Origin of the sequence: Streptomyces sp. NPDC050842 (genome assembly GCF_044456565.1) — a bacterium.
Classification (GTDB): domain Bacteria; phylum Actinomycetota; class Actinomycetes; order Streptomycetales; family Streptomycetaceae; genus Streptomyces.
Map to the genome: position 1 here is coordinate 56,533 of NZ_JBITGA010000011.1, position 55,254 is coordinate 111,786.

At 72.8% G+C, this 55,254-nt stretch carries 53 protein-coding genes and 4 pseudogenes (2 of these 57 cut by a window edge); 15 read left to right on the forward strand and 42 right to left on the reverse strand.

Features of this window, described 5'->3' with window-relative positions:
* The 16 genes and pseudogenes from ACIBG6_RS31610 to ACIBG6_RS31685 form a co-directional block, all read right to left on the reverse strand.
* A protein-coding gene (locus ACIBG6_RS31610) for a dihydrolipoyl dehydrogenase family protein (protein ID WP_399226142.1) crosses the window boundary here: on the reverse strand, positions 1 to 59 show its 5' portion. Its footprint begins 1,366 nt before the window's first position; only the first 59 of its 1,425 coding nucleotides appear in the window; its start codon is at positions 57 to 59; its stop codon lies off the left edge, out of view.
* Positions 59 to 637, reverse strand: coding sequence for a Dps family protein (locus ACIBG6_RS31615; protein ID WP_399226143.1), 579 nt, complete (start codon positions 635 to 637; stop codon positions 59 to 61). The genes ACIBG6_RS31610 and ACIBG6_RS31615 overlap by 1 nt, the downstream gene beginning before the upstream one ends.
* Positions 638 to 728: 91 nt before the next feature.
* A complete protein-coding gene (locus tag ACIBG6_RS31620; protein ID WP_399226144.1) occupies positions 729 to 1,235 on the reverse strand; it encodes a DoxX family membrane protein in 507 nt (168 codons plus the stop codon).
* A gap of 5 nt (positions 1,236 to 1,240) precedes the next feature.
* Positions 1,241 to 1,903: a hydrolase gene (locus tag ACIBG6_RS31625; RefSeq protein WP_399226145.1), complete on the reverse strand. Its 663-nt coding sequence runs from the start codon at positions 1,901 to 1,903 to the stop codon at positions 1,241 to 1,243.
* A 436-nt stretch (positions 1,904 to 2,339) separates the two neighbouring features.
* A pseudogene (locus ACIBG6_RS31630) lies at positions 2,340 to 2,858 on the reverse strand (hypothetical protein); the annotation flags it as partial.
* A gap of 117 nt (positions 2,859 to 2,975) precedes the next feature.
* Entirely contained in the window at positions 2,976 to 3,170 is a 195-nt protein-coding gene (locus ACIBG6_RS31635; RefSeq protein ID WP_141297606.1) for a hypothetical protein, read from the reverse strand.
* 131 nt (positions 3,171 to 3,301) lie between these two features.
* Complete coding sequence (locus ACIBG6_RS31640) at positions 3,302 to 3,946, reverse strand: hypothetical protein (RefSeq protein ID WP_399226146.1); 645 nt, start codon at positions 3,944 to 3,946, stop codon at positions 3,302 to 3,304.
* Complete coding sequence (locus ACIBG6_RS31645) at positions 3,943 to 4,614, reverse strand: ABC transporter ATP-binding protein (protein WP_399226147.1); 672 nt, start codon at positions 4,612 to 4,614, stop codon at positions 3,943 to 3,945. Before ACIBG6_RS31645 ends, ACIBG6_RS31640 begins: the two co-directional genes overlap by 4 nt.
* Positions 4,607 to 5,575 (reverse strand): ABC transporter ATP-binding protein, encoded by a 969-nt coding sequence (locus tag ACIBG6_RS31650; protein WP_399226353.1) that lies wholly within the window; start codon positions 5,573 to 5,575, stop codon positions 4,607 to 4,609. The genes ACIBG6_RS31645 and ACIBG6_RS31650 overlap by 8 nt, the downstream gene beginning before the upstream one ends.
* Positions 5,576 to 5,613: 38 nt before the next feature.
* The gene (locus tag ACIBG6_RS31655; RefSeq protein WP_399226148.1) at positions 5,614 to 6,450 is read right to left on the reverse strand and encodes an ABC transporter permease; all 837 of its coding nucleotides are present in this window, start codon (positions 6,448 to 6,450) and stop codon (positions 5,614 to 5,616) included.
* Complete coding sequence (locus tag ACIBG6_RS31660; RefSeq protein ID WP_399226149.1) at positions 6,443 to 7,435, reverse strand: ABC transporter permease; 993 nt, start codon at positions 7,433 to 7,435, stop codon at positions 6,443 to 6,445. Before ACIBG6_RS31660 ends, ACIBG6_RS31655 begins: the two co-directional genes overlap by 8 nt.
* Positions 7,432 to 9,048 (reverse strand): ABC transporter substrate-binding protein, encoded by a 1,617-nt coding sequence (locus tag ACIBG6_RS31665; protein ID WP_399226151.1) that lies wholly within the window; start codon positions 9,046 to 9,048, stop codon positions 7,432 to 7,434. The genes ACIBG6_RS31660 and ACIBG6_RS31665 overlap by 4 nt, the downstream gene beginning before the upstream one ends.
* A gap of 109 nt (positions 9,049 to 9,157) precedes the next feature.
* Entirely contained in the window at positions 9,158 to 10,252 is a 1,095-nt protein-coding gene (locus ACIBG6_RS31670) for an acyl-CoA dehydrogenase family protein (protein WP_399226152.1), read from the reverse strand.
* Positions 10,249 to 11,451: an acyl-CoA dehydrogenase family protein gene (locus ACIBG6_RS31675; protein WP_399226153.1), complete on the reverse strand. Its 1,203-nt coding sequence runs from the start codon at positions 11,449 to 11,451 to the stop codon at positions 10,249 to 10,251. Before ACIBG6_RS31675 ends, ACIBG6_RS31670 begins: the two co-directional genes overlap by 4 nt.
* Entirely contained in the window at positions 11,448 to 12,416 is a 969-nt protein-coding gene (locus tag ACIBG6_RS31680) for an NADPH:quinone oxidoreductase family protein (RefSeq protein ID WP_399226154.1), read from the reverse strand. Before ACIBG6_RS31680 ends, ACIBG6_RS31675 begins: the two co-directional genes overlap by 4 nt.
* A 68-nt stretch (positions 12,417 to 12,484) precedes the next feature.
* The gene (locus tag ACIBG6_RS31685; protein WP_399226155.1) at positions 12,485 to 13,075 is read right to left on the reverse strand and encodes a helix-turn-helix domain-containing protein; all 591 of its coding nucleotides are present in this window, start codon (positions 13,073 to 13,075) and stop codon (positions 12,485 to 12,487) included.
* A 78-nt stretch (positions 13,076 to 13,153) separates the two neighbouring features.
* Between ACIBG6_RS31685 and ACIBG6_RS31690 the strand changes: the two genes are divergently transcribed.
* Positions 13,154 to 14,134, forward strand: a complete 981-nt coding sequence (locus ACIBG6_RS31690) for an NAD(P)/FAD-dependent oxidoreductase (protein ID WP_399226156.1) — start codon at positions 13,154 to 13,156, stop codon at positions 14,132 to 14,134.
* Between the two features lie 124 nt (positions 14,135 to 14,258).
* On the forward strand, positions 14,259 to 15,032 hold the full coding sequence (locus tag ACIBG6_RS31695; RefSeq protein WP_399226157.1) for a VOC family protein: 774 nt from the start codon (positions 14,259 to 14,261) through the stop codon (positions 15,030 to 15,032).
* 21 nt (positions 15,033 to 15,053) lie between these two features.
* On the opposite strand, the gene ACIBG6_RS31700 is transcribed toward ACIBG6_RS31695, so the two are convergent.
* The 16 genes and pseudogenes from ACIBG6_RS31700 to ACIBG6_RS31775 form a co-directional block, all read right to left on the reverse strand.
* On the reverse strand, positions 15,054 to 15,806 hold the full coding sequence (locus ACIBG6_RS31700) for a PIG-L deacetylase family protein (protein ID WP_399226158.1): 753 nt from the start codon (positions 15,804 to 15,806) through the stop codon (positions 15,054 to 15,056).
* Positions 15,803 to 16,735 carry an SIS domain-containing protein gene (locus ACIBG6_RS31705; protein WP_399226159.1) on the reverse strand — a complete coding sequence of 311 codons (933 nt, stop codon included), beginning with the start codon at positions 16,733 to 16,735 and terminating at the stop codon, positions 15,803 to 15,805. Before ACIBG6_RS31705 ends, ACIBG6_RS31700 begins: the two co-directional genes overlap by 4 nt.
* An 88-nt stretch (positions 16,736 to 16,823) precedes the next feature.
* Complete coding sequence (locus tag ACIBG6_RS31710; RefSeq protein WP_399226160.1) at positions 16,824 to 17,972, reverse strand: GntR family transcriptional regulator; 1,149 nt, start codon at positions 17,970 to 17,972, stop codon at positions 16,824 to 16,826.
* A 126-nt stretch (positions 17,973 to 18,098) separates the two neighbouring features.
* A complete protein-coding gene (locus ACIBG6_RS31715; protein ID WP_399226161.1) occupies positions 18,099 to 19,406 on the reverse strand; it encodes an alpha/beta fold hydrolase in 1,308 nt (435 codons plus the stop codon).
* A gap of 98 nt (positions 19,407 to 19,504) precedes the next feature.
* A complete protein-coding gene (locus ACIBG6_RS31720; protein ID WP_399226162.1) occupies positions 19,505 to 20,965 on the reverse strand; it encodes a cellulase family glycosylhydrolase in 1,461 nt (486 codons plus the stop codon).
* A 167-nt stretch (positions 20,966 to 21,132) separates the two neighbouring features.
* Positions 21,133 to 22,062 (reverse strand): ABC transporter substrate-binding protein, encoded by a 930-nt coding sequence (locus tag ACIBG6_RS31725; RefSeq protein WP_399226355.1) that lies wholly within the window; start codon positions 22,060 to 22,062, stop codon positions 21,133 to 21,135.
* 44 nt (positions 22,063 to 22,106) lie between these two features.
* A complete protein-coding gene (locus ACIBG6_RS31730) occupies positions 22,107 to 22,781 on the reverse strand; it encodes an ABC transporter permease (protein WP_399226163.1) in 675 nt (224 codons plus the stop codon).
* On the reverse strand, positions 22,778 to 23,458 hold the full coding sequence (locus ACIBG6_RS31735) for an ABC transporter permease (RefSeq protein ID WP_399226164.1): 681 nt from the start codon (positions 23,456 to 23,458) through the stop codon (positions 22,778 to 22,780). Before ACIBG6_RS31735 ends, ACIBG6_RS31730 begins: the two co-directional genes overlap by 4 nt.
* Before the next feature lie 111 nt (positions 23,459 to 23,569).
* Positions 23,570 to 23,962 (reverse strand): VOC family protein, encoded by a 393-nt coding sequence (locus ACIBG6_RS31740; protein WP_399226356.1) that lies wholly within the window; start codon positions 23,960 to 23,962, stop codon positions 23,570 to 23,572.
* 92 nt (positions 23,963 to 24,054) lie between these two features.
* On the reverse strand, positions 24,055 to 24,885 hold the full coding sequence (gene nadE, locus ACIBG6_RS31745; RefSeq protein WP_317601566.1) for an ammonia-dependent NAD(+) synthetase: 831 nt from the start codon (positions 24,883 to 24,885) through the stop codon (positions 24,055 to 24,057).
* Positions 24,886 to 24,973: 88 nt separating this feature from the next.
* Positions 24,974 to 26,131: pseudogene (locus ACIBG6_RS31750) on the reverse strand (sulfite oxidase); the annotation flags it as partial.
* Positions 26,132 to 26,351: 220 nt separating this feature from the next.
* Complete coding sequence (locus tag ACIBG6_RS31755; RefSeq protein WP_399226166.1) at positions 26,352 to 28,532, reverse strand: ATP-binding protein; 2,181 nt, start codon at positions 28,530 to 28,532, stop codon at positions 26,352 to 26,354.
* A 33-nt stretch (positions 28,533 to 28,565) separates the two neighbouring features.
* Positions 28,566 to 30,164 (reverse strand): molybdopterin-dependent oxidoreductase, encoded by a 1,599-nt coding sequence (locus tag ACIBG6_RS31760; RefSeq protein ID WP_399226167.1) that lies wholly within the window; start codon positions 30,162 to 30,164, stop codon positions 28,566 to 28,568.
* Positions 30,165 to 30,303: 139 nt separating this feature from the next.
* A complete protein-coding gene (locus ACIBG6_RS31765; protein WP_399226168.1) occupies positions 30,304 to 30,954 on the reverse strand; it encodes a sigma-70 family RNA polymerase sigma factor in 651 nt (216 codons plus the stop codon).
* A 196-nt stretch (positions 30,955 to 31,150) separates the two neighbouring features.
* On the reverse strand, positions 31,151 to 32,524 hold the full coding sequence (locus ACIBG6_RS31770; protein ID WP_399226169.1) for a cryptochrome/photolyase family protein: 1,374 nt from the start codon (positions 32,522 to 32,524) through the stop codon (positions 31,151 to 31,153).
* Between the two features lie 157 nt (positions 32,525 to 32,681).
* Positions 32,682 to 34,295 (reverse strand): SDR family oxidoreductase, encoded by a 1,614-nt coding sequence (locus ACIBG6_RS31775; protein ID WP_399226170.1) that lies wholly within the window; start codon positions 34,293 to 34,295, stop codon positions 32,682 to 32,684.
* Between the two features lie 62 nt (positions 34,296 to 34,357).
* Here ACIBG6_RS31775 and ACIBG6_RS31780 point away from each other — a divergent pair, with 62 nt between their 5' ends.
* Entirely contained in the window at positions 34,358 to 34,852 is a 495-nt protein-coding gene (locus ACIBG6_RS31780; RefSeq protein ID WP_399226171.1) for a MarR family winged helix-turn-helix transcriptional regulator, read from the forward strand.
* A gap of 125 nt (positions 34,853 to 34,977) precedes the next feature.
* Positions 34,978 to 37,113, forward strand: a complete 2,136-nt coding sequence (locus tag ACIBG6_RS31785) for an MMPL family transporter (RefSeq protein ID WP_399226172.1) — start codon at positions 34,978 to 34,980, stop codon at positions 37,111 to 37,113.
* Between the two features lie 12 nt (positions 37,114 to 37,125).
* Here ACIBG6_RS31785 and ACIBG6_RS31790 read toward each other — a convergent pair whose 3' ends face one another.
* A complete protein-coding gene (locus ACIBG6_RS31790) occupies positions 37,126 to 37,755 on the reverse strand; it encodes a fasciclin domain-containing protein (protein ID WP_399226173.1) in 630 nt (209 codons plus the stop codon).
* A gap of 283 nt (positions 37,756 to 38,038) precedes the next feature.
* Here ACIBG6_RS31790 and sigK point away from each other — a divergent pair, with 283 nt between their 5' ends.
* Both sigK and ACIBG6_RS31800 read left to right on the forward strand, forming a co-directional pair.
* Positions 38,039 to 38,563, forward strand: coding sequence for an ECF RNA polymerase sigma factor SigK (sigK, locus tag ACIBG6_RS31795; RefSeq protein ID WP_399226357.1), 525 nt, complete (start codon positions 38,039 to 38,041; stop codon positions 38,561 to 38,563).
* The gene (locus tag ACIBG6_RS31800) at positions 38,560 to 39,321 is read left to right on the forward strand and encodes an anti-sigma factor domain-containing protein (RefSeq protein WP_399226174.1); all 762 of its coding nucleotides are present in this window, start codon (positions 38,560 to 38,562) and stop codon (positions 39,319 to 39,321) included. Before sigK ends, ACIBG6_RS31800 begins: the two co-directional genes overlap by 4 nt.
* A 30-nt stretch (positions 39,322 to 39,351) precedes the next feature.
* On the opposite strand, the gene ACIBG6_RS31805 is transcribed toward ACIBG6_RS31800, so the two are convergent.
* The 5 genes from ACIBG6_RS31805 to ACIBG6_RS31825 all read right to left on the reverse strand — a co-directional run bounded on the left by ACIBG6_RS31805 (position 39,352) and on the right by ACIBG6_RS31825 (position 43,383).
* Complete coding sequence (locus ACIBG6_RS31805) at positions 39,352 to 40,266, reverse strand: amino acid ABC transporter permease (protein ID WP_399226175.1); 915 nt, start codon at positions 40,264 to 40,266, stop codon at positions 39,352 to 39,354.
* Entirely contained in the window at positions 40,263 to 40,928 is a 666-nt protein-coding gene (locus ACIBG6_RS31810; protein WP_399226176.1) for an amino acid ABC transporter permease, read from the reverse strand. The genes ACIBG6_RS31805 and ACIBG6_RS31810 overlap by 4 nt, the downstream gene beginning before the upstream one ends.
* 10 nt (positions 40,929 to 40,938) lie before the next feature.
* Complete coding sequence (locus ACIBG6_RS31815) at positions 40,939 to 41,787, reverse strand: glutamate ABC transporter substrate-binding protein (RefSeq protein ID WP_399226177.1); 849 nt, start codon at positions 41,785 to 41,787, stop codon at positions 40,939 to 40,941.
* Between the two features lie 43 nt (positions 41,788 to 41,830).
* A complete protein-coding gene (locus ACIBG6_RS31820) occupies positions 41,831 to 42,586 on the reverse strand; it encodes an amino acid ABC transporter ATP-binding protein (RefSeq protein WP_399226178.1) in 756 nt (251 codons plus the stop codon).
* 101 nt (positions 42,587 to 42,687) lie between these two features.
* The gene (locus tag ACIBG6_RS31825) at positions 42,688 to 43,383 is read right to left on the reverse strand and encodes an alpha/beta hydrolase (RefSeq protein ID WP_399226179.1); all 696 of its coding nucleotides are present in this window, start codon (positions 43,381 to 43,383) and stop codon (positions 42,688 to 42,690) included.
* 157 nt (positions 43,384 to 43,540) lie between these two features.
* Here ACIBG6_RS31825 and ACIBG6_RS31830 point away from each other — a divergent pair, with 157 nt between their 5' ends.
* Positions 43,541 to 43,999, forward strand: a complete 459-nt coding sequence (locus tag ACIBG6_RS31830; RefSeq protein ID WP_399226180.1) for a Crp/Fnr family transcriptional regulator — start codon at positions 43,541 to 43,543, stop codon at positions 43,997 to 43,999.
* 87 nt (positions 44,000 to 44,086) lie between these two features.
* Here ACIBG6_RS31830 and ACIBG6_RS31835 read toward each other — a convergent pair whose 3' ends face one another.
* On the reverse strand, positions 44,087 to 44,755 hold the full coding sequence (locus tag ACIBG6_RS31835) for a Tat pathway signal sequence domain protein (protein WP_399226181.1): 669 nt from the start codon (positions 44,753 to 44,755) through the stop codon (positions 44,087 to 44,089).
* 334 nt (positions 44,756 to 45,089) lie between these two features.
* Here ACIBG6_RS31835 and ACIBG6_RS31840 point away from each other — a divergent pair, with 334 nt between their 5' ends.
* The 7 genes from ACIBG6_RS31840 (at position 45,090) to ACIBG6_RS31870 (ending at position 53,081) form a co-directional block, all read left to right on the forward strand.
* Positions 45,090 to 45,764 (forward strand): TetR/AcrR family transcriptional regulator, encoded by a 675-nt coding sequence (locus ACIBG6_RS31840; protein ID WP_399226182.1) that lies wholly within the window; start codon positions 45,090 to 45,092, stop codon positions 45,762 to 45,764.
* Positions 45,765 to 45,962: 198 nt separating this feature from the next.
* Complete coding sequence (locus ACIBG6_RS31845) at positions 45,963 to 46,619, forward strand: DUF6230 family protein (protein ID WP_399226183.1); 657 nt, start codon at positions 45,963 to 45,965, stop codon at positions 46,617 to 46,619.
* Positions 46,620 to 46,621: 2 nt separating this feature from the next.
* Positions 46,622 to 47,149 (forward strand): DUF6114 domain-containing protein, encoded by a 528-nt coding sequence (locus tag ACIBG6_RS31850; protein WP_399226184.1) that lies wholly within the window; start codon positions 46,622 to 46,624, stop codon positions 47,147 to 47,149.
* Between the two features lie 109 nt (positions 47,150 to 47,258).
* On the forward strand, positions 47,259 to 48,608 hold the full coding sequence (locus tag ACIBG6_RS31855; protein ID WP_399226185.1) for a carboxyl transferase domain-containing protein: 1,350 nt from the start codon (positions 47,259 to 47,261) through the stop codon (positions 48,606 to 48,608).
* A gap of 516 nt (positions 48,609 to 49,124) precedes the next feature.
* Positions 49,125 to 51,659: an NPCBM/NEW2 domain-containing protein gene (locus tag ACIBG6_RS31860; RefSeq protein WP_399226186.1), complete on the forward strand. Its 2,535-nt coding sequence runs from the start codon at positions 49,125 to 49,127 to the stop codon at positions 51,657 to 51,659.
* 167 nt (positions 51,660 to 51,826) lie between these two features.
* Entirely contained in the window at positions 51,827 to 52,417 is a 591-nt protein-coding gene (locus ACIBG6_RS31865) for an isochorismatase family protein (protein WP_399226187.1), read from the forward strand.
* A gap of 154 nt (positions 52,418 to 52,571) precedes the next feature.
* Complete coding sequence (locus tag ACIBG6_RS31870) at positions 52,572 to 53,081, forward strand: SgcJ/EcaC family oxidoreductase (protein ID WP_399226188.1); 510 nt, start codon at positions 52,572 to 52,574, stop codon at positions 53,079 to 53,081.
* Here the strand turns inward: ACIBG6_RS31870 and ACIBG6_RS31875 are convergent.
* The 3 genes and pseudogenes from ACIBG6_RS31875 to ACIBG6_RS31885 form a co-directional block, all read right to left on the reverse strand.
* A pseudogene (locus tag ACIBG6_RS31875) lies at positions 53,044 to 54,210 on the reverse strand (ATP-binding protein). The gene ACIBG6_RS31870 and the pseudogene ACIBG6_RS31875 overlap by 38 nt on opposite strands.
* Positions 54,187 to 54,273 (reverse strand): annotated as a pseudogene (locus tag ACIBG6_RS31880) (DNA-binding response regulator); the annotation flags it as partial. The pseudogenes ACIBG6_RS31880 and ACIBG6_RS31875, both read right to left, overlap by 24 nt.
* 382 nt (positions 54,274 to 54,655) lie before the next feature.
* Positions 54,656 to 55,048 (reverse strand): MerR family transcriptional regulator, encoded by a 393-nt coding sequence (locus ACIBG6_RS31885; RefSeq protein WP_399226189.1) that lies wholly within the window; start codon positions 55,046 to 55,048, stop codon positions 54,656 to 54,658.
* Positions 55,049 to 55,097: 49 nt separating this feature from the next.
* On the opposite strand from ACIBG6_RS31885, the gene ACIBG6_RS31890 reads away from it, so the two are divergent.
* A protein-coding gene (locus tag ACIBG6_RS31890; RefSeq protein ID WP_399226190.1) for an MFS transporter crosses the window boundary here: on the forward strand, positions 55,098 to 55,254 show its 5' portion. It continues 1,142 nt past the right edge of the window; 157 of the gene's 1,299 nt are visible here — the first part of the coding sequence; its start codon is at positions 55,098 to 55,100; its stop codon lies beyond the right edge, outside the window.

The window sequence follows — 55,254 nt, forward strand, 5'->3', positions numbered from 1 at the left end:
TCGGCGGCGACCTCGCCGGCCGGACCGCCGCCGACCACGACGACGTCGTACGTGTCCATCAGCCGCGCACCAGAGGGGTGTCCACGAGGTGCTCGGCCAAGAACCACACCTGCGCCTCGCCGGTGCGGATGACCTCGGAGACGAGCAGGTCGGTGCTGCCCTCGTCGCCCTCCGCCGAGATCCGGGCGGCGGCGTCCCGCGCGTCGATCAGGATCCGCTCGTGCGCGTCGAGGAGCCGCGACAGCATGACGGGCACCGGCTCGACGCCGTCCGGCGGCCGGGGAATCGCGGTCAGCTCCGCGACGTGGCGCGGGTCTCCGACCGCGACGCCGCCGAGGCTCTGGACCCGCTCGGCCAGCGCGTCCACGATGGCCAGTTGGGCCTCCGCGTGCTTGTCCAGCATCAGGTGGAGCGAGTAGAAGGTCGCCCCGCGCATGAGCCAGTGGTGCTTCTTGTAGAGGGAGTACAGGATCTGCGTGTCGGCGAGAACGCGGTTCAGCCGCTGGCAGGCGTACATGCGGGTGTCGTGGCCGAGGCCGATCGGCAGCTGCTTGAGCGTGCCGAACGCCTGCGTCTCGGCGCCCTTCTGATGCAGCAGCGGCTGACCGCCGCCGTGCGGGGACGTGAGGGTGTCCATCGGGTGCTCCTGTTCGGGAGAGAGGGTGGGAAAGGCCTGGCCGCCCGGTCAGGGGTACGCGGGCGGCCGGACCGGTCTGCGCGGCTCGCGCTCAGCGCTCGGCGATCACCGGGGCGGAGGGCCGGTGCAGTACGAGCCGGGTGAGCAGCCCGCTGCCGAGACCGGCCACAAGCGCGAGGGCGGCCCACCACAGCGGGTACGGCGTGAGGCTGAGTGCCGCGTCGAGGGACCAGGCGCCTGGTCCGGTGGCGGCGAGGGCGGCGGCGGTGCCGATGAGGACGAGCGGGTACTCGTATCCGTCGTTCTGCACCCAGAGCCCGTGGCGCCATTTCACGGTGAGCGCGACCGTCATGACCCCGATGGCGCCGGTCGCGGCGAGCGGCGTCAGGAGGCCGGCGGCGAGCAGCAGGCCCGATCCGATCTGACCACCGCCCGCCGCCAGTGCGGTGAGGGCTCCGCCGCGGAAACCGTCGGCGCGGAACTCCTCGGTACCACCCTCGAGCCCCTTGCCGCCCAGGTGTGAGCTGATCTTCTGTACACCGTGGCCGGCGACGAGCAGTCCCACCAGCAGACGCAGGATCAGAATGCCGGTGTCCACAGGGCTCAGCCGGCGGCGTGCGCGCCGATGACGCTCTGCGCGTACACGACGCCCAGGCCGTAAGCGCCCGCGTGGGCCTTGACGATCTCCATGACCGCGCCGTACGACTCCTGACGCGCCCAGTCGCGCTGCAGCTCCAGGAGGACCTGGACCCAGGTCACCGGGACGGCGCCGGCGGCGATCATCCGCTGGAGCGCGTGCTCGTGGGCGGCCGGGCTGACGCCACCGGAGGCGTCGGAGACGACGTACACCTCGTACCCCTGCTCAAGGGCGGAGAGCGCCGGCAGCACCAGGCAGACCTCGGTCCACAGGCCGGACAAGATGATCTTCTTGCGCCCGGTCGCCTTGACCGCCGCCACGAGCGCCTCGTCCTCCCAGGCGTTCATGGACGTACGGTCGATGACCTCGTTCTTGGGGAACACCTCGGCGAGCTGCGGCAGCAGAGGCCCGGAGAACGACTCGGCGGCGACCGTGGTCAGGACGGCCGGCACATCGAACGCCTGAGCCGCCTTGGCCAGACCCACGGTGCTGTTGATGATCGCGGCGCGGTCGCCGCTCCCGGTGCCGAAGAACATCTGCGGCTGGTGGTCCACGAAGAGCATGACCGCGTTGTCGGGCGTAAGCAGATCCTTGCTCGGGGCGGCCTGCACCTTGTTGATGTCGAACATGAGGGGTCCTCTCGAAGCAATCGGTACGTGCCCGCCGCGTCCGCGGCTCGGCACTTCTTCAAGCTACGAGCGCCCCGACCGGCCGCGTTGACCTCCGGCGCCCAGGGGTTGGCACGACAGCGCACAACCGGTGAAGGACCAGAGCCGCGCAGTGTCACGGGCGCGAACGCACAAGGTCGCGACGCCGGCACACTCGCCCCGAGACCCCTCCGAAAAGGCGCGTATCCACACCCCAACCCAACGAAGGGCCGCCTCACCAGCGGAAACGCTGCCAGGAACGGGCTGGGGAGAATCTGGGGAGAATGAATGTCCGGTGGGGAGCGGCTGGGGAGAATCGACCGCGCAAAACGACGTCACCATGAAAGCCCCGGAAACAAGCAAAGTCGCAGGTCAGCACGGCTCGTACAGCCATCTGCGCAGGTCAGCAGGTTGAGGGCGAGGACTTCTTGAAGATCCTCTCGAAGTCGAGGCGGGTGATGGCCTCGACGGTCGAGGAGCGCTGCGGCAGCTTGTACTCGGCGAGGGTGTCGAGGGTGCGCGGGTCGAGCAGCTTCAGGAGGAAGCCGCTGAAGGTGCCGCAGACGGTGACGAGGCGGCCGCCCGAGTCGAAGGTGACGGTGGCGCACTCGCCGCCGACGGGGGCGATCTTCTCGCTGTCCACGCGCGGGTCGCGGCCGAGCGGACCGGAGTACGGATGGGTGCCGCTGCCCGCGCCGTCGGCGTGCATGCCGCTGCGCCCGTTGGGGGCGAGGTACGGATGCTGGGCGGGGGCCTTGCCGGGTACGGGCCGGGCGGTGGCGGGGGCGCCGTCGTAGTGGTCGACGAGTCGGTGGCCGATGGCGAGGGGTATCTCCTCGGCCTGTGCGACGGGGGCGGCGCCCGCGAGGAGGGTCGCGCTCAGCGCGACGACCAGCGCGAGCGCGCGTGCTCGTCTTCGGGGCGGATGGGTGGTCACTGCGGCTCCTCGGGTTGCTGACAATCTGTCGCGCCGGCCGCCGACGCTAGGCCCGAGTCGGTGAGATGTACATGCAACTGCCCCGTGTTTCACAGCCAGTTCACGATCACGCAATGATCACGGCTTGAGGCTGGAGACCACGTTGGCGGTGGCGGCGACACCGTTGTGGATGGTGGGCGCCACGCTGGTGCCGGCGAGGAAGAAGCCGAGCAGGGCGCAGGTGAGCGCGTGGGTGACCTTGAGTCCGCCGCTGCGCAGGAAGATCACGGCCAGCACCAGCAGCAGCACCACGACAGAAATGGAAACGGCCATCGCCTTCACGTCCCTCCGTCGCCGCACCGGAATTGCGGCGTTCGGCGGACAGTGTGGCGGAATGAGCGGTCCGTCCGGGCGTATGGCGGGGCGGCCATACGGGTGGGATTTCTGCTGGACGCCCCCTGGGTTCAGCCGCCGAGGCTCTCGGCGATGCTCGGGTGCCGCACCGCGTCGAGCTCCGGATCGGCGAGCAGCCCCGCGATGAGCGCCGCGTCGCCGAAGACCTCGGTGGCGTTGAGGTCGAAGTCGGTGAGGACGAGCCAGCTGCCGTCCGCCGCCCACCAGGTGGCGGGAAACCATCCGTCCGGCATGGCGTCGTGGTGGGCGAGGGCGTCGCCGAGCCGACCCCGCCGGGCGACCAGCCGTTCGCCGTGGAGCATCCGTTCCTCGTGGGACGTCGCCACGGGGGCCCGGACGCCCGCACAGGCGGTGTCCGGGCCTTGGGGACCGCTGCGGACCAGGTGGTCGACGAGCCGGGCCAGGCAGGCGCGGTCCATCTCCGCCGGGTCGGGACCTTCGAGGTCGTGCGTCCCCTCCACGCCCTCGAAGACCAGGGAGGACAGGGTGCCCGGCCAGTCGGCGAGCCGTCGGCCGGCCCGGGACAGCACCTCGTCCCAGCGGAGCCGTTCGGGACCGTCATGGACGGTGTGGAGGATCCAGCAGCGGTCCTCGTACCCGCCCTGGGGCTCGTAGCCACAGTCGGCGGCGGTGACGGCGGCGCGCAGCCCGTCGAGGGGATCGTCCTCGGCGGCGCGCCCCCAGGGGGTGGTCACGGGCCCTCCTCGGCGGGCAGGCACTCCTTCCACTCCACCGTACGGTCGCACCAGCGGTTCAGCAGGACGCGGTCGTGGCCCACGGCGAGCAGGCCCGCTCCGGTCTCCGTACGGTAGGCCTCGACGGCGGCCACGAGCGCGGCCGTCGTGGACGCGTCGAGCATCGCGGTCATCTCGTCGCAGATCAGCCAGCGCGGACGCAGGGTCAACGCGCGTGCCAGGCAGGCGCGTTGGAGCTGGCCGTCGCTGACCTCGTGGGGGCGGCGGGTGAGCAGGTCGGCGGTGAGGCCGACGGCCGGGGCGAGTTCGGCGACCCGGCTGTCGGCCTCGGCCCGGCGGCCGGTGGCGCGGAGGGGTTCGGCGACGATCTCGGCGAGGGTGAGCCGGGGATCGGCGGCGGTGCGGGGCTGCTGGAAGACGACGCCGACGGCGGTACGGAGCTCACGCGGGGCGCGGTGGCGCCAGGCCCGGACCTCGGTGCCGTCGAGGACGAGCCGGCCCGCGTCGGGCCGGTGGAGGAGGGCGGCGACCCGGGCGAGGGTGGACTTGCCGCAGCCGCTGGGGCCGAGGAGGCCGACGGACTCGCCGGGGGCGACGGTGAGCGAGGCGCCCCGGAAGACGGGCTCGCGGCGGTCGTAGCCGGCGGTGACGGTGTCGAGTTCAAGCACGGGGGTGCTCCGGGTGGTGGCAGGCCACCCCGGCGCGCGGCTCGGGGCGGGTGGCGCAGAGGTCGGTGGCCAGGGGGCAGCGCGGGGCGAAGGCGCAGCCGTCGGGCAGCGCGGAGAGCTCCGGGGGCATGCCGGGGATGGGGGTGAACGCCCGGTCGGGGAGGGCGTCGAGGAGCCCCCGCGCGTACGGGTGGCGGGGGCCGGTGGCACCGAAGAAGCGGTGGGCGGGGGCGAGTTCGACGATCCTGCCCGCGTACATGACGGCGACGCGGTCGGCGATGCGGGCGGCCGCGGCGAGGTCGTGGGTGATGAGGAGCAGGCCCCGGCCCTCGTCGACGTGGCGGCGCAGTTCGTCGACGGTGCGGTCGACGAGGTCCCGGTCGAGTCCGGTGGTCGGTTCGTCGGCGAGGAGGAGGCGGGCGTCGCCGATGAGGGCGAGGGCGGTCGCGGCGCGCTGGGCGAGGCCGCCGGAGAGCTCGTGCGGGTACCGGTCGAGGTGGCCGGCCGGGAAGGCGGCCCGTTCGGCGGCGTCCTCGGCGGCCTTCCGCCGCGCGCGGCGCGGGGTGCCGGTGAGGGCCCGTACGGTCTCCTCCAGCTGGGACCGGACGGTGCGGACGGGGGTGAGGTGGGCGGCGGGGCTCTGCGGTACGAGGCCGACGCGGCGGCCCCGTACCGTGCGAGCCAGGGTCTTCTCGTCGGCGGCGAGCAGGTCGGTCCCGTCGATCAGCGCCGTACCGGACGTCTCGGCGTTGCCCGGGAGCAGGCCGAGGAGGGCGGAGGCGAGGACGGACTTGCCGCAGCCGCTCTCGCCGACGAGGGCGAGGCACTCCCCCGCGCCGAGGTCGAAGTCGGCGTCGCTGACGGCGGCGACGGTCCGGCCGCCCCGCAGCCGGAAGCGGACGGTCAGGTCGCGGACGCTGAGGAGGGCGTCCTCGGCGCGCTCGGCGGTGACGGCCTCCAGGGCCCGCAGAACCCTTCCCTCCGGAGCGTGTGGGGCGTTCACAGCATCAGCTCCGATCGGCGGCGCGGGTTGAGTCGGTCCCGCCACACGCCCGCGAGTCCCGCGATGGCGAGGGTCGGCACGATGAGGAGGAGGCCGGGGAAGAGGGTCGGCCACCAGTCTCCGGCGAGGAGCGAGGAGCGGGCGTTCTGCACGAGGTTGCCGAGGCTCGCCTGGTGGCTGGGGAGGCCGAGGCCGAGGAAGGAGAGCGCCGACTCGTGCCACATGGCGTGCGGGACCATGAGGACGGCGGCGAGTCCGGCCTGCGGCAGGACTGCGGGCAGCAGGTGCCGGACGGTGACGCGCCACCGCGAGGCGCCGCCGGAGACGGCGGCGTCCACGAAGGGCCGGGTGCGCAGCGAGAGGACCTCGGAGCGGACGATCCGGGCGGTGGAGAGCCAGTGGGTGACGGCGACGGAGGCGATGACCGGCCAGACGCCGGGCCGGAAGAGCGCGACGACGAAGATGCCGAGCAGCAGGTGCGGCACGGACGAGAAGGCGTCGACGAGCCGCATGAGGCAGCGGTCGGTCCAGCCGCCGAGCGCTCCGGCGGCGGCTCCGACGGCGGTGCCGACGACGGTGGCGACGAGGGCGGCGACGAGCCCGACGAGGAGCGAGATCCGCAGCCCGTAGATGCACCGCAGGAGCAGGTCGCGGCCGAGGTCGTCGGTGCCGAAGGGGTGGTCCCAGGACGGCGGGAGGAGCTTGCGCGAGAGGTCGACGGCTTGTTCGTCGAGCTGCACGAGCGGGGGGACGACGAGGACGGCGAGGAGGATGACGCCGACGGTCACGGCGGAGCTCCACAGCCGCAGGCGGTGGGTGCGCTGGTCAGCCATCGAAGCCCACCCTCGGGTCGGCGAGTCCGTAGAGCAGGTCGGAGAGGAGGTTGCCGAGGAGGACGGCGGCGGTGGCGAGGACCGTGAGGGCCGCGAGCAGCGGGAAGTCCACGGAGGTGGCGGCCGTGACGGTGGCCGCCGCGATGCCGGGCCAGCTGAAGACGGTCTCCACGAGCAGGGCGCCGGTGATGAGCTCGGGGACGCGGGAGCCCACGAGGGTGAGCATGGGCAGCATCCCGGAGCGCAGGGCGTGGCCGGTCAGGACGGTGCGGCCGCTCAGGCCGCGGGCGCGGGCGCCGCGCACCGGGTCCTCGTCGAGGGCGTCGCCGACGCCCTGGCGGACGTACAGGAAGAACCAGGGCAGCTGGGAGATCCCGAGGACGAGCGCGGGCAGCACGAGGTGGCGGGCGACCTGGCCGGCGGTGACGGTGTCGCTGGCGGTGTCGGTGAGCCCGCCGGCCGGGAGGACGCCGAGCTTCAGGGCGAAGAACCAGATCGCGAGGAGGCCGAGCCAGAAGGCGGGGGCGGCTTCCAGGGTGTACGCGGCGGAGCTGACGGCCCGGTCGAGGAGGCCGCCGCGGCGGCGTCCCGCGAGGACGCCGAGGAGGGTGCCGAGGGCGATGGCGATCAGGAAGGCGGTGACGGCGAGGAGGACGGACCAGCCGAGGCGCTCGGTGATGACCTCGGCGACGGGGCGGCGCATGACCGAGGAGTCGCCGAGGTCGCCGGTGACGGCGGCGGTGAGCCACTCCCACCAGCGGGTGAGGAGAGGCAGGTCGGCGCCGAGGTTGGCGCGGAGCTGGTCGAGGTTCTCCTGCGAGGCGGTCAGTCCGGCGGTGCCGGCGTAGGCCTTCACGGGGTCGAAGGGGGAGGCCGCGGCGACGGCGAACACCGCGAAGGTGACGGCGAGGAGGACGGGGACGGCGGCCAGGGCGCGCCGTCCCGTCATCCGCGCCATGGCCCCCCAGGGGAGGCGGCGCTTCACTTCTGCGTCGCTCCGGTGTTCTTCGGCTTCCAGCCCTCGACGTCCCACCAGGGGCCGGAGGCGAGGCCGTGGTCGTGCGGCTCGATCTGGGTGCTCAGCCCGTTCCAGCTGTCGTCGACGACGTACAGGTGGTCGATGTGGGTGAGGAAGGTGTAGCCGGGGTTCTTGGCCAGTTCGCGCTGGACGGTGTCGTACGCGACGCGGCGCTCGGCGGTGTCGTTCGTCCGGCGGCCGTCCTCCAGGGCACGGTCCACGGTCTTGTTGTCGTACCAGGCCATGTTGTTGAAGCCGTCGCCCCCGAGGGAGGACTTCAGGAGCAGGTACTGGTCGAAGTCGGGGTCGCCGGGCGTGCCGCCGCCGGCGAGGACGGCGTCGGTCTTCATCCGGGGCTCGATGACCTCCCAGGTGCCGGCCTGGGTCGTGATGTCGATGCCGGCCTTCTTGGCGTCGGAGGCGTAGGCGAGGGCGTGGTCCTGGCGGAGCTTGTCGCCGGAGAGGTACCAGAGCGGGAATTCGGCGCGGACGCCGTTCTTGACGCGGATGCCGTCCGGGCCGGGCTTCCAGCCGGCCTCGTCGAGGATCTTCTGGGCGCCGGCGAGGTCGTGGCGGCGCTCGGTGCCCTTCGCGAACCAGGGGCTGTCGGTGGGGACGGGCCCGTAGGCGGGCTTCCCGGCCCCTTCGAGGATCTTGTCGACCATGGCCTGGCGGTCGACGGCGATGTCGAGGGCGCGGCGGACGGCGGTGTCGCCGGTCACCTGGTGGTGGGTGGGGAGGGTGACGGTGCGGTAGTCGTACGTCTTCGCCTCGTACGTCTTGCGCCCCTTGTCGCCCTTGAACCCGGCGGCGAGGTTGGGCGGCAGGATGGCGCCGTCGAGGTCGCCGGCGCGCAGCCGGGTCGCGCGGACGTCGTCGTCCTTGACGATGGCCATGGTGAACTTCTTCACCGCGGGCGCGCCGTCCCAGTAGGTCGGGTTGGCCTTGAAACTGAGCTTCTCGCCCTTGGACCAGCCGGTGAGGACGTACGGTCCGGTGCCGATCGGCTTCGTGGTGAAGGCGCCGGTGTTGACGTCCTGCTTCGCGGCGACGTGCTCGGGCGCGATGGCGTGGACGGTGCGCTCGGCGAAGGGCGCGTAGGGGTACTTCAGGGTGAAGACGACGGTGTCGTCGCCGATCGCCTCGACCTTCTTGACCGCGTCGAGCTCGGTGCGGGAGGCGTTGTTCGTCTTCGGGTCGAGGATCGTCCGGTACGTGAAGACGACGTCCTTCGAGGTGAAGGGTGCTCCGTCGCTGAAGGTCACGCCGTCGCGGAGCGTGTACGTGTACGTGAGCCCGTCCGCGCTGACGTGCGGCAGCTTCGCGGCGAGGGCGGGCTTCAGCCTCATGTGCTCGTCGAAGGCGAGGAGCCCGTCGAAGATCTTGGAGTTGCCGTCCTTGCCGTAGCCGAGGAGCGGGCTGAGCGTCTCGGGCTCGTAGGCGATGCCGACGACCGCGGAATCCTTGGGGCCGCCGGAGGCCCCGGCCGGGGAGCCGGGGTTCGTGCAGGCCGCCGCCGCGAGGGCGAAGGCCCCCGCGAGTATCGCGGGGGCCGCGCCGCGGATGGATCGGGCGGTCATCGTGTCCACACCCCTTTTGGAGATCAACTGTTATTGCGAACGGCTTGCAATTAAACAGTATGTAAAGGGGTGTGGGCACAGTGGGCCCCTTACCGGGCCGCGACGACCCTCACGCCGGGGCCGGGAGGTCCACCAGGGCGGCGATCGCGTCCTGGTGGCGGCCCGCCGAGCCCAGGGCGAGCTGGTCGGACTTGGCCCGCTTGAGCGCCAGGTGGGCGGGGTGCTCCCAGGTCATGCCGATCCCGCCGTGCAGCTGGACGCACTCCTCGGCCGCGCGGACGGCCACCTTGGAGCAGTAGGCCTGGGCGACCGCCACCGTGAGCGGGGCGTCCGGGCTGCCGGTGGCGAGGGCGTCGGCGGCCGCGCGGGCCGCCGCCCGGGCACCGACGACGTCCAGCCACAGCTGGGCCATGCGGTGCTTGAGCGCCTGGAAGGAGCCCACCGGCCGGTTGAACTGGTGGCGCTCGCGGGTGTGCCGGACGGTCTCCTCCAGGCACCACTCGGCCAGGCCGAGCTGCTCGGAGGCGAGCAGTCCGGCGCCCGCGAGCAGCCCGCGGCGGACCGCCGCGGCGGCCGCGTCCGGCCCGGCGAGCCGGGTGCCGCTCCCGGCCTCCGCCGTCACCCGGGCGAGCGGGCGGGTGAGGTCGAGCGGGATCTGCGGCTCGACGGTCGCCTCCGCCGCCGGCACGGCGTACAGGCCGTCGGCGCGGGAGACGAGGAGGACGTCGGCGGCGCCGGCGTCCGCGACGCCGGTGACGGTGGCGGCGACCGACGGCTCCGCGTACGGGGACGCAGACAGGGGTACGGCGAGGACGGCGACCGTGCGGCCGCTCGCGAGCCCGGCGAGGAGCTCGGCCGCCGAGGTGCTCTCCCCCGCGAGGGCGAGCAGCGTCTCGGTGGCCACGACCGCGCTCGTCAGGTACGGCGCCGGGGTCACCGCGCGGCCCAGCTCCTCCAGGACGACGGCGGCCTCGCGATGGCTCGCGCCCTGGCCGCCGAGCTTCTCGGGTACGAGGAGTCCGGCGGCGCCCATGTCTCCCGCGAGCGCCTTCCAGAGGCCGGGAACGTACGGGCTGTCCGACTCGATCCGGCCGAGCAGCTGCGGGTGGCCGGCCCGGTCGGCGAGCAGGGAGCGGACGGCGGCCCGCAGGTCGTCCTCGGTCTCGGAGTAGAGCAGATCGCTCTGTGCTGTCCGTTCCGTCATCGGCTCAGGTCCTTCCAGGCGACGTCCTTGTCGTTGCGGGGCTCGGAGGGCAGGCCGAGGACCCGTTCGGCGACGATGTTGAGCAGGACCTCGGTCGTGCCGCCCTCGATCGAGTTGCCCTTGGAGCGCAGGTAGCGGTAGCCGGCGTCGCGGCCGGTGAAGTCGACGAGCTCGGGTCGGCGCATCTCCCACTCGCCGTACAGCAGCCCTTCCTCACCGAGGAGTTCCACCTCCAGGCCGCTGATGGCCTGGTTGAGCCGGGCGAAGCCGAGCTTCATCGCGCTGCCCTCGGGGCCGGGCTGGCCCGCGACGAGCTGCTGGCGGAGCCGTTCGCCGGTGAGCCGGGCCACCTCGGCGTCGACCCAGAGGTCGAGGAGGCGCCGGTGCAGGTCGTGGGTGCGCAGCTCGGGGCGTTCGCGCCAGGTCGTGGCGGCCTTCCCGATCATGCCGCCCTCGCGCGGGATGCGGGCGCCGCCGATGGAGACCCGCTCGTTCATGAGGGTGGTCTGCGCGACGCGCCAGCCGTCGCCGGTCTCGCCGAGGCGGTGGGCGTCGGGGATCCGGACGCCGGTGAGGAAGACCTCGTTGAACTCCGCCTCGCCGGTGATCTGGCGCAGCGGCCGGACCTCCACGCCGGGGTCGGTCATGTCGCAGACGAAGTAGGTGATGCCCCGGTGTTTGGGGACGTCGGGGTCGGTGCGGGCGATGAGGATGGCCCAGCGGGCGACGTGGGCGCTGGAGGTCCACACCTTCTGCCCGTCGACCACCCAGTCTCCCCCGTCGTCCCGGACGGCGCGGGTGCCGAGCGCGGCGAGGTCGGAGCCGGCGCCGGGCTCGCTGAAGAGCTGGCACCAGACCTCCTCCCCCACCCACAGCGGGCGGAGGAAGCGGCGCTTGACCTCGTCCGTGCCGTAGGCGAGGAGGGTGGGGGCGGCCATGCCGAGGCCGATGCCGATGCGGCGCGGGTCGTTGTCGGGGGCGCCCGCGGCGGCGAGTTCGGTGTCGACGACGGCCTGGAGGGCGCGGGGCGCGTCGAGTCCGCCGAGGCCCACGGGGTAGTGCACCCAGGCGAGTCCGGCGTCGAAGCGGGCGCGCAGGAAGTCGGTGCGGTCGGTGGTGGCCGGCGGGTGATCGGCGAGCAACTGCCGGGTGAGGGAGCGGAGTTCTTCGGCGCGGGTTATGCGTTCGGCGTCGGTCATGCGCGGGCTCCTTCCGGGAGGACGACCAGGCGGCCGGTGGTGGTGCCGTCGGCGACGCGCTGGACGGCGTCCGCCGCGCCGGCGAAGGGGACGCGGTCGCCGATGAGGGGCTTGATCAGGCCCTTGGCGGCGTAGGCGGTCAGGGTCTCGTGGCAGCGGGCGATCGCGCCCGGGTCCTTCGCCGCGTACAGGCCCCAGTGGAGGCCGAGGACGGAGTAGTTCTTCACGAGCGCGTGGTTGAGGGCGGGGGCGGGGACGGTGCCGCTCGCGAAGCCGACGATCACGATCCGGCCCTCGAAGGCGACGCACTTGGCGGACTGCTGGTAGGCCTCGCCGCCGACGGGGTCGTAGATCACGTCGGCGCCGCGGCCCCCGGTCGCGGCCTTGACGGCGGCGACGACGTCCTCGGAGCGGCGGTCGACGACGAGGTCGCACCCGAGGGCGCGGGCGGCGGCCGCCTTCTCCGGTCCGCCGACGACCCCGATGACGGTGGCGCCGGCCGCCTTGCCGAGCTGGACGGCGGCGCTGCCGACCCCGCCCGCGGCCGCGTGGACGAGGAGCGTCTCGCCCTCCTGGAGGGCGGCCCGGCGGTGCAGGCCGAACCAGCCGGTCTGGTAGCCGATGTGCAGCGCGGCGGCCTCGGCGTCGTCGAGGCTCTCGGGGGCGGGGAGCAGTCCGGCGGCGTCGGCGAGGGCGTACGCGGCGAATCCGCCGTGCGGGAGTGCGGCCGTGGTGATGACACGGCGGCCGTCCTCGGTCTCGCCGCAGAGCTCCACGCCGGGGGTGAAGGGCAGCGGGGGCCGGACCTGGTAGTGGCCGCGACAGAGCAGCGCGTCCGGGAAGTTGACGTTCGCGGCGCGGACTCTGAGGAGGACCTGCCCGTCGGCGGGCGTGGGCGGCTCCACCTCCTCGCGGCGCATCACCGCGCTCGGTTCGCCGTTCTCGTACACACGCCATGCCTGCATCCGTGAGCCTCCTCCGTACCGGGTGGTCGGTGGCATACTAAGCGGTCGCTTGCACCCTGCGGAACGGGTCAGCCGGACTTCTTCGGTCGCGCCCTGACGTGCATGCGCTCCCCCTGCGGGCCGAAGAGGCTCAGGAACTCGACGGGGCCGTCGGCCGTCGGGCCGAACCAGTGCGGGACGCGCGTGTCGAACTCGGCGGCCTCCCCGGCGGTGAGGACGACGTCGTGCTCGCCGAGGACGAGCCGCAGCTTCCCGGAGAGCACGTACAGCCATTCGTACCCCTCGTGGACGCGGGGCTCCGGGGCCTCGGTCGGCTTCTCCTGGATCACCTTGTACGCCTGGAGGCCGCCGGGCTGCCGGGTCAGCGGGTACATCGTGCGGCCGTGGCGCACGATCGGCCGGGCCTTGACCCGGGGGTCGCCGACGGCGGGGGCGCCGACCAGCTCGTCGAGGGGGACCTGATGGGCGCGGGCGAGCGGGAGGAGCAGTTCGAGGCTGGGCTTGCGCTGCCCGGACTCCAGGCGGGAGAGGGTGCTCACGGAGATGCCGGTGGCGGCGGAGAGCTCGGCCAGGGTCACCCCTCGGTCGCGGCGGACGCGACGGAGCCGGGGGCCCACCTCGTTCAGTACGGCGTCGATGCGGTCGTCGTCTTCGGTCATGGCTCCAGTGTTCCTCGGGTGTTGCGGAAACGGCAAGAACAGTTGCCGTTCGACCCGGCGGAAAGCGACGCTCAGGGCATGAGCACGAACGTGAGGAGCGCGGAGATGACGAGGGCGGACGAGCGGTACGACGTGGTGGTGGTCGGCGGTGGCGCGGCCGGTCTGAGCGCCGCGCTGATCCTGGGCAGGTCGCGGCGCCGCACCCTGGTGGTCGACGCGGGCGAGCCCCGCAACGCGCCGGCGGCCCACATGCACGGGGTGCTGTCCCGGGACGGGATGAGCCCCGCCGCGTACCTGGAGGCGGGGCGGCGCGAGATCGCGGAGTACGGGGTCGAGTGGCGGGCCGGGAGGGTGACGGGTGCGACGCCGGACGGACAGGACGGGTTCACGGTCACCCTCGCGGACGGTACGGCCGTGGGCGCGCGGCGGCTCGTCGTCACGACCGGGCTCGTCGACGAGCTCCCGAAGCTCGGCGGGGTCGCCGAGCGGTGGGGCCGGGACGTGCTGCACTGCCCGTACTGCCACGGCTGGGAGGTCCGCGACCGGGCCTTCGGCGTGATCGCGCACCCGAGGATGCCGGCGCACCAGGCGCTGATGCTCTCGAACTGGTCGAAGGACGTGACGCTCTTCCCGCACACGGCCGACGAGCTCTCCGCCCACGACACGGCGCTGCTCGACGCGGCCGGGGTCACGGTCGTGGCGGGCGAGGTGACGGGGCTCGTGGTCGAGGACGACCGGCTGACGGGGGTCGGGCTCGCCGACGGCCGGGTGGTGGCCCGCGAGGTGGTCTTCGTCGGAGCCGACCGCCTCGTGCCCGGGGACGGCGTCCTGCGGCAGCTGGGGGCGGCGCTGCGCGAGACGCCGTTCGGGGAGTTCGTGACGGTGGACGAGACGGGCCGCACGAGCGTGCCCGGCGTCTGGGCCGCCGGGAACGTGACGGGCCCGCAGGAGCAGGTCGTCAACGCGGTGGGGCTGGGCTACCGGGCCGGCGTGGCCGTCAACAACGAGCTGCTGCTCGGCGACCTGGAGGACGCGGTGGCCGGTCGGCCGCGCGGATGAACCGGTGGTACTGCGGCTGCGCCGCCGCGACGCAGGGGTGAGGATCGGTCATGGTGGCCGGAAGCCGGTGGGACCGGCGGCACGACTCCGGCAGTCACGGACGACGGAAGGACAGGACACCTCCATGCTCGGTACGCAGTTCACCACGGGTTCCCCCAGTTGGATCGATCTCGGCAGCCCCGACACCGAGGCGGCCGCGGCGTTCTACGGCGCCGTCTTCGGCTGGGAGTTCCGCTCGGCGGGCCCGGACGCAGGCGGCTACGGCTTCTTCCAACAGGACGGCCGCACGGTCGCCGCGCTCGGCCCGCTCACCGAGGAGGGCGCCAGCAGCGCCTGGACGGTGTACTTCGAGACCCCGGACGCGGACGCCACGCAGAAGACCGCCGAGTCGGCGGGCGGCACCGTGCGTCTCCCCGCCTTCGACGTCATGGACGCGGGCCGCATGGCCGCCCTCACCGACCCGGGCGGCGCGCAGTTCGCCGTATGGCAGCCGGGGACCACGAAGGGCCTGGAGCGGACCTCGTCCACCAACACCCTCGTCTGGGCGGAACTCCACGTCGCCGACCCGGAGTCCGTCCTCGCCTTCTACCGGACGCTGTTCGGCTGGCGCTGGGCGGAGATGGAGGCGCCCGGCATGACGTACCGGGTGATCTCCACGGCCGAGGGCGACCAGGAGGACGCCTCCTTCGGCGGAGTCGCCGAGCTCCAGGGGGACACACCGCACTGGATCGCGTACTTCGCGGTCGAGGACGCCGACGCGATGGCCCGCACGGCCCAGAGCAACGGCGGCTCGGTCCTCATGCCGGCGGCCGACATCCCGGACGTCGGCCGCATCGCCTGGCTCGCCGACCCCTTCGGCGCCCCCTTCGCGGTACTGAAGCCGGCGCCGATGGGGTGAGCGGGCCCCCTCCGGCGCCCGTCAGCGCGGGAAGAGTTCGAACGTCACCGCCGGGCGGTCGCCGAAGTGGGCGGCCGCGCGGCCTGTTGCCGTCGTGAGGAAGGAGCGGACGTACTCCTCCGGGTCCTCGTCCGTCAGGGCCTCGATGTAGGCGCGGTGGCAGAGCAGGGAGCGGATGGCGCGGTCCAGGCCCGGGGTCGCGTCGACCGCGTGGGTCGGGGTGCTGGAGGCCGCGACCGCCACCCAGCGCACACCGTCCCAGGGCTCCAGGCCCTGTTCGGTGAGCTCGGGGAAGATCCAGCGGTTGCCGGCGTCGGCAGCCGCGTCGAGCGTGGCGCGGCCGACGGCGAGGTGGTCGGGGGTGTTCCAGGGGGCGCCGGGGCCACCGCCCCAGGTGTCGCGGTGGTTGAGGGTGATGACGAGCTCGGGGCGGTGGCGGCGGATCGCCGCCGCGATGTCGCGGCGCAGCCCGAGCCCGTACTCGATGACGCCGTCGCGGTGGTCGAGGAAGTCGACCGTTTCCACGCCGACGACGGCGGCGCTGTCCCGCTGTTCCCGCTCCCGCAGCGGGGCGCAGACGTCCGGGGCGAGGCTGTCGATGCCGGCCTCGCCGCGCGTGGCGAGGACGTAGACGACCTCCTTCCCCGCGTCCGTCCAGTCGGCGACGGCCGCCGCGCAGCCGTACTCCAGGTCGTCGGGGTGGGCGACGACCGCGAGGGCCCGCTGCCAGTCGCGGGGCATGTCCAGGAGGTCCGTGGCGTCGTTCTCGATCATGAGCGCAGGATACGGGCCGCGTCCGAGGCGGTCGGGCGGAACGCTCCGGCGAGGATCACCGAGCGCGAGATGTGCCGTGGGCGGTCGGGGTTGAGTCCGCGCCGGTCCGCGAGGGCGACGGCGAGCCGCTGGGCGCGGACGAGCGCGGCGACCGGGTCGATCGCGTCGGCGGCGAACAGGGCGCCGGTGGACTCCACTTCGTCCCGGAGCCCCGAGGGGGCGGGGCCGAAGCAGCACACCAGGCTCGTCCGGTCGCTGATGCTGATCGGGCCGTGCCGGTACTCCATCGCCGCGTACGACTCCGTCCAGGCGCGGGCCACTTCGCGGAGTTTGAGCGCCGCCTCGTCGGCGAGCCCCACGGTCCAGCCGGTGCCGAGGAAGGTGAACTGGCCGCGCCGCTCCCAGACGGCCGGCAGCCGTTCGTACAGGACGAGTTCCGCGTCCACGATGGCGGGCGTGAGGTCCACCCCGAGTCCGGCGCGCAGGAGTTGGAGGGCGGTCGTGGCGAACCGGGTCTGGACGACGGAGCGTTCGTCGGCGAAGGCGAGGTCGACGGTCTCGTCCGCGAGCTGTCCCGCCGGGCTGTCGGGGACGCCGGTGAGCACGAGGGTCGGGATGCGGCCTGCCGCGCCGGCCAGGAGGTTCACGACCTCCGTGGTCGTACCGGAGCGGGTGAGGGCGACGATCCGGTCGTAGCCGCGGCCGAGCGGCGTCCGGTCGGAGGCGGGGAAGGCGTCGGTCTCGCCCGCGCCGAGGGACTCGCGCAGCGCGGCGTAGGCGCGGGCGATGAAGTACGAGGTGCCGCAGCCGACGACGGCGACGCGCTCGCCCCGGCGCGGCAGCCGGGCGGCGTGGCGGTCGGCGGTCTCGGCGGCGCGGCGCCAGCAGTCGGGCTGGCTGGCGATCTCCGCGGTGACGTGGGTGCTCATGGTGCGGTCCTCTCTCGCGGACTCCCCCGTGGGGTCCGGACCGAGTTCTACCGGCCGGGGGCAAGAGCACACCATGAGCAATAGGTGCTCACCGCTTGGACTTTTGCTCGGCGCCCGCTCCCCTCGCGACCGCGCGTCCGCCCCCACAGGAGGCGCGGACGACGAGCCGGGGCCTCAGCTGCACCTGGTGGAGCGGGGCGGCGTCGCCCTCGGCCAGGCGCCGGAGCAGGATCTGCGCGGCGAGCCGCCCGAGCTGGTACTTGGGCGGCGAGACGGCCGTCAGCGGGGTCTCCGCGACATCGGCGAACTCGTTGTCGTAGCTGATCAACGCCAGGTCCTCGGGCACCCGGAGCCCGGCGCGGCGGACCGCCCCGAGCATCAGCACGGCCTCCCGGTCGCCGAAGCAGAGCGCGGCGGTGACCCCGGCGGCCCGCAGGGCGCCGAGGGCCCGGTCGGCGCGGTCCGGGTCCCAGCCGGCCATGACGTCCCGCTCGTACGGCGGCGCCTCGGGCAGCCCGAGGTCGGCGAGCGCCCGGGCGAAGCCGGACTCGATGGGCGCGGTGGTGGGCGCGTCGGTGCGGGCGACGAGACCGAGCCGTTCGTGGCCGAGGCGGTGCAGATGGCGCACGGCGTCGTAGGCGCCGCCCTCGTGGTCGGTGCAGACGTGCTCGGTGGCGTCGCCGGGGCCGTGGGCGGCGAGCCGGCGCTCGACGAGGACGGCGGGCACGGGCAGCGCGAGGAGTTCCTCGGCGCGCCGGCCGGGGTCGATCGCGGTGTGCAGGCTCGGGACGAGGAGGAGCCCGTGGACGCCGTCGGAGAGGAGCCGTTCGACGGCGGCGTCCTCCTCGTCGGGGTCGTAGTGGGAGCAGGCGAGGACGAGCCGGGCGCCGTCCGCCGCGAGTTCCTTCTCGATGCCCTGGAGGACGCGCGGGTAGTAGAACGTGGTGTCGGGGACGAGGACGCCGACGACCCGGCGGCCCGTCCCGCCCCGCTCGGGCCGGTGGGCGGCGAAGGTGCCCGCGCCCTGGCGGCGCTCGACGAGGCCGAGGGCGACGAGGTCCTCGTAGGCGCGGCGGACGGTCGTCACCGACAGGCCCGTCTCGGTGGCGAGCGCGCGCTCGGTGGGGAGTTTGCTGCCGGGCGGCCAGGTCCCGTCGAGGATGCCGCGCCGCAGCTCGGCCATGAGGGCCCGGAACTTCAGTTCCCGGCCGGACGCCGGAGTCTCGCGTCCCGCCATCCGGGCCCCCTCGCGCTCACCGCGCCGCACGCGGCGCGCTTGCTGGTCGATTGCGCGCCGCATCCTATGCCCGGGTGATGTGCCCGGACGATATGCCTGGCGGATCGGCGCACCGGCCCCCGGAGGTCAGGCCTCGTCCCTGGCGAGCGAGAGCAGCCGGTCGAGGACGCGCGGCCCCCCGGCCCGTACCCCGTCGTGCTCGAACTCGTCGGTCACCCACGTCCGCAGGCCGCGCACGGCACTCGCCGTTTCGAGGGAGTGGGCGGTGTCCACGTACATGTCGTCGTGGTAGACGGCGGCGGCGACGGGGATCTCGTTGGCGGCGAGGCGCTCGGGGTCGTAGAGCGGGTCCCAGTCGGCGCGTGCGGCGAGCAGTTCGGCGGTCTCGCGGAGCGGCCGCAGGGCGGGGTCGGTGGTGAAGTGCCAGGGGTGGACGGTCTCCCCGGTGAAGAGGAAGGGCGCGCCCGCGGAGAGGGCCGACGCCGCGTCGAACTCGGGGAACTCGCCGCGTACGCGCTCGGCTGCCCAGTCGGTGGGGCCCTGCCCCTGGGCGTAGATGGCCTCGTGGAGCACGGCGTAGAGCGGGTGGCCCGCGTACGACAGGTGGGCCTGGACCTGCTCCAGGAAGGCGTCGGCGAGCGCGGGTCCGCCCGGGGTCGGGACGAAGGCGTGCTCCAGGAGCAGATGGAGCTGGTGGGTGCCGTCGCCGGAGCCGAGGAGGATGCCGAGGGACTGGAAGGCCTCGACCGTCAGGAGCCCGCCGCCGGGGAGGGTGACCTCGCGGTCGAGGAGGTGGGCGGCGATCGCCCGGGCCCGTTCGGCGTCCTGCGGGTAGCGGGCGAAGTGGGCCTCGTTCTTGCGCCGGATGCGGGGGTAGGCGGCGCGGTAGACCTCGTCGGCCGTGGCGTACAGGGAGGGAAGGCCTCCGGTGACGAGGACCCTCTCCAGGCCTGCGGGGGCGGTGGAGAGGTAGTGGGTGGCGCAGAAGCCGCCGAAGCTCTGGCCGAGGACGGTCCAGGGAGCGCCGCCGGTGAGGCGTCGCCGGATCAGCTCGCAGTCCTTGACGATGGAGTCGGCGCGGAAGTGGGCCAGGTAGTCGGCCTGCTCGCGCGGGGTGCCGCGCAGGGGCAGGGTCTGGCGGTTGGCGGGGGTGGAGCGGCCGGTTCCGCGCTGGTCGAGGAGGAGGACGCGGTACTCGCGCACGGCCCGTCCGAGCCAGGCCTGCGGGCCGACGAAGCGGCGGGCGCCGAAGCCGGGCCCGCCCTCCAGGTAGACCAGCCAGGGGAGCTGGTCCCGGTCTTCGCCGGTCTTCCCGCCGGCCACGAGTTCGCGGCCGTAGATCTCGATCCGCTCACCGTCGGGGCGGGCGTGGTCGAGGGGGACGGGGAAGCGGTGGTCGGTGAGGACGAGGCCCGGCTGGCGGTAGGTGGTCAACGCTGCTCCTGCTGCTCCTGATCGGTACGCCCCCGCCAGGACAGTGGATCACATGGCGGGGGCGTACCCGGGGACAGGGCGGGGCGGGGCGGCGCGGGTCAGGAGGTGGGGAAGGAGTCCGCCGTCCTGATGCGGTCGCGGATCCAGACGCCGGCGGGCTTGAGGGAGCCGGTGCCGGTCCATGTTCCGCCGGCGGCGCAGGTGCCGGGCTTGAAGACGGCGCCGCTGCGGTCGTCGTCGGAGAAGTTCCAGTTGACCCAGCTGATCTTCTTCGCGGCCATCAGGTCGAGGTACTTCTGTGTCATGGCGAAGTCGTTGCTGCCCTCACCCGCGTAGTTCTGCGTGCCGAACTCGGTGACGAAGACGGGCAGCTTGTCGGCGGCGCGGGACAGGGTGTTCAGGTACTCGTCCCGGTGGGAGTACGCGTAGAAGTGGAACGTGTACATGATGTTGGTCGCGTTCACGGGGTTGGACACGACCTCGGACTCGTTCGCCCCTTCCGAGACGCCGAACGAGGACCAGGCGCGGGTGCCGACGAGGACCGGCGTCTCGGCGTCCTTGGCGCGGATGACGGGGATGAGCTGCTCGGCGTAGCTCTTGATGCGGGACCAGTCGACGCCGCTGGGCTCGTTGGCGATCTCGTAGAGCAGGTTGGTCTTGGAGCCGTGGCGCTGGGCGATCTCGGTGAAGAAGGTCTTGGCGCGGGCGAGGTTGTGGTGGGGGTCGCCCGGGTCGAGCATGTGCCAGTCGACGATCACGTACATGCCGCGTGCGGTGGCCTGCTCGATGAGTGAGTGCGCCAGGTCGGTGTACTTGCGGGGGTCGGTCTCGTAACCCCCCTCCTGGACATATGTGGAGACGCGCAGGACGTCGGCGTTCCAGTCCTTGGCCAGGGCGTCGAGGGAGCCGCCCGTCAGGCACTGCGCGTACCACTGGGTGCCGTGGCTGGACATGCCGCGCAGCTGGATCGGCTTGTCGGAGCTGTTGCAGAGCTTGGTGCCGCAGACCTTGAGCTGGCCGTTGATCGCGGCGGGGGTGGTGCCGGTGGGCGGCGGGGTGGTCGCGGTGTCGACGGTGAGGTGGTCGACGTTGGGGCCGCCGTTCGCGGTGGTGGCGGTGGCGCGGACGGTGTTGGCGCCGGCCTTGAGGGTGGCGGTGATCTGTGTGGTCGCCCAGCTGGTCCAGGCTCCGGTGCCGGCGAAGGCCTTGCCGGAGGCGGCGGTGGTGCCGTTGACGGCGATGTCCATGGGGCGGTTGGTCGTCGTGCCGTTGGCGTACCGCAGGGTGAGTGTGGCGGTGCCCGCCTGGGCGGCGTTGACGTTCCACTGGACGTAACTGCCGCTGACGTTGTCGTAGTTGACGAATCCCGTGCCGGTGAATCCGGTGTGGTTGGACTCGGCGAGGCCCTGGGAGACGGTGGCCGTCTCCGCCTCGTGGGTGACGGGGGCGGCGGTCGCGGTGGGCGGTGCGGTGGCGAGGCCGAGGAGCAGGGCGCCGAGGGCGGTGCCGGCGACGCCGAGGCGCCGGAGTCGGGGTCGTACGGATCGTGCCGAAGTCATGGGGGTCTCCACGGAACGATGAACGAGGGGTGAGGGATGGGGCGTTGGACGGACAGTTCGACTGGAAGGAAACTTTCCTAACGGATGAATAGCAGGGGTCCGGAGCGCCCCGCAAGGGTCATGACAAGAGACGCTGTTCAGCGGGCTGACGACGTGGCCTCGACTCGTCAGCCCGGAATCAGGCCCTTCCCGGCGAGGTAGTTCCGCGCCACGTCCTCGGGGAGGCGGCGCCAGCTGTCCACCCGCTCGTTGAGCTCCGCCAGATCGGCCGTGGTCAGGACGGTGTTGAGGCGGTCGAGGGCCTCCGTGACGCGTGCGCTCCCGGCGCGGGCGCGGTTCACGACGGGCACGATGTGGTCGGCGTTCTGGAGGTTCTTGTCGTCGGCGAGGAGGACGAGCCCGAAGTCGTCGAGCGTGGCGTCCGTGGTCGTCGTGAGCACCAACTGGTCCTGGCCGCTCTGGACGGCCTGCTTCGCCTGCGTCGTCCCGACGCCCTTGGGGTCGACGGCGGTCACCTCGATCCCGTAGACCTTCGCCAGACCGGGGGCGCAATACGGCCGCCGGACGCACTCGTCCCCGGCCGCGAGCCGGACGGGGAGGCGGGCGGCGCCGAGGTCGGTCAGGGTCTTCAGGCCGTGCTCGGCGGCGTAGGCGGCGGTGACGGCGAAGGCGTTCTGGTCGACGGCGCGGCCGGGGTCGAGGACGGTGAGCCCGCGCGGGGCGGCGAGCGCGCGGAGGGCGGTCATGGTCGTGGCCAGGTCGGGCGAGCCGACGGTCGGCGCGTCCGCGCCGTTGACCTTGGCGTTCAGCCAGTCGGCGAAGGTCGCCGCGTACTCCGGTACGACGTCGATCTGCCCGTTCTCCAAGGCGGGTTCGTACAGCTCGCGGTTGGTGACGGAGAGGATCTTCGTGCCGTAGCCGGCCTCTTCGAGGAGCAGCGCGTACATCTGGGCGAGCAGGTCGCTCTCGGTGAAACCGGCCGAGCCGACGACCAGGCTGCGGCTGTCGCCGGGCGGCGCCGTGACCTCGCCCTGATCCTCCAGGCTCGGGCCCGCGGCACAACCGGAGAGCGAGAGGGAAAGGGAGACGGCTAGCAGCACTGCCGTGGGTACGTGGACTGCCGCGGGCACGCGGGGCGGCCTCACGCGCCGCTCCCCCGCGCCCCGGCGGGCGCGAGGCGCTGGACCCCCTCGAAGACCCCCTCCACCAGGAGCGCGAGCGCGGCGACGAGGAGGGCACCGGCGACGACCTGGGGAGTGGAGGCGAGGTTGAACCCCGCCGTGATGATCCGGCCGAGCCCGCCGCCGCCGGCGAGCGCGGCCACGGTGGCGGTGGCGACGAGCTGGACGGCGGCGATCCGTACGCCGGTGAGGACCATCGGCAGCGCGAGCGGCAGTTCGACCCGGGCGAGGGTCTGCCCGCCCGTCATGCCCATGCCCCGGGCCGCCCGTACGACGTCGGCGTCGACGCCGCGCATCCCCACGTACGCGTTGGTGAGCAGCGGGGGCACGGCGAAGAGGACGAGCGCGATGATCGTCGGCCACTGGCCGTACGGGCCGAGGGGGCTGAGGAGCAGCAGGACGAGGACGGCGAAGGTGGGCACCGCACGGCCCGCGTTGGCGAGGTTCACGGCGAGCGCGCCGCCCTTGCCGAGGTGACCGAGGACGAGGGCGACGGGCAGGGCGACGAGGCAGCTGAGTGCGAGGCAGACGACGGTGAGGAAGAGGTGCTCGCCGAGCCGTTGCCAGACGCCGTTCTCGCCGGACCAGTGCGCGGCGGTGGTCAGCCAGGACCAGGCGTCGGTCAGCGTGGTCACGCGGCCTGTCCCCGGGTCCAGGGGGTGAGGAAGCGCTGCGCGCCGAGGAGGAGCAGGTCGGCGATGACCGCGATGATCACGCAGAGGACGGAGGCGGTGAGGACCTGGCCCTTGAAGTAGGTGTTCATCCCGGCGTAGATCAGGTTGCCGAGGCCGCCGTGGCCGACGATCGCGCCGATGGTGACGAGGGAGACGGCGGAGACGGTGGCGATGCGCAGCCCGGCCATGGCGGCGGGCAGCGCGAGGGGCAGTTCGACGGCGAGGAGCAGGCGGATCGGCCCGTAGCCGAGGCCGCGCGCGGCCTGGCGCGTCTCCTCGGGGACGGCTCGGAGCCCGGCGAGGATGTTCCGTACGAGGAGGGTGAGCGAGTACAGGACGAGACCGGCCACGACCAGGGCTGCGGAGAGTCCGTACACGGGCAGGAGCAGCGAGAACATCGCCAGGGACGGGATCGTGTACAGGACCGTGGTGATCCCGAGGACGGGTCCTGCCGCCCAGCCCCAGCGGCGCGCGACGACCGCGAGGAGCAGGGCGAGCAGGAGGCCGAGGGCGACCGAGACGACGGTCAGCTGGAGGTGCTGGACGACGGCGTCGGTCAGGATCTCGCCGCGCGTGGACACGTAGGCGCCGCAGATCCATTCGTTGCGGGCGAGGCAGTCGTCGGGCGGCGCGGTCACCTTCCCATTGCAGGCGGTACGGGGGTCCGTCCGCACCCCGGCCGGGCCGTTCGAGTGCGGAGCCGGGCCGTTCAGGTGCGGAGCCGGCCCCCGGCCCCTGGTTCCCGCGGGTCAGATGTGTTCGTTGAGGACGGACAGGACGTTCCCCGCCGGGTCCGTGAACCAGGCGATCGTCGGCGTGCCGTCGCCGCCGCGCAGGATGCCCTTCTCGTCCGCTTCGAAGCCGGGGTAGCGCTCCAGGGTCACCCCGCGCGCCGCCAGCTCGTCGACCGCCCGGTCGACGTCGTCGACCTCGAAATTGAGGATCGTGTACGAGGCGGGGGTGTGGTCCTCCTTGGGGTACACGAAGAGCCGGGTCCCGCCCGCCAGGGTGAGGAGCAGCATGCGCATGTCGCCCTCCCCCTGCTCCTCCACCTTCAGACCGAGGGTCTCGCCGTAGAAGCGCCGGGCGGCGTCGAGGTCGTCGACCGAGAAGCCGCTGAACGCCGTGGTCTCGCCGAACATGGCGTACTCCCTTCCTGGGGACTCGTCCGAGGCCCCCTTCCAGGATCCGCCGACGGGCCGCGAAGCGCTCAGGGGACGCCCGAAGGCCCTGCTCAGGGAGCGATCGGCAGCTGTCGCTTGTGCTCGGTGAGCCGGTAGCGGCGGACGATGGAGGCGAAGGCGGCCTCCGCGACCGGCTTGCCCTCCAGGAAGTCGTCGATGTCGTCGTACGTGACGCCGAGCGCGTCCTCGTCGGGCTTGCCCGGGTCCAAGGTCTCCAGGTCGGCCGTCGGGACCTTCCACACCAGACCGGCCGGGGCGCCGAGCTCGGCGGCGACCGCGCGGACGCGCCGCTTGGTGAGACCGGTGAGCGGGACGACGTCGGCGGCGCCGTCGCCGAACTTGGTGAAGAAGCCGGAGACGGCCTCGGCGGCGTGGTCGGTGCCGACGACGAGACCGTCCTGGGCGCCGGCGACCGCGTACTGGGCGATCATCCGCTGGCGGGCCTTGATGTTGCCCTGCACGAAGTCCTGGTGGTGGGCGTCCCGGAAGGTCACCCCGCCCGCGAGGCACGCCTCCAGGGCCGCGTCGCTCGCGGCCTTCACGTCCACCGTGAGGACCTGGTCGGCGCGGATGAAGCCGAGGGCGGTCTGCGCGTCGCTCTCGTCGGCCTGGACGCCGTACGGCAGGCGCATGGCGTAGAAGGTCGCGTCGTGGCCGGCTGCCCGGACCCGCTCGACGGCGAGCTGGCAGAGCCGCCCGGCGGTGGTCGAGTCGACGCCGCCGCTGATGCCGAGGACGAGGGAGCGCAGCCCGGTGGAGGTGAGGCGCTCGGCGAGGAAGGCCACTCGGCGCTCGATCTCCACGGCCGGGTCGAAGGTGTCGGACACCTCGAGGTCCCGGGCGATCTGCTGCTGGAGGGCGGTGGACGCCGCGTCGGTCACGGGGGTCTCCTCGTCGGGGTCGGGCTGGCTGCGATGTACCGGGGTCGACTCTACGCGCCGCCCGATCAGGCGACGGACGGGTCCGGGTGCAGAGCACGTCGACCCGCTGGACGAGGTTGTTGGCGAAGCCGCCGCGGTTCCACGGGGCGGCGAGCGGCTGGACGCGGCCTCCGGCGTCGGTGGCCCGCACGGCGAGGTGGTGCGGCCCGGGTGTCGCCGTCCACGTGGTGTGCCAGGAGGACCACGCCCAGGGGTGCGCGGGGTCGTGGTCGAGGACGGCGTCGGTCCACGCCGCACCGCGGTAGTACGTGCCGGCCTCGCCCTCCATGGCGTCCTCGCCGATCTCTCCGACCTCGACGCGGGTGACCGGGCCGTGCCCCGACCAGGCGCGCCCGGCGAGCGGGACGGGTCCGGGGCGGACGACCCGGGCGCGGGACATGAAGTCCGGGAAGCCCGGCGGGATCATCAGGGCGCGGGGCGCGATGAGGGTGACGGGCTCCCCGGGCTCGTCCCCGTCCGTCGACGCCCGGATGCGGTAGGCCACGCTCTGCTGGAAGCCGGTGTACGGGTCGGCGGTGACCGTGATGTCGTGGAGCCACTTCACGTGGGCCATGCCGTACCAGCCGGGGACGACGAGCCGGAGCGGGCTGCCGTGCTGCGGGGGCAGGGGCGCCCCGTTCATCGCGTACGCGACGAGGACGTCCCGCGCCGGGTCCGCCGCGACCGACAGGGGCAGGCTGCGCCGGTAGTCCTGCTCGACTCCCCGCTCCACCCCGTGGTCTGCGCCGGTGAACACGGCCTCGACCGCGTCCTCGGCGGTCCCCGCCTCCGCGAGCAGTTCGGCCAGCGGGACGCCCGTCCACTCGGCGGTGCCGACGGCCTCGACGAGCCAGGGCTGGCTGACGGGCCGGGGCGTGAGCCGGGCGCGGCCGTTCCCGGCGCACTCCAGGGTCACGCGGCGCGTGACGGAGGGCCGGGCGCGCAGCCCGTCGACGTCGAGGGCGAGCGGTCGGAGCACCCGGCCGCCGAGGGTGAGCGTCCAGCCGTCCGGGTCCGTGGCGGGGATGTCGTAGTGCACGAGGACGTAGTGGAGGCCGGGCGGGGTCACGTCATACCGCAGGGCTTCCAGCGGCATCCCGTGGTTGCGGGCGGCGAGGGCGAGTTCCTCGGCGGTGATGCCCTCGTCGGGGCCCGCGAGCCGCCCGGGGGCGCTGATGCCGCCCGGTTCGCTCGGGGATCCGTCCATGCCCTCATGGTGCGCCTGGCGCCGCAGGGTGTCCTGTCGGTGGCGCGGGGCGCGCCCGCCCCACCGGCAGGCCGGCCGGGAGCACGGTGCCCGGCCCCTGCGCCGGACACGCCGTACGCGGGGCCCGCGCCCCTATCGCCGCCGGCGCGGCCGGAAGCGGGGATCCGTCTCTTCCGCCGAAGCGGCCGGAAGCGGGGCCAGGCCCGCCGTCGGGCTGCCGTCAGCCCTGCGGCGAGCCGCGGAGCGCCCGGTCGAGGCCGTCCTGCGGGAGGCCTGTGAGGGCGCGCAGGAAGATCTCCTCGTAGGCGGGCTCGCCGATGGTCGCGCGGGCCGTGTCGGTGTACTTCTCGCGGAGGGCGCGCAGACCGGGCAGACCGCGACGGGGCTGGCCGGTGGAGCGCCAGTAGGCCTCGCCCGTGCCCGAGACGTCGGCCGCCCGCTCGCCGTCGCCGGCGGCCGCGAGGGCGGTGGCGAGGACGTCGAGGCCGAGGGCGACGCCCAGGCTCGCGCCGAGCCGCCGGGTGCCTTCGAGCATGGCGCGGGCGTGCCCGGCGGCGGCCGCGGGTCGGCCTTCCAGGAGGCCGGTGAGGGCGAGCTGGTACTCCAGGGCGGTACGGGTCCAATGCTCGTCGAGCTCCTCGCAGAGGGCCCGGAGCGCGAGGGCCCGCTCGCGTGCCTCGTCGAGCCGGCCCAGGCCGGTGAGGGCGAAGACCCGCACGAGGCCGCAGCGGAGCCGGGCGGCGGAGTCGGCCGGTCCGCCGGACACGGCGTCGAGGACGTGGTCCACGACGACGAACGCGGCCATGGGGCGGCCGGTGGTCAGGGCGAGGAGACCCGCGAGGGCGGCGGCGTCCAGGGTGAGGTCGCCGGGCCGGGGCCGCCCGGCCCCCGCGTACGGATCGTCCGGCCGCTCTCCGCACCGCGCCTCGGACCGTGCCTCCCGCCGCCCCTCCGGCAGTCCCTCCGGACGCTCCTCCTCCAAGGCTTCGTCGTACTCCGTGTAGCGGGCCTCGCGGGCGCAGCGTTCGCTGACGTCCTGGGCCGGGCCGAACTCGCCCTGGAGGACGAGGGTCACGCCGAGCGCCCAGAGGGCGCGGGCCCGGGCGCGGCCACGGGAGCCGCTGAGGAGCAGGGCCTGTTCGAGGCCGTCGCGGGCCTCCCGGAGGCGGCCGCGGCAGGACCAGGCGAAGGCGACGGAGCCGACGAGGTCGAGGGCCGCGTCGGGGTCGGTGCGCAGCAGCCGGTCGAGGGCGGTGCGGAGGTCGGTGTGCTGGGCGTCGACGCTCCGGTACCAGCGGAGCTGGCGGGCGCCGAGCCATTCGGTGTCCGCGCGGCGGGCGAGGCCCCGGAAGTGGGCGGCGTGCCGGTCGGCGACGGTCCCGGTCTCGCCGGTCCGCTCCAGCCAGGTCGCCCCGTACGCGCGGATCGTGTCGAGCATCCGGTGGCGCCCGGCTCCGTCGGGCGGGCGGACCACGGAGGACCGGACGAGTCCGTCGAGGGCCTCCGGCAGGGTCGCCGGGGTCAGCGGGCCGCCGGAGCACACGGCGATCGCCGAGGCGAGGTCGAAGGGGCCGCGGAAGACGGAGAGGCGGGCCCAGAGGAGGCGTTCGAGCGGGGCGCACAGCTCGTGGCTCCAGCCGATGGCGGCGCGCAGGGTCTGGTGCCGGCTGGGCCACACCCGCTCGGGGTGGGCGAGCAGGTCGAAGCGCGCTCCCGGCGGGGTGTCGAGGCGGGTCCCGAGCTGGTCGCGGACGGCCTCGGCGCCCTGGAGGCGGATCTGCGCGGCGGCCAGTTCCAGGGCGAGGGGGATGCCTTCGAGGCGTACGCAGATCTCCCCGGCGGGTCCCGCGGCGGGGAAGTCCTCCCCGGCGGCCCGGCGGAGCAGCTCCAGGGCGTCCCGCCCCGCGGGCGGCAGCGGGTCGAGGGCGACGATCCGTTCGCCGTCGACGCCGAGGGGACGGCGGCTGGTGGCGAGGACCGTGAGTCCCGGGGCGGCGGCGAGGAGGTCGGCGACGAGCCGGGCGCAGGGGCCGGCGAGGTGCTCGCAGGAGTCGAGGACGAGGAGCAGCCGGTCCTCGGCGAGCCTGCGGCAGAGGGCGGTGCTCGCCATGCCGGGGGTGTGGTCGGCGAGGTCGACGGAGTCGGCGACGAGCGCGACGAGGAGCCGGTCGCCGTCGAGGGGGGTCAGGTCGGTCCACCAGGCGCCGTCCGGGAACCGCTCGGCGGCGCGGTGCGCGGAGCGCAGCGCGAGCCGGGTCTTGCCGACGCCGCCGACGCCGGTCACGGTGACGAGGCGGTGCTCCGCCAACGCGGCGGATATCCGGCCCAGTTCCGTGCGGCGCCCCACGAACCCAGGGTTCTCGTCCGGAAGATGTCCACGCACGAGTGCAGTGTCCCTCATGAAGGCGAGGAACGGGCGTACGGATCCGGTTCGTTACGCACCTTCGACGGTCACCACCACCGAGTGCCATCCCTGCGCCCCGTCGGGCATGGTGCCGGTGCGCTCCTCGGGCTGGGTGGCGCCGGTGCCGTCGGTGGCACGGACGGTGAGGGTGTGCCGGCCGGGAGTGGCCTGCCACGGGTGCACCCACTGGCGCCAGGTGTCACGGCTGTCCTCGGCGGCGAGCTTGGCGTCCCGCCAGGGGCCGTCGTCGATCCGTACCTCGACGCGGGCGATGCCCCGGTGCTGGGCCCAGGCCACTCCGGCGATCATCACGGTGCCGGCGGCGGGCCGGGCGAGGGCGCGCGGGGTGTCGATGCGGGACTGGGTCTTCACGGGCGCCTCGGCGGCCCAGCCGCGCGGGACCCAGTAGGCGTCGTAGGCCTCGAAGGTGGTGAGCTCGATCGACTCGATCCACTTGCAGGCCGAGACGTACCCGTACAGGCCGGGGACGAGCATGCGGACGGGGAAGCCGTGGGTGAAGGGCAGGGGTTCGCCGTTCATCCCGAAGGCGAGGAGGGCGTCGCGGCCGTCCATGACCTCCTCGACGGGCGTGCCGATGGTCATGCCGTCGACGGAACGGGCGACGAGCTGGTCGGCGGAGCCGCCCTCGGAGGGCGGCCGGACGCCCGCCTCGCGGAGCAGGTCGGCGAGGTGGACGCCGAGCCAGCGGGCGTTGCCGACGTAGGGGCCGCCGACCTCGTTGGAGACGCAGGCCAGGGTGAGGTCCCGCTCCACCACCCTGCGCGCCATCAGCTCGGGGAGGGTGAGGACGCGTTCCTCGCGGACGCCGCCGCCGTGGAGGCGCAGGCGCCAGCGGTCGGCGTCGACCTTGGGGACCACGAGCGCGGTGTCGACGCGGTAGAAGTCGCGGTTGGGGGTGAGGAACGGGCTGATGCCGGGGATGCGGAGCTGCGCCCCGGCGGGTACGGGCGGGGCGGCGGATGCCGGGCGGGGCAGGCGGAGCGACGCCCGGGAGGCGGCCGCGTTCTCCGCGACGGGCGAGCCGGCCGCCCTGCCGAGCGCGGCGGCGCCGGTGGCGGCGAGCCCGGCGGACGCGGCGACGATCAGGAAGCCGCGCCGGTCGGACCGATCGGTGGCGTCCGGTCGTGCGGCGGCGCCTGCGCGAGGGGCCAGGAGGCGGCCGATCAGGACGTACAGCAGGACCGCGCCGACGGCCGCGCCGACGAGGGAGGGCACGGCGTCCAGGGCGGAGTCCGAGTCGGGGCGGGTGACGGCGGCGAGTGCGCCGAGGAGGCCGAAGGCGCCGACCGCCACCGAACCGGCCACCCGGTGCCGGAGCGCGAGCAGCCCGATCCCGGCGGCGAGCAGGCCGAGGAGGACCAGGATGCCGAGCTGGAGGACCGCCTTGTCGCTCTCGCCGAAGACGCGGATCGCCCACTGCTCCACGGCCGCCGGGGTCCGGTCGACGACGGTGTCGCCGACGGCGGGCACGGGGCTCGCCTCGGGCCGGACCCAGAAGGCGACGAGGTCCGCGACGGCGAGCGAGACGTACGCGGCGACGAGGCCGCCGACCGCTGCCAGGAGTCGGTCCGTGCGCGTGGGCTCGCGCGGGGGCGCTGAGAGGGTCATGCTTCTCATTCGGCATCGACGGCGCTCCGGATGGGGTGATTCACCTGGAAGGGTGGACCTCGGTGCCCGCCGGCCCCTTCCCGGACCCCCCGCCCTGGGCTGCCTCGCACACGCGTCACCCGTGCGTCGTTTTCGGGCCTCAGCGCGCGAGAACGGTGGCGGCACGCCGGCTCCGCCCCGGCGCCCCGCCCAACGAGCGGCGCATCCGGTCGAGACCGCGCCGCGCGTGGCTCTTCACGGTGCCGAGCGGCAATCCGGTCCGCTCGGCGATCTGGACGTGGGTGAGGTCCCCGTAGAAGGCCATGGCGAGGACCTCGCGCTGCGCGGTGGGGAGTTTCGCGAGCTCACCGCTGACCACGAGCCGGTCGAGGACCGCGTCGGGGCCTTGGGCGGACGCGTCGCGCTCGGGGGCGAGCCGCGCCCCGGCCGCGGTCACCAGGTTCCGGCGGCGGGTGCGGGCGGAGAGGGCGTCGGCGATCTTCCGCCGGGTGATGCCGACCAGCCAGCCGGGGAACGGGCCGCGCTCCGGCCGGTAGCCGGCGCGGCCCCGCCAGGCGGCGAGGAAGACCTGCTGTCCGACGTCCTCCGCCTCCTTGGGGTCGCCCAAACAGCGGGCGGCGAGCGCGGTCACGAGGCCGGACCATCGGACGTACGCGGCGGCCAGGCAGCGGTCGTCGCCGCGCACGAAGCCTTCGGCGATCTCGCGGTCGGACAGGGACCCGGCCTCGCCGGCATCGCTCCACGGCGACGGCGACGGCGACGGCCGGAGGGCGACACTCGGTGCGGACATGGCGACTGCTCCTCTGGCCTGGAGTTGACTGGACTGGGTTGGAGTGGATGGGACTGGACATGACCGGTCGGCGGGGCGGGGCCCGTCGCGGGCACCCTCAGGCTCCGCCACGGCGCCGCCACCGCTCCACTCGCATCGCTTGTGCGTCGTATCGTGTGCCCATGACCGAGGCCTCACCGGGTCTCACCAGCGGTGCTCAGTCCTGACCCCGGGCGTGCCGGAAGCGGGCGAGCCCGTCGGCGAGTTCGACCATCGGGTCGGGGTAGTCGTAGCGGGCCCGTTCGAGGCCGGGCAGTTTCCACGGCTCGTGGATCGCGGGGCCCGCGAGTCCGGCGAGTTCCGGCACCCATCGCCGTACGTAGGCGCCGTCGGGGTCGTACCGCTTCCCCTGGATCACCGGGTTCAGCACCCGGTTGGGGCGGCTGTCGGTGCCCGTGCCGGCCATCCACTGCCAGTTGAGCTGGTTGTTCGCGACATCGCCGTCGACCAGCAGGTCCATGAAGTGCCGCGCGCCGTCGCGCCAGTCGAGGTACAGCGTCTTGGTGAGGAACGACGCCGTGAGCAGCCGCCCCCGGTTGTGCATCCAGCCCTCGTGGGCGAGCTGTCGCATCGCGGCGTCCACGACGGGGTAGCCGGTGCGGCCCTCCTGCCATGCCCGGAAGTCGGCCCGGGCCTTCTTGCCGCGTCGCCAGCGGTCGTGGCGGGGGCGGTAGTCGGCGGAGGCGGCGTCGGGGCGCGCGGCGAGGACCTGGTGGTGGAAGTCGCGCCAGCAGAGCTGCCGGACGAACGCCTCCGCGCCGGGGCCGCCCCGCGACCGGGCACGGTGGACGGCCTCGGTCGCCGAGACGGCTCCGAAGTGGAGGTACGGCGACAGGCGCGAGGTCGCGTCGCCCGCGAGGTCGTCGTGGCCCTCCTCGTACGCGTCGACGCCCCGGCGCAGCCAGCGGGCGAGCCGCTCGCGGCCCTCCTTCTCGCCGCCCGTGGCCAGACCGGCGGAGGCGGAGGGGGCGTCGGCAGGGGTGGGCAGGCCCTCGGACGGGACCTCCGCGGGTACCCGAACGCGGCCGGGCGCCGCGAGCGGCTCGCGCAGACGCTCGTGCGACCAGCGCCTGAAGTAGGGGGTGAAGACCGCGTAGTGGTCCGAGCCGTTCGGTGTCACCGTGCCGGTGGGCAGGGCGGTGACGACGCCGTCGTGGACGTACAGGCGCCGCCCGTCCGCCTCCAGGGCGCGGCGCAGCCGGTCCTCGCGGCGCCGTGCGAAGCCGCTGCACCCGGCCGCCATGTGGACGTCGTCGGCGTCGGCCTCGCGCACGACCCGGCACACCTCGGCGACCGGGTCGCCCGAGCGGACGACGAGCCGGCCGCCGCGCGCCCGCAGTCCGGCGTCGAGGCCGGTGAGGCAGGCGGCGAGGAAGGCGAGGCGGTTCGGCGCGGACCGGCCCGCGCGGTCCACCGCCGGATCCCGCACGAACAGGGGGACGACCTCGTTCCCCTGGCCCAGCGCCGCGCGCAGGGGCGGATGGTCGTGGACGCGGAGGTCCGAGGTGAACAGGACGACCGAGACGTTCATGGGCACCGCTCCTGGCAGGGGACCACCGACCTCCGCGCGACGCGCGGGCCCGGTGCTCGCTGGGCTGACCTTGCGGGGGTCATTCGCGGCGAGTGCGTGCGCCGGATGCGGTCTGCGAGCGGCGGGGGGGCGGGACCGTCGGACCGCGCCGTCACTCTCACTCCCCGCGCTCCGGCGCGGCGGACGGCGGTGCCTGGAGTCCGGCGGGTGCCGGGCGCGGCCCTGTGGCGGCATCGTCCGGGCGCCGCTCCGTCCCTTCCGGCTCCGCCGCCCCGCCCGCCTCCGCGTTCCGGGCGATGTTGCGGGCCATCCCTCCGAAGACCACGGCGTGGAACGGCGAGACGCTCCACCAGTAGGCCTGGCCGGCCAGGCCGTGCGGGTGGAACAGCGCCCGCTGGCGGTAACGGGTCGCCCCGTTTCCGTCGCGCTCGACGTACATCTCCAGCCAGGCGAGCCCGGGGAGGCGCATCTCGGCCCGCAGCCGCAGCAGTCTGCCGCGCTCGATCTCCTCCACCCGCCAGAAGTCCAGCGAGTCCCCGACTCTCAGGCGCAGGGCGTCGCGCCGCCCCCGGCGCAGCCCGACGCCTCCGACCAGTCGGTCGAGCCAACCCCGGACGGCCCAGGCGAGGGGGAAGGAGTACCAGCCGTTCTCCCCGCCGATGCCCTCGACGACCCGCCACAGCGCCTGCGGCGAGGCGTCGACGGTCAGCTCGCGCTCGTCGGTGTAGAGGCTGCCGCCCGCCCAGTCGGGGTCGGTGGGCAGCGGGTCGCTCGGCGCGCCGGGCACGGACGCGGAGGACCAGCGGGTGTCGATCCGGGCCTCGCGGACCCGTTGGAGGGCCAGCGCGAGCGCCGTGTCGAAGCCGAGGGGGTGGCCGGGCGGGTCCGGCACCAGGTCGGCGATGTCGTGCTCGTCGCAGACGACCTCGTACCGGAGCGACTCGGCGAGGGGGCGGGCGAGGGACCTCGGGACGGGGGTGACCAGGTTGATCCAGTGGCTGGACAGGCGCGGTGTCAGCACCGGTACGGGGAGGATGAGCCGCCGGGGCAGTCCGGCGACGTGCGCGTAGCGACGCATCATCCCGAGGTAGGTGAGGACGTCGGGGCCGCCGATGTCGAAGGCCCGGCTGACGTCGTCGGGCATCCGTGCGCTGCCGACCAGGTAGCGCAGGACGTCCCGGACGGCGATCGGCTGGATCCGGGTGCGTACCCAGCTCGGGGTGACCATCACGGGCAGTCGTTCGGTGAGGTAGCGGAGCATCTCGAAGGAGGCCGATCCGGACCCGATGATGACGGCCGCGCGGAGCACCGTGGCGGGGACCCCGGATTCCAGGAGGATGCGCCCGACCTCGGCGCGTGAGCGCAGATGTGGCGAGAGCTGCCCGTCGGGGACGCCTCGGGGAGTGAGGCCGCCGAGGTAGACGATGCGGCGGACCCCGGCGGCGCGGGTCTGTTCGGCGAAGGTGAGGGCCGCCAGGCGGTCGGTACGCTCGAAGTCGCGCCCTCCGCCCAGGGCGTGCACCAGGTAGTAGGCGACGTCGACGTCCCGGAGGGCGGGGGCGAGGGTCTCGGCGTCGGTGACGTCCCCCTGGACGGTCTCCACCTCCCCCGCCCAGGGATGGTCGCGCAGCTTCGCGGGGGTACGGGCCAGGCAGCGCACCCGGTATCCGGCCGCCAGGAGTTCGGGGACGAGGCGCCCGCCGATGTAGCCGCTCGCGCCCGTGACCAGGCAGAGCGGTCCCTGGGGTTCCTGTCCTGACGCGTTTCTCATGTGATCGCTTCCCTCGATGCGGCCGCTGTGGATGCACCTTGCGGTATCTATAGGCTGATCGTGTGGCCAGTACAGAGGAATCCGGGACCGGTGGGACCCACCCCGAGAGCGCTCCGGGTGATCTCCAGAGCTTCGCGCGCGCGTTGCGGCGGGCGAACGGTGAGATCAATCGACTGGTCCATGGTTTCGCGCTCGCGCAGGGACTGCATCCCACGGACGTCCAGGCGCTCTCGGTCGTCCTGGACAGCCCGGAACCGCTGACGCCGGGCCGGCTGAAGGACCACCTGGGGCTGACGTCGGGGGCGGTGACGGCCTGCCTCGACCGACTGGAGAAGGCCGGGCACGTCCGGCGCTCCCGGGAGAGCGCCGACCGCAGGGTGGTGCACGTGCACTACGTGGAGGGGGCGAAGGCCGCCGCGCGCAGCTACTTCATGCCGTTGGCGCAGGCGGCGGACCGGGCTCGGCTCAGGTTCGACGAGGAGGAGCTGTCCGCGGCCCTGCGATTCCTGGAAGCGCTGAACGAGGAACTCGGCGACCTGCGCGTGCCCCGCCGCTGACCGGTCCGCGATTTCCGGCTCGTACCCCGTCCCGCCGCTTCCCGTGAGTCGTGCTTCAATCTCTCTCAATCATTGAGATTCTTTTGCATTGAGATACCTGCCGAGACCTCGTCCCTGGAGTCCGTATGTCCCGCCCCACGCGAAGGGCAGCCCGTCTCCTGCCCCTCGTCCTGCTCGTCGTCTGGCTCGCCGTCGGCGGCGGCCTCGGGCCGTATGCCGGAAAGCTCGGCGAGGTGGCCACCAACGACCAGGCCGCGTTCCTCCCCCGCAGCGCGGAGTCCACCCGGGTGATCGAGGCCCAGCGGGCCTTCCGCCAGGAGGAGACGCTCCCCGCGCTCGTCGTCTGGACCTCACCAGGCGGCGGACGAATCGGCCCGGAGACACGCTCCGCCGCCACGCGCGCGCTGGCCGCGCTCGCCGGCACGCCCGGGGTCGTCGGCACCCCGTCCCCCGCCCTGCCCTCCGAGGACGGCGAGGCGCTGCGCGGAGTGGTCCAGCTCCGCCCCGACCTCGGCGAGGAACTGACGCCCACACTCGGCGCGGTCGACCGGGCCGCCTCCTCCGTGCCCGGCACCACCGTGTGGCTGGCCGGTCCCGCCGCCACCCAGGCCGATCTGTCGGACGCCTTCGCCGGCATCGACGGACTGCTGCTCGCGGTCGCCCTGGTGACGGTGCTGCTCATCCTGCTGCTCGTCTACCGCAGCGTGCTGCTGCCCCTGGTCATCATCGTCGGCGCGGTGTTCTCGCTCGCCCTGGCCTGCGCCGTCGTGTACGTGCTCGCCGACCACGACATCGTCCGCGTCGACGGCCAGGTCCAGGGCATCCTGTCGATTCTGGTCATCGGCGCCGCCACCGACTACGCCCTGCTCCTCGCCGCCCGCTACCGCGAGGAGCTCGCCCGCCACGAGGGGGACCGCTTCCCGGCCATGCGGGCGGCGCTGCGCCGGTCGGCCGGGCCGATCACGGCCAGTGCGGCCACCGTGGCGCTCGGCCTCCTCGCGCTCCTGTTCAGCGATCTGACGAACAACCGGGCCCTCGGTCCGGTGGGCGCCATCGGCATCGTCTGCGCCGTGCTGAGCACCCTGACCTTCCTGCCCGCCGTCCTGGTCCTGCTCGGCCGCGCCGCGTACTGGCCCGCCCGGCCGCGCCCGTCCGAGTCCGAGAGCGGCGGCACCGGGATCTGGCGGCGGGTGGCCGCTCTCGTGGACCGGGCTCCGCGCAAGGTCTGGGCGGCGACGCTCGCCGGGCTCCTGGCCTGCGCGGCCTTCGCCCCGACGCTCGACTCCAAGGGCGTCCCGCTCGACGAGATCTTCGTCAACGACGCTCCCTCCGTGGCCGCGCAGGAGACGCTCGGCCGGCACTTCCCGGGCGGGGCGGGCAATCCGGCGATCGTGATCGCCGAAGCGGGCTCGCTCGCCCGGGTGAAGGCGGCGGCCGAGGACGTCGAGGGAGTGGACTCGGCCGACGCGGTCACCGCCTCCGGCCGGCCCGGGACAGGTGCGCCGCTGGTCGTCGAAGGACGGGTCCGGATCGACGTCACCCTGGCCGACGCGGCGGACAGCGACGCGGCCCGGGCGACCGTCGCCCGGCTCCGCACGTCCGTGCACGCGGTGCCGGGGGCGGACGCCCTGGTCGGCGGCTACACGGCGCAGCGGTACGACACCCAGCGGACCGCCGAGCGCGACCGGATGCTGATCGTGCCGGTGGTGCTCGCCGTCATCCTGACCATCCTCGTCGGCCTCCTGCGCTCCGTCCTGATGCCGCTGCTGCTCGTCGCCACGGTCGCCCTGAACTTCGTCGCCACCCTCGGGGTCTCGGCCCTGGTGTTCCAGTACGTCTTCGGATTCACCGGTACGGACTCCTCGGTGCCGCTCTACGGGTTCGTGTTCCTGGTGGCGCTCGGCGTGGACTACAACATCTTCCTGATGTCCCGGGTCCGGGAGGAGTCGCTGCGGCACGGCGTCCGGGAGGGGGTCCTGCGCGGGCTGACCGCCACCGGCGGTGTCATCACCTCCGCCGGTGTCGTCCTGGCCGCCACCTTCGCGGCCCTGGGCGTCATCCCGCTCGCCTTCCTGGTGCAGATCGCCTTCATCGTCGCCTTCGGCGTGCTCCTGGACACCCTGGTCGTCCGCTCGCTCCTCGTCCCCGCCCTCGTACGCGACCTCGGCCCCGTCGCGTGGTGGCCGGGCGAACTCAGCCGGCGTGCGACGGGGCCCGAGGGCGGTGGTGGCGCCGCTCCGAAGGAGACCTCCGCCGTGTAGGCATCGGCTCCGTTACTCGGGCATCAGCACCGTGTCGATGATGTAGACCGTCGCGTTGGCGGTGGGGACGTTGCCGCAGACCACCTTCGCGGAGTCGTTGACCGTGACGGACTCGCCGGAGCCCTTGGTGGTCAGCGTGCTCTTCTGGAGGGTCTCGAAGGAGCCGTTCTCCAGCTGCTTCGGGGTCAGCTTCTCTCCCACGACGTGGTACGTGAGGATGTCGGTCAGCATCGCCTTGTCGGCGAGGACCTTGCCCAGGTCGGCCTTCGGGATCTTGGCGAAGGCGGCGTCGGTCGGCGCGAACACCGTGATGTTCTCCGCGTTGTTGAGCGTGTCCACAAGACCGGCCTGCTTGACCGCCGCGACCAGCGTGGACAGTTCCGGATTGTTCGAGGCGGCCGTGGCCACCGGGTCCTTCGCCATCCCGTCGAAGGACCCGGCGCCCTCCGCCGGCACCGAGGCGCATCCGGGACCGAAGGGACCGTCGGCCGTCGCGGTGGCCGGGGTCGACTGCGAGGGCGCCGCCGCGGGGGCCGCCGCTCCGTCGCCGCTCGCCTCGGCCGAGCAGGCGGTCAGGCCCAGCGGCAGCAGGACGGCGGCGGTCACGGCGACGGTGGCACGGCGGAAGGTCTGGCTGTTCATGATCGCTCCTGAGGCTTCGGGGCTCACCGGTCGGTGTGTCCCACGCCCGTTATTCGGCGCGAGCCCGCGTCCGGACGGCTCTTTCGCCCGAAGGAGTGATGAGGAACCGCCACCGCCCCTCGGTGGCACGGAGCCGTACGAAAGACCCGTGAATCGACCCGTCCGGCGGGCCGACGGCTCCGAATCCTCCACGTACCCGAGTGCTTTCTGGAGGATCTCCCCGGTGACAGAGAACGTACGGATCGGCAGGGCCCGGTCCACGGCTCCGGACCTGCCCGAACTGATGGGCCGGGTGGCCCTCGGCGACCAGCAGGCCTTCACGGGTGTCTTCGAGGCCGTCTCCGGGCCGGTGCTGGGCCTCGTGCGCACCGTGCTGCGGGACCCCGCCCAGTCGGAGGAGGTCGCCCAGGAGGTGCTGGTCGAGGTGTGGCGTACCGCGGCCCGCTACCAGCCCGCGCGCGGGTCGGTGATGACCTGGGTCCTGACCCTCGCGCACCGCAGGGCCGTCGACCGGGTGCGCTCCGAGCAGGCGGCGTCGGCCCGGGAGAAGCGGGTGGCGCTCCTCGACCACACACCGGCCTACGACGAGGTCGTGGAGCAGGTGGAGAGCCGGCTGGAGCGCGAGCAGGTACGGCGCTGTCTGCGCAACCTCACGGAGTTGCAACGCCAGTCGGTGACGCTGGCCTACTACCGCGGCCTCAGCTACCGCGAGGTCGCCGAACTGCTCGCGGCGCCGCTGGGCACCGTCAAGGCGCGGATGCGCGACGGTCTCGTCCGGCTCCGCGACTGCCTGGGGGTGGGCGCGTGAACGCCACGGATCCGCACACGCTGACCGGTGCGTACGCGCTCGACGCCCTGGACCCCGAGGAGCGCGGGGCCGTGCGGCTGCACCTGGCCGGGTGCGCTGCGTGCGCCCTGGAGGTCGAGGAGTTCTCCGAAACCGTGGCCCGGCTCGGTCTCGCCGTCGCGGGGACGCCGACCGCCGCCCTGCGGGCCGGGGTGATGGAGCGGATCGCGACCGTACGCCAGGAGCCGCCGCCGACCGGGCAGGCGGTGCGCACCACGGCGCGCGGGTGGCTCGGCGTCCGCCGGTGGACGCGCTGGGCGCTGGCGGCCTGCCTCGCCACGGCGGTCGGGTTCGGCGGGGTCGCCGCCTGGCAGTACGAAAGCGCCGGGGACGCCCGGCAGGAGGCGGACCGGGCGCGGGCGGCGAACGACGCCGTCGCCGTGGTCCTGGCCGCCCCGGACGCGCGGATCTCCACCGGCCGGCTGGACGGGGGCGCCGTGGGCACGGTCGTCGTCTCGGCCTCGCTCGACCGGGCGGTGTTCGCGGCGTCCGGCATGGCGCCTCCGCCTCCCGGCAAGGTCTACCAGCTCTGGTACGCCGACGGCGACGGCACCATGCGGCCAGCGGGGCTCATGGACCCGGGGGCCGGCGCCGAGGCGACCCTCCTCGACGGCCCCGTGGACGGGGCGTCGGGGATGGGAGTGACCGTCGAACCGGCCGGGGGCTCACCGCGGCCGACCTCCGACCCCGTGGCGGTGCTCGCCTTCCCCGCGACCTGACCCGTACGCGCCCCACGCCCCGCGCCCCGGTCATCTGGTCCCGTCCTTCGGGCCCAGGTGCTCGCCCGGCGTGGCCAGTTCCTCCACGGCGTCGGCCCCGACGACCGCTCCCGTGGACTTCTTGCCGCGCCGCAGCCGGCCTTCGAGCCAGGAGGCGAAGGTGGTGAGCGCGAAGTTGAGGATGACGAAGATCACGGCGACGACGGTGAAGCAGGCGATGGTGTTGGCGCCGTAGTTCGCGCTCATCGGACGTACGGAGGCGAGGAGTTCGGAGAAGCCGAGCATCGCGCCGCCCAGCGCGGTGTCCTTGACGATGACGACGAGCTGGCTGACCAGCGCGGGCAGCATGGCGGTGACCGACTGCGGGAGCAGCACGTACGCCATGGTCTGGCCCTTGCGCATGCCGATCGCCTTCGCCGCGTCGGTCTGCCCGCTCGGCAGGGCGAGGATGCCGGCGCGGACGACCTCGGCGAGGACGGACGCGTTGTAGAGGACGAGGCCGGTGACGACCGCGTACAGGGGGCGGGTGTCCGGGCTGATGTCGGTGAACTCGGAGTAGGCGGCGTTGGCGAAGAGCATGAGGATGAGGACGGGGATGGCCCGGAAGAACTCGACGACGGTGCCGGCCGTGCCCCGCACCCAGCGGTGGTCGGAGAGGCGGAAGATGCCGAGGAGCGCGCCGAGCGGCAGCGCGATCACCATGGCGAGCGCGGCGGCGATCACGGTGTTCTGGAGGGCGGGCAGGATGTACGTCTCCCAGATGCGGGGGTCGGTGAAGAAGGGTGCCCACTTGGACCATTCCAGCTGGCCCTTGTCGGCGAGGCTCGCCATCACCCACCAGACCACGCCGGCGAGCGCGATCAGGAACAGCAGCGTCCAGAGGAGGTTGCGCCGCCGGGCGCGCGGCCCGGGGACGTCGTAGAGGACCGTCGGCTTGTCCTTCACCGTTTCACCGCCACCTTCTTGGCCACCCAGCCGAGGAACAGGCCGGTGGGCAGGGTGAGACAGATGAACCCGAACGCGAAGATCGCGGAGATGAGGATGAGCTGGGCCTCGTTCTCGATCATCTCTCGCATCAGCAGGGCCGCCTCGGCGACGCCGATCGCGGCGGCCACGGTGGTGTTCTTGGTGAGGGCGATCAGGACGTTCGCGAGCGGGCCGACGACGGAGCGGAAGGCCTGCGGGAGCACGATGATGCGCAGCACCTGCGGGAAGCTGAGCCCGATGGCGCGGGCAGCCTCGACCTGACCGAGGGGAACGGTGTTGATGCCGGAACGGACCGCCTCACAGACGAAGGCGCTCGTGTAGGCGATGAGCCCGAGGACGGCGAGCCGGAAGTTGATCGTGGTGAACCGGTCGGCGCCCAGGCTCACGCCGAGGGTCTGGAAGAGGCCGAGCGAAGTGAAGACGATGATGACGGTGAGGGGGATGTTGCGGACGATGTTGACGTAGACGGTGCCGAAGCCCCGCATCAGGGGGACGGGGCTGACGCGCATGGCGGCCAGCAGCGTCCCCCAGATCAGGGAGCCGATCGCGGAGTAGACGGTGAGCTGCACCGTCACCCAGAAGGCTCCGAGCAGGTCGTACCCCTGGAGGAAGTCGAACACGACGGCCTGCTCACTTCACGATGACGCCGATCTTCGGGGCGGGTTCGTTCTGGTAGCCGGCGGGGCCGAAGTTCTTCTCCACCGCGGCGTCCCAGGCGCCGTCGGCGACCATCTTCTCCAGCGCGGTGTTGATCTTGGCCTTGAGGTCGCTGCCCTTCTGCACGCCGATGCCGTAGTTCTCGTTGCTCATCTTGAAGCCGCCGAGCTTGAACTTGTCCTTGAACTCGGCCTGCGAGGCGTACCCGGCGAGGATCGAGTCGTCGGTGGTGACGGCGTCGATGACCCCGTTCTCCAGGCCGGTCAGGCACTCGGAGTAGCCGCCGTACTCCTGGAGCTGGGCATCGGGGGCGATCTTGTCCTTGACGTTCTGTGCGGAGGTCGAGCCGGTGACCGAGCACAGCTTCTTGTTGTTCAGGTCGGACGGCTGCTTGATCGAGTCGTCGTCGGCCCGGATCAGGACGTCCTGGTGGGCCAGGAGGTACGGCCCGGCGAAGTCGACCTTCTCGGCCCGCTCGTCGTTGATCGAGTACGAGGCCGCGATGAAGTCCACGTCACCGCGCTGGAGCAGCGTCTCCCGGTCGGCGCTCTTGGCCTCCTTCCACACGATGTCGGACGGCTCGTGGCCGAGCTCCTTGGCGATGTACGTCGCCACATCGACGTCGAAGCCCGTATAGGTGCCGTCCGGGGTCTTCAGGCCGACGCCGGGCTGGTCGTACTTGATGCCGACGGTGATCTGGTCGCCACCGTGGTCGCGGGACACGTCTCCTGCGGCGCCGGACGCGAGTCCGGCGGAGGTGAAGGAGAGGACGACGGCCGCGGCGACGGCCACGGTGGCCCTGCCGGTGCTGTGCGCGTTCATGTGGATCACCCCTGGGGGCTGCTGATCGGGCGACGTCCGGGGCTCAGTGGTGGAGGATCTTGGACAGGAAGTCCTTGGCCCGGTCGCTGCGCGGATTGTTGAAGAACTCGTCCGGGGTCGTCTCCTCGACGATCCGTCCGTCGGCCATGAAGACGACGCGGTTGGCGGCGGAGCGGGCGAAGCCCATCTCGTGGGTGACGACCACCATCGTCATGCCGTCCCGGGCGAGTTGCTGCATGACCTCCAGAACCTCGTTGATCATCTCGGGGTCGAGCGCGGAGGTCGGCTCGTCGAAGAGCATCACCTTCGGATCCATGGCGAGGGCGCGGGCGATCGCCACGCGCTGCTGCTGACCGCCGGAGAGCTGCGCCGGGTACTTGTCCGCCTGTTCGGCGACCCCGACCCGGTCGAGCAGCGCGCGGGCCCGCTGCTCGGCGGCCTTCCGGTCCTTCTTGCGGACCTTGATCTGGCCCAGGGTGACGTTGTCGAGCACCGTCTTGTGCGCGAAGAGGTTGAAGGACTGGAATACCATGCCGACGTCGGCCCGCAGGGCCGCCAGCTCGCGGCCCTCGGCCGGGAGCGGACGGCCGTCGATCACGATCTCGCCCGCGTCGATGGTCTCCAGGCGGTTGATCGCCCGGCAGAGCGTCGACTTTCCCCCGCCCGACGGTCCGATGACGACGACGACCTCACCGCGGTGGACCGTCATGTCGATGGACTGGAGGACGTGCAGGGCGCCGAAGTGTTTGTCCACCGCGCGCAGCACGACGAGCGCGTCGCCGCCTTCCGGGACGGGCATGGCACCCTCCAAGGGTCACGCCCCCGTTTGCCGGTCCCTCCTCACGTTCATGCTCCGCCCTCCGCCGGGCCCGCGCACGCCGGGCGGGGGCGGACGGAAGATCAGCCGGTCGTCTCGCGTACGGCGTGCTCGATCAGGTCGCAGACCTCGGCCGGCCGGGAGGCGAGGGAGGCGTGGCTCGCGTCGAGCTCGATGGTCTCGCGCGGCTCCATGCGCTGGGCCATCCGGCGCTCGTTATCGGGGTGGATCATGCGGTCCTGGGTCGACACCTGGTACCAGCACGGCTTGACGCGCCAGGCCGGGGCGGTGACCGTGTCGCCGAAGGTGGACGCCGGCGGAGCCTTCTGGGTGACGGCCATGACGAGGGCCTCGTCGGGGGCGAGGTCCTGGGCGAAGCTCTCATGGAACTTGTCCTGCTTGACCCAGAGGTAGCCGTCGGAGTCGGGGGCGATGTTCTCGAAGGCGGCCGGCGGGTGTTCCTGGCTGATCTGGCCGGGGCTCTCGCCGGCGTCGGGCGCGAAGGCGGCGATGTAGACGAGGGCCTTCACGTTCGGCAGGTCACCGGCCTCGGTGATGACGGCGCCGCCGTAGGAGTGGCCGACGAGGACGACGGGTCCGTCCACCTGCTCGACCATCTTGCGGGTGCGTTCGGCGTCGTCGGCGAGCGAGGTGAGGGGGTTCTCGACGGCGCGGATCTTGTCGTAGCCGCGCTTGTTCAGCTCGACGATGACGTTCGCCCAGTGGGCGGCGCCGCCCCAGAAGCCGTGGACGAGGACGATCGTGGGCTTGTCTGCCATGGGTTTCCGGACCGATCTGTGCGAGGAATGGATCCCGCCCCTGTCCCGCCCCGTCTCCCCGCGGCCACGCTACGTGCGCGGTGGTGGCCCCGCACGCGCGCCCGGGCGGGCTGGCGGACACTGAGGGTGGGAGCCGAGCGTCCGAGGAGGGTCCGCCATGACCAGAACCGCGCCCAAGGTCAGCACGTTGCCGTCGGAGCACCGGGAGCGGCTGATGGCCTTCGCCGAGGACGTGTACTTCGATTCCGGTCATCGGCTGTTCGAGGAGCAGCAGCTCGCCGACCGGTTCTGGATCGTGAAGACGGGAGCGGTGACGCTGGACGCCAAGGTGCCGGGCCGCGGGTCGCCGGTGATCGAGACCCTGCGCCACGGCGAGCTCGTCGGCCTCTCCTGGATGTTCCCTCCGTATCTGTGCCAGTCGGGGGCGGAGGCGATGACGCCGGTGCGGGCGTACGAGTTCGACGCCACGGCCGTCCGGTCGATGTGCCGCTCGGACACGGAGTTCGGCGCCTCGGTCATGTTCTGGGTGGGGGCCATCCTGGCCCATCGCCTGAACGTGACCCGGGTCCGTCTCCTGGACCTGTACGCCCCGCACGGGAGCGGCATCTTCGCGTGAGCCCCGCCCCCTCCTCGTACGGGGAGGGGGCGGGGCTCCGACCCGGATCGGACGATCGGGATCGAGCGATCGGGATCGGGATCGGGGTCAGTTCACGAAGACGGCGGGGCTGCCGGCCTGGCTGGTGTCCAGGACGGGGCCGTACTTCGCCGAGAAGTAGCCGTTGGCCGGACAGGTTCCGGGGCCGCTCGCCTTGGTGAACAGCTGGTCGGTGAAGGTGAGCGAGTTGTCGGTGTTGGAGGGCGTGGCGGTGAGGCTTCCGGCGCGGTAGACGCAGGTCATCAGGCCGAGGATGCTGTTGATCTTCAGGGTGGTCTGGATCGGGCCCGCGGCGCCCGCCGTGACGGTGAGCGCCCCGCCGGAGACGACGGCCGTGCCGTACGGCAGGTTGTTGACGGTGATGCTCTGGACGCCCGTCGCGCCGATGATGTTGGTGGTGCAGCTGCTGAGCGTGTGGGCCGTGGCGGTCTCGGTGGCGGTGCCGGGCGCGGCGGGGTTGCCGGTGACCGTGGCGGTGAACGCGGACGTGTTGCAGGTGATGCCCGTGCTGCCGCCCTGCGTGGTGGCGATCCGTGCCTTGGTGCCGGTGGGGAGCGAGGCGGAGAGGACGTCGCCGACCGCGACGGCGGGGCCGGTGGCGGAACCGGTGGTGAGGACGTTGCCGACGGCGGTGCCGACGGCGCCGGCCTGGGTGGTCGCGGCGAGCGTGGCGGAGACGGCGAGGCCGACGGCGGCCAGGAGAGCGTGCTTGCGCATGGGGGTGCTTCCTTCCGTACGGATGGGGGGTGGGGAGTCGGTGCGTACGGAGCGAGGTGCGACCGCTGCCGGAACGGTCCGGCGCCACGGATGATGTCCGACAGCGGTGTTCTGGAGCGGGGTGCTGGAGAAGGTGTTGGAGAGGGGTGCTGGGGAGGTGCGGGAGCGTGATACTCGGTGCGGTGTGCGGTGAGGACGTGCCCCGTCCCTCGGGGATCGGCTCCACCGGACACGTGAGAACACCCGATGACACTCGGCGCACCGAGAGGAAAACCCACGAGGGTTGTAATCCTGCCGAGTATGTGACGTCAACAAGCCCGGAAGGATGTGGCCGATGACGAGTGCCCGCGAGGCCGAGGAGGGGCTCGTCCTGCCGGGGGCCCGCTCGGGCCGTGAACCGGGGCGTTCCCTGCGCCCCGGGCCGCGTCGGCTGAGCCCCGAGCAGGTGGCCTCCCGACAGCGCGAGCGGCTGCTCGACGGAGTCGCCCGTACGGTCGCGGAGAACGGCTACGCCGGGGCGCGGATCAGCGACATCTGCCGGGAGGCCGGGGTGACCCGACCGGTCTTCTACGAGCTGTTCTCCGGCAAGGAGGACGCCGTCATCGCCGCCTACCGGGGCGGTACGCAGCAGGTGGTGCGCGCCATGCAGCGGGCGTACGACGAGGCGGGCGGCGCGGCGGACTGGCCGGCCTCCGTGCGGGCCGGGCTGCGGGTGCTCCTGACGCTGCTCACCCAGACCCCGGCCTTCGCCACGATGGTGGTCGAGATCGAGTCGGTGGGGCCCGCGGGGCGCAGGGCCCGCGCGGAACTTCTGGCCAGTTTTCGACGGTTCTTCGCGGACGCGCCGGCGGGTCCGCCGTGGGTGGCGCGGGGCGAGCTGGTGGACATCGTGGTGGGCGCCGTCCACGCGGCGGTCCATCGCGCGGTCGACGAGGGACGGTTCACCGATCTCCCCCTTCTCCTCGACACCCTCGTGCACGTCGTGGTGGTCCCGTTCACCCCTGAATGATCGATCGCCAGAGGGCCGACAAGCAGCACATGCACGCTGGTTGACCCGGGGTAACCGCAAGCCTTACGGTCCCGGGAAGGTTCCCTGCGGCACGTCTGCCTCCGCACCACGCGAGGAAGACCCGGGCAGCTCGGGGAACGGTCCGCGCCAGGACACCGCCGCGCAGGTCTGTTTCCTCACCCATGTCAGGAGCGCCTCATGGCCATGTCCGAAAACACCCGGGACATCGCGCACACCTCGTTACCCGACGACGGATCCGGCAGACGCGGCCGGGTCCGGTTCCGCCGCGCGGCCCTGATGGGCGGGCCCGCCCTGGTCGCCGCGGCCGCCCTCGTGGTGCTGACCGCGCAGGGAGCACTCGCCGCCCAGTTCGCCATCTCCGGCATGCCGTTCACGGTGACCGCCGACAGCCTGGAGGGCCGGGGCTTCGGCCAGTTCGGCGGCCTCGACAACATGCCCGAGGGCAGCCCGAACGCCGGCGACACCGGGGGCCAGATCCTGGTCATCGTCACCGCGATCCGCGAGGCCGAACTCACCAACCTCTGCCAGAGCGTGGAGCTCGGCGGCACCTACCTGCACATCACGGCGGGCGCCAAGGGCACCCCGGTCAAGGCGTCGGGGCTCACCACCGACTCCACGGACATGTCCGGCAAGGTCGCCGACTTCGACAATATCGAGATCGGCGGCGACGCGAGCACCTTCGACAAGCCCCCGGTCAAGGGGCCGTTGGGCGTGTTCGGCCAGCAGGCCGACACCGTCCGCATCAAGGACGTGCGGCAGACCAACTACGCCACGACCGCCGTCCGGTTCACCCTGCCCGACCTGCACATGCGCTTCAGCTCGAAGGGCTGCTGAGCGTGGCGTCCGGCCGCCGCCCCCGCCATCCCTGGCGGGCCTTCCGGCTCTGGCGGTACCGCCGCCCGTTCGGCGCCGGTCTCACGCTCGCCCTGGGCGGCGCGGAGATCCTGCTGACCCAGCGGGCGAGCATCACCGTGATCCTCACGGCGGGGGCGGACAGCCTGGTGGGCTACGTCCTGCCCGTCCTCATGGTGATCTGCGGAGTGCTCGTCGTCCTCAACCCGCGCCAGCGGCTCTTCTACTCGGTCGTCGGCGTCCTGGCGTCCCTGGGGAGCTGGGTGACCTCCAACCTGGGCGGGTTCTTCCTCGGCATGATGCTGGGGCTCGTCGGCAGCTCGCTCGCCTTCGGCTGGCTGCCCGACCGGCCCCGGCGCCGGCCCTGGCGCCGCGGGCGACGCCGGGAGCAGGGGGCGACCGGGAGCGGGCCGGCGGCGCCCACCGAAGCGGCGGCCGATGAAGCGGCACCCGCCGAAGAGGCGGCCCGCGCGGCGGCCGGACCCGCGCCGGAGCCACGGCCCGGCGTCTGACCTGTCCGTACGGGCGGCTCCGTCGCGCCTCCACCGACCGACGGTACGGTGGAGGCGCACCACCGACCCACCCGTACGGACGGACCCGGCGACGAGCGGCGAGGCGCGCATGACCGACCCGATGACGGCACGCGAGGCGCTCGCGCTCGTCACCGACGACTTCACCGAACTCCCGTTCTCCGAGGGGCCTTTGGTCGGGGACGGGCCGATCGGCTGGCCCGGCTACTCCGCCGCGCACGGCCGCGCCGCGGCCCGTTCCGGTGAGACCGAGTCGGTGATCTGCGGTACGGGCACGATCGGCGGCGTGCACGTGGTGCTGCTCTCCTTCGACTTCCGCTTCCTCGGCGGCTCCATCGGCGAGCGGACCGGCGCCCGGGCCTCCGCCGCGCACCGGCTCGCCCGGGCCCGGCGGCTGCCCGTGGTCGTCCTTCCGGCCACCGGCGGGAGCCGGATGCACGAGGGCATGCGGGCGCTCCTCCAACTCCAGGTGCTGGCCCGCGAGTCGGCGCTCACGCGAGCCGCCGGGCTGGCGCAGATCGCGGTCCTGCGGGACCCGACGACCGGCGGCGGCTGGGCCACTCTCGGGGCGGGCTCCGATGTCGTCCTCGCCCTGCCGGGCGCCCAGGTCGGCTTCGCGGGCTCGCGGGTACGCCCGCAGGACGCCGACCCCGCCGCCTACACGGCGGAGGCCCAGCTCGCGCACGGCCACGTCGACGCCGTCGTACCGCCCGGGGAGCTGCGGGCCGCGCTCGGCCGCTGGCTCACGCTCCTCACGCACCCCGCCGAGGGCCCGGTCGCTCCCCCGTACGCCCTGGGCACCGGCGCCATGTCACCTGCCGCGTCGGGCCGCGAGGCCGTGGCCCGCGCCCGGCACCCCGACAGGCCGCGGGCGCCCGCCTACCTCGACGCCCACTTCACGCGGCGCGCCGAGATCTCCGGCGACCGCTGCGGAGGCACGGACCCCGGCATGCTCTGCGGCTTCGGACAGTTGCCGGACGGCCGCACCGTCGCCTACGCGGCCCAGTGCGGCACCGCCACCCGGCCCGCCGGCTTCCGTACCGCGACCCGGCTCGTCCACCTCGCCGACCGCCTCGGGATCCCGGTCCTCACCCTCGTCGACACCCCCGGCGCCGCCAACGACCCCGAGGCCGAGCGGGACGGAGCGGGCCCGGCGATCGCCGCCCTCTTCGAGGCCGTCGCCACCGCCCGGGTCCCGCTGACCTCGCTCCTCGTCGGGGAAGGCGGTTCGGGCGGCGCCCTCGCCCTCGCCGCCCCGGACCGCACCTGGGCCACCCCGGACAGCTACTTCTCCGTCATCGCCCCGGAGCTGGCCGCGGCCATCCTCAAGCGGACAGCCGAGGAAGCCTCGACCACCGCCGACCTGCTGCGTCTGCGCCCGCAGGACCTCCTTGCCCTCGGCGTCATCCGAGGCATCGTCGGCGGCCCCGCCCGGACCTGAGAGAGCTTCTCCTCACGCGTTCACCGCTGCGTCCTGCGGGCCAGGACGCTACTCACGCATGCCACGACATGCAACACACCAATGAAAACTTTCCGACTCAACGTCAGACCGATGCCGCAAGTCGACGTGATCGAACTCCGCACACCCCTTGACACCACTTCCCGGCGAAGCACTCAATAGGCAACACAGACCAACCACTTCCAACACAGTGTGCGAGGAAAGGAGCCCCGCGCACCCCTCCCCCATGCTCTCCACACGCCTGCGTCGAAGCCGCAGCGGCAGGCAGGGCTGAGCCATGGCGGGCACGGCTCGGATGACAGCGCTCCGACGTCGCCCCGCACTGTCCGGCCGCACTCCGGGCCGGCCGTCCTCCGTACGAGGAACACCCCCACGCGAAAGGATCGTTCGCACATGCGCCGTCTTGCCTGTGCACTGTCTGCCGTACTCGTTTCGACCGGCACCGCGATGGCCTTACCCGTCGTTCCCGCGACGGCGGCAGCGACGACGGGTCCCTACGTGGTCGAAGTCGAGACCATGTCGCTGACCAACTTCGGGACCGACACCGTGAACCACACCTGGAACGGCACGTCGGTCGACAACGTGACGTACGCCCGGGGCACGTCGGGCCAGACCAGCACCGCCCGCACGACCTTCGACGGCCCCGCCGGCACGTACGACCTCATCACGCGCTACAACGGCAAGACCGCGAGCGGGGTGACGTACAAGATCTCCGTGAACTCCACGCCCGTGGATTCCTGGGCGACGACCCAGCGCTACGGCCGTGACCACACCGACCCGATGAACATCGACACCCGAACGTCGAACAAGGTCGCGCTCAAGCCCGGTGACACCATCGAGCTGACGGCCACGTCCGCCGGCGAGGTGCCGCGCGTCGACAAGATCACGATCCAGGAACACGTCGGGCCGCCGACCAGCACGCTGACGCTCGACTCGCCGAACCCGACGCTGAACGACGGCTTCACCTGGGGCAAGAACCGGGCCCTGGCCATGACGTTCCACCCGGGGAATCCCATGATGGGACACGAACCCGAGTGGTGGCGCCTCAAGAACGCCACGCACCAGACGGTGGTACCTGGCTACTGGGGCAGCTACACCAACCGGGAGGCCTTCTACAACCGGGACATCTCCCACCAGTCGGACGGTGCGCACGCGCTCGGCCTGGATGCCGAGACGTTCAGCATGGTGCGGACGTTCGCCGGGGACGCCGACGATCCGGGCCAGAACGGCTGGCCGCTGTGGGCGCACAGCTCGTACGGGGCCATGTACTACATCGACGGCACCGGATTCCGTGAACTGCCGTCGCCGTTCAACCTGATGGCCAAGGCGTACAAGCAGTACCAGTGGACGGGCAACACGGACTGGATCAACGATCCGACCCTTTCCGCGTACTACGACTCCACCATGGGTTCGTTCCTGGACGGCCACGAGGTGCGGTGGAACGATGCGAACCCGTCCGCCGAGCAGCCGGTCCCGCGGAAGCAGCCCGGAGAGTACACGGCGACGTACTTCGAGTTCCCCAACGAGAACCTGGTCTCCGCGGCGGACTCGCTCGGGTACCAGTACCAGTCGATGGTGGCGTACGCGGAGATCCTGAAGGCGAAGGGGGACAACGCCGGCAGTACGAAGTGGACGAACCGTGCGCAGCGGGTGCGCGCCCACTTCGAGGCGAACTGGTGGGACGCGGCGAACAACCGGTACATCCGTGGCAAGGACGCCGCGGGCACGGGCTACAGCAGCTGGGGGCACGAGGCCAGCTTCCTGATGATGCTCACGGGGCTGGGCGACCACGGCCCCAGGACCGGCGGCTACCTGGACTTCATCGCCGCCAACGACGACGACCTGAACGTCGAGGCGACCTCCTACCTGCCGGAGATGTACTACCAGTACAACCGGTCCTCGGAGGGCTGGGCGTGGCTCAAGAAGCTCATGACCGGCAAGAACAGCTACCCGGAGGTCTCGTTCCTCGCGGTCGGCAGTGTCGTCGACGGCATGATGGGCGTGCAGCCGGACGCCCCGAACGACAAGGTGGCCACCGTCTCGCGGTTGACCTCCGAGACGCCGTGGGTGGAGATCGACCATCTCAAGGTCGGCGACAGCGACCTGAAGCTCAAGCACACCGGTACGACGGGTTCCACCCTGACCAACAACTCGGGCGGCACCATCGCCTGGGAGGCCCAGTTCTACGGCACGCCCGCCACGATCACCGTGAACGGCACGGCGCGGACGCCGCAGACCAGGTCGCTGTACGGCAAGACCGTGTCCTACGTGACCGTACCGGTGGCCGCCGGCGCGTCCGTGACGGCGACGACCGGGCCCGCGGGTGGCGACACGACGCCCCCCACCGCGCCGACCGGCCTCACGACAGGCAACGTGACGTCGAGCAGCGTGGACCTGACGTGGACGGCGTCGACCGACGACGTCGGCGTGACCGGCTACCGGATCTACCGCGGGGGCACCCTCGTCGGCACGACGACGGGGACGAGCTTCACCGCCACGGGACTGTCGGCCTCGACGCCGTACACGTTCACGGTGAAGGCCATCGACGCCGCTGACAACGTTTCCGCGGCCGGCAACCCCGTCTCCGTCACCACCGCGGCCGACGGGAACGGACAGACGGCTCATCTCAGCGATCTCGCCTGGAGCGACGCCAGAAGCGACTTCGGCACCGTCCGCAAGGACAGGAGCGTCGACGGCAACGCCATCAAGCTGAACGGCACCACCTACGCCAAGGGCATCGGCACCCACGCCAACGGGGCCATCACCTACACCCTCGACAGCACCCACACACGCTTCCAATCCGACATCGGCGTCGACGACGAGGTCAGCGCCAACTCCACCGTCATCTTCGAAGTCTGGGGCGACGGCACCAAGCTCTACCAAAGCCCCACAGCCATGACCCCGACCAGCGCCACCCAGTCCCTCGACATCGACATCACGGGCGTCAATTCACTCGTCCTGAAGGTCACGGACGCCGGCGACGGCATCAACAGCGACCACGCCGACTGGGCGGGGGCCAGGCTGGTGCGGTGACGCCGACGCCGAGCCGGCGGGGCTCCGACTGACACCCCCGCCGGCTCGGGGTCGGTCCCGTTCCATGATCCCTATCGGGTGAACGGCGGGCGCGTACCGCACTCATCGGGATCCGGAGACGCGACGATGCGAGGAACACCTCCACCCCCTGAGGAAAGGCCGCTACCGTGCGCCGTGCCCTGATCGTCGTCGATGTACAGAAGGACTTCTGCGAGGGCGGCAACGTCCCCGTGAAGGGCGGGGCCGACCGGGCCGTCGCCATCGCCGATCTGATCCGGGGTGCCGACGGCCGGTACGCGCACGTCGTCGCGACCCGGGACCACCACGTCGACCCCGGCGGCCACTTCTCGGACGAGCCGGACTTCGAGAACTCGTTCCCGGTGCACTGCGTCGTCGGCACCGAAGGGGGCGAGTTCCACCCGGACTTCGAACCCGTCGTGACCTCCGGGGCCGTGGACGAGGTCTTCTTCAAGGGCGCTCACTCCGCCTCGAAGAGCGGTTTCGAAGGCGCGACCGAGAACGGCACGCCCCTCGGCGAGTGGCTGCGCGCCCGTGAGGTCGGCGGCGTCGACGTCGTCGGGATCGCCACGGACCACTGTGTGAAGGCCACCGCGCTGGACGGCGTCCGGGCCGGCTTCGACGTGCACGTCCTGCTCGACTACACGGCCGGCGTCGCTGCCGACACCACCGGCGTCGCCCTCGACGAACTGCGCGCGGCGGGCGTCGGGCTCAGCGGCAAGCCGGTGGTCCACGCCTGACGGACCTCTCCCTGCGGGCGGTGGCGCGGCCCTTTCCCGAGTCTTGTCCGGGCTTTTGCCGTCCCCTGGACGGGCGTTGAACCGTCCGCCGCCAGAGTGGCAACACCCGAACCGGTCAGCGTTCGGGAGACGTCCACTCGCCGCAGGAGCCCCGATGACGCCCAAGTCCCGTATCCGTGCCGCCCTTGCCGCCTCGCTCGCCGTGGCGGCACTCGGCACCTTCGCCGCCGGGGTCGGGGTGGCCGGGGAGAAGGACGGCCGACAGCACGACCGCGCCGGCGAGCGGGAGATCGCCGCGCTCTTCGACCAGTGGAACGCGGCGCTGCTGACCGGCGACCCGAAGAAGGTCACCGCCCGGTACGCCGAGGACGCCGTCCTGCTGCCGACCGCCTCTCCCCGGATCCGTACCGACCACGCGGAGATAGCCGACTACTTCGCGCACTTCCTTCAGAAGAAGCCGCGCGGCGAGAAGCTCCGCTCGGTGATACACGTCCTCGACCGGAACTCGGCGCTCGACGCCGGTCTCTACCGCTTCCACCTCACCGACCCGAAGACCGGCGTCACCAAGGCCGTCGACGCCCGCTACACGTACCAGTACGAGAAGCGCGACGGCCGGTGGCTGATCGTCAACCACCACTCCTCGGTGCTCCCGGCCGAGGGCTGATCCGCCGGGGTGCCACGGCCGCCGTCCGCGGGCCGATCCGTACGCACAGGCCGCCGCCGGGCGCGTCCCGCAGGGCGACCCAGCCGCCGTCGTCCGTCACCGGCTGCTTGACGATGGCCAGGCCGAGACCGGAGCCCGTACGGCCGGTCAGGCCCTGGCCGCGCCAGAACCGGTCGAAGGCGCGGGCCTGTTCGGCTGCGGACATGCCGGGGCCCTGGTCGAGGACCTCCAGGACCGCTTCCTCCGGGCCGCACGTCTCCACCCGTACGGTGATCGTCCCCCGGTCCGATGAGACCTCCAGGGCGTTGGAGAGGACGTTGTAAAGGACCTGGTGGCTCATCCGGACCACCTCGGCGGTCGCCTGGTCGACGTCCTCCCGGACGAACTCGTCGTCGACCCCGTCCGCGATGTTGTCGAGCGCGAGCCGCAGCGCGGTCAGCGGGGTGCGCAGCTGGTGCGAGGCGTCCGCGACGAAGATGCGCTGCGAGGCAACGAGCGTGTCGAGACGCTCGGCGCCCTGGTTGAGCGTCCGGGCCAGGGTCCGCGTCTCCCGCGGTCCCGTGACCGGCGAGCGGGCTGTCACATCACCGTCCCCGAGCCGATTGGCCATGTCGTCGAGCTGGCGCAGCGGTTTGGTCAGCAGCCGGGCCACGACGGCGCCGAGCCCGGCCGCGACCGCGAGCACGCCGACCGCGAGGATCGCCCGGAAGCCCCAGATCCGCCACAGCCGGTCCGTCAGGTCGGCGGTCGCGTACCGGATGCGCACGGCGCCCACGCTCCGCTCCTCCTACCCCGTCGGCCCCCCGCGCCGCAGGGCCTCGCCGATCGCCGGGTCGTCCGGTCGCGCGGGAAGGGGCAGCGGCGGCACCGCGTTCCTGCCGTCGGCCGCCACCACCTCCACCGTCCCCGGTGTCTCGTCCGCGTACGCCCCCGCCATCCGGGCGAGCCCCTGCCGGGCGGGTTCGTCGCCGTCACCGAGCAGCAGCGCCATCGTGGTCGCCTCGCGCCGTACGGACTCCTCGGTGTCGCCGCGGAGTTGGGCGGTCAGCGTGAAGGCGACCGGCACCGTGAAGGCGGCGAGCGCGACGCCGACGAGCGCGACGTAGCTGACGATCAGCCGGAACCCCACCCCACGTACCGCCTCGATGGCCACCGCACCGGCCAACTTCCACCGCGACGCGGCCACATGGACGTGGCCGTGTTCTCGTATAGCTGCCGCCACCCGTCATGTAGCGCTGAGTGACTATGCGGGGGCTGCGGTCGCGCTGCTGGAGGGCGGCGAAGTCGGCGTGCGCCGTCTCGACGGCCTTCGGGTACGCCTGGGTCTTCTCGTGCTCGGCGAGCGCCCGGTAGATGCTGGAGAGGCTGGGGCTCTGTCCCTTGCGGCGGCCGGTGGGGACGAGCAGGTCGGGCTGAATCAGCTCGACGGACTCTCGGCACGTGGATCTCGGTCGCCCTGCCCGGCGAGTATGGCAGCGACGACGAGCTGTTCGACGACGAGGCGATCGCCCTTCGGACCGTACCGCCGATCGACGGCTGAGCCGGGTCTGGGCCCGTTCGGGCGGTCGGGCGGCTCAGGTGCCCGTTGGACCGTGGCTGACCCGGGTGGCGCGGAGTCGTCGCAGGTGCTGCTGTACGGCGTTCCGGCTGAGGCTCAGGCACTTGACCTGGCTGTCGAGCCGGGCGAATTCGGCGGCGAACAGTGCGACCAGGTCGTCGTCTCCGTCGTCTGTCTCGTCCCCGTCCATCGGGTCCAGTTGTCTGTCGCGGAGCAGCGGCAGGATCAGCCTGGTCGGCAGTCCTGATCTGACCAGGCTGCTCACCAGCGTTGCCTGTTCGACGTCCGCCTCCTGGTAGTGCCGGTAGCCGCTCGGTGCGCGCTGCGGTGTCAGCAGCCCCCGCTCCTCGTAGTACCGCAGCATCCGGATCGGAATCTGGGTACGCCTGGACAGCTCGCCAATCCGCATAAACCGCTCCTTGACTCTCACATGAATGTGAGACTTTACGGTACTGGCCATGACCCCTCAACACTCCGGACCCACAGGAGAAGCGGCGCCCCGGCTGCCCTGGCGAGCACTACTTCTCCTCTCCGGCGCGGCCTTCGCCACCGTCACCACCGAACTGCTGCCCGCGAGCCTGCTGCTGCAGCTCAGCGACGGCCTCGACATCACGC

Excerpts from the sequence above, each read along its gene's own strand:
- ACIBG6_RS31615 (WP_399226143.1), bottom strand. The coding sequence starts at position 637 with ATGGACACCCTCACGTCCCCGCACGGCGGCGGTCAGCCGCTGCTGCAT.
- ACIBG6_RS31625 (WP_399226145.1), bottom strand. The coding sequence starts at position 1,903 with ATGTTCGACATCAACAAGGTGCAGGCCGCCCCGAGCAAGGATCTGCTT.
- ACIBG6_RS31635 (WP_141297606.1), bottom strand. The coding sequence starts at position 3,170 with ATGGCCGTTTCCATTTCTGTCGTGGTGCTGCTGCTGGTGCTGGCCGTG.
- ACIBG6_RS31655 (WP_399226148.1), bottom strand. The coding sequence starts at position 6,450 with ATGGCTGACCAGCGCACCCACCGCCTGCGGCTGTGGAGCTCCGCCGTG.
- ACIBG6_RS31665 (WP_399226151.1), bottom strand. The coding sequence starts at position 9,048 with ATGACCGCCCGATCCATCCGCGGCGCGGCCCCCGCGATACTCGCGGGG.
- ACIBG6_RS31670 (WP_399226152.1), bottom strand. The coding sequence starts at position 10,252 with ATGACGGAACGGACAGCACAGAGCGATCTGCTCTACTCCGAGACCGAG.
- ACIBG6_RS31675 (WP_399226153.1), bottom strand. The coding sequence starts at position 11,451 with ATGACCGACGCCGAACGCATAACCCGCGCCGAAGAACTCCGCTCCCTC.
- ACIBG6_RS31680 (WP_399226154.1), bottom strand. The coding sequence starts at position 12,416 with ATGCAGGCATGGCGTGTGTACGAGAACGGCGAACCGAGCGCGGTGATG.
- ACIBG6_RS31685 (WP_399226155.1), bottom strand. The coding sequence starts at position 13,075 with ATGACCGAAGACGACGACCGCATCGACGCCGTACTGAACGAGGTGGGC.
- ACIBG6_RS31690 (WP_399226156.1), top strand. The coding sequence starts at position 13,154 with ATGAGCACGAACGTGAGGAGCGCGGAGATGACGAGGGCGGACGAGCGG.
- ACIBG6_RS31695 (WP_399226157.1), top strand. The coding sequence starts at position 14,259 with ATGCTCGGTACGCAGTTCACCACGGGTTCCCCCAGTTGGATCGATCTC.
- ACIBG6_RS31700 (WP_399226158.1), bottom strand. The coding sequence starts at position 15,806 with ATGATCGAGAACGACGCCACGGACCTCCTGGACATGCCCCGCGACTGG.
- ACIBG6_RS31705 (WP_399226159.1), bottom strand. The coding sequence starts at position 16,735 with ATGAGCACCCACGTCACCGCGGAGATCGCCAGCCAGCCCGACTGCTGG.
- ACIBG6_RS31710 (WP_399226160.1), bottom strand. The coding sequence starts at position 17,972 with ATGGCGGGACGCGAGACTCCGGCGTCCGGCCGGGAACTGAAGTTCCGG.
- ACIBG6_RS31720 (WP_399226162.1), bottom strand. The coding sequence starts at position 20,965 with ATGACTTCGGCACGATCCGTACGACCCCGACTCCGGCGCCTCGGCGTC.
- ACIBG6_RS31740 (WP_399226356.1), bottom strand. The coding sequence starts at position 23,962 with ATGTTCGGCGAGACCACGGCGTTCAGCGGCTTCTCGGTCGACGACCTC.
- ACIBG6_RS31755 (WP_399226166.1), bottom strand. The coding sequence starts at position 28,532 with ATGAGGGACACTGCACTCGTGCGTGGACATCTTCCGGACGAGAACCCT.
- ACIBG6_RS31760 (WP_399226167.1), bottom strand. The coding sequence starts at position 30,164 with ATGACCCTCTCAGCGCCCCCGCGCGAGCCCACGCGCACGGACCGACTC.
- ACIBG6_RS31765 (WP_399226168.1), bottom strand. The coding sequence starts at position 30,954 with ATGTCCGCACCGAGTGTCGCCCTCCGGCCGTCGCCGTCGCCGTCGCCG.
- ACIBG6_RS31770 (WP_399226169.1), bottom strand. The coding sequence starts at position 32,524 with ATGAACGTCTCGGTCGTCCTGTTCACCTCGGACCTCCGCGTCCACGAC.
- ACIBG6_RS31775 (WP_399226170.1), bottom strand. The coding sequence starts at position 34,295 with ATGAGAAACGCGTCAGGACAGGAACCCCAGGGACCGCTCTGCCTGGTC.
- ACIBG6_RS31785 (WP_399226172.1), top strand. The coding sequence starts at position 34,978 with ATGTCCCGCCCCACGCGAAGGGCAGCCCGTCTCCTGCCCCTCGTCCTG.
- ACIBG6_RS31790 (WP_399226173.1), bottom strand. The coding sequence starts at position 37,755 with ATGAACAGCCAGACCTTCCGCCGTGCCACCGTCGCCGTGACCGCCGCC.
- sigK (WP_399226357.1), top strand. The coding sequence starts at position 38,039 with ATGGGCCGGGTGGCCCTCGGCGACCAGCAGGCCTTCACGGGTGTCTTC.
- ACIBG6_RS31815 (WP_399226177.1), bottom strand. The coding sequence starts at position 41,787 with ATGAACGCGCACAGCACCGGCAGGGCCACCGTGGCCGTCGCCGCGGCC.
- ACIBG6_RS31820 (WP_399226178.1), bottom strand. The coding sequence starts at position 42,586 with ATGCCCGTCCCGGAAGGCGGCGACGCGCTCGTCGTGCTGCGCGCGGTG.
- ACIBG6_RS31825 (WP_399226179.1), bottom strand. The coding sequence starts at position 43,383 with ATGGCAGACAAGCCCACGATCGTCCTCGTCCACGGCTTCTGGGGCGGC.
- ACIBG6_RS31830 (WP_399226180.1), top strand. The coding sequence starts at position 43,541 with ATGACCAGAACCGCGCCCAAGGTCAGCACGTTGCCGTCGGAGCACCGG.
- ACIBG6_RS31835 (WP_399226181.1), bottom strand. The coding sequence starts at position 44,755 with ATGCGCAAGCACGCTCTCCTGGCCGCCGTCGGCCTCGCCGTCTCCGCC.
- ACIBG6_RS31840 (WP_399226182.1), top strand. The coding sequence starts at position 45,090 with ATGACGAGTGCCCGCGAGGCCGAGGAGGGGCTCGTCCTGCCGGGGGCC.
- ACIBG6_RS31845 (WP_399226183.1), top strand. The coding sequence starts at position 45,963 with ATGGCCATGTCCGAAAACACCCGGGACATCGCGCACACCTCGTTACCC.
- ACIBG6_RS31855 (WP_399226185.1), top strand. The coding sequence starts at position 47,259 with ATGACCGACCCGATGACGGCACGCGAGGCGCTCGCGCTCGTCACCGAC.
- ACIBG6_RS31870 (WP_399226188.1), top strand. The coding sequence starts at position 52,572 with ATGACGCCCAAGTCCCGTATCCGTGCCGCCCTTGCCGCCTCGCTCGCC.
- ACIBG6_RS31885 (WP_399226189.1), bottom strand. The coding sequence starts at position 55,048 with ATGCGGATTGGCGAGCTGTCCAGGCGTACCCAGATTCCGATCCGGATG.